Source organism: Candidatus Phycosocius spiralis (assembly GCF_030158815.1).
Taxonomy (GTDB): domain Bacteria; phylum Pseudomonadota; class Alphaproteobacteria; order Caulobacterales; family Aquidulcibacteraceae; genus Aquidulcibacter; species Aquidulcibacter spiralis.
Genome location: NZ_BPFZ01000013.1, coordinates 1 through 56,367 on the forward strand (window position 1 = coordinate 1; position 56,367 = coordinate 56,367).

A 56,367-nucleotide genomic window follows, 5' to 3' on the forward strand; every position below is an offset into this window, starting at 1 on the left:
TTGTGGGTTAGATAGCTTCACTTCATGGTCAAGACATAGCAGCCCATAGCAACCCATGTCCCTCTCAGTGGGACTATCGACCTATTCCAAGTCCTTGATCTAAAGCCTGCCCGATGACCCTAAGTCTACGCACCCCCCCCAAGGAGGGTGATCATTCATGGTGATCTCGCTAAGACAGCCTTTACGCCATGCTCTGCCTGTGCAGGCATCATCGGGCACGGCTTCAAGGCAAGCAAAGCGCGCCCTTGAACCGTTCCAAGTCCTTGATTTAAAGCCTACCCGATGACCTTAAGTCTACGCACCCCCACCTCTGGCACGACCTATCGCAAGCGAATGATTATCGACACTCTCTTGCAGGACTGGTGTAGATATTAGAATAAGGGATGCCTTCATAACGCAATCGGCGTGCAATTGGTGTGCAATTAGGAATATCCAACTAATTTTTGGCAATCTCAGCCGGTGACGTCAGTCTAAAGGACACGAGCGAGGCCAAAGCGGCCCAACGATGGGTGCACCTCAAAAGGCGAACAGACTCTCCTTATAAATAGCTCAGATCAGGGGCTGGGTCAGTTTTTTGTTGGTGCCGCAAGCAAAATTCACGCAAACTGCATCGCTTTTGCCAAATCGCGTTTCAAGGGTGGTCAAGGCTGCATTTCGTAGCTCAGCTAAGCTGGCATTCACCATTTTTTGGCTCTGTCGGGCCAAAGCCAATTCATCAAGCACATCACACCAAGGCTCAGGGAATACGGCAGCCAGACGCTCACGCACATAAGAGGCCGCAGCTGGACTAGCCCCACCCGTACCGGCACTCAAGACCAGCCTCCCACGTTGAACAATAGCTGGGGTATGAAAGTCACATAGGTCAAGAACATCTTCGGTATTTAACAAAACCTTTTTGGCGCGTGCTGCGATACCAAGAGCTGAAGCGGCACCATCTGTGAGATCGGCGATCCATAAAAGATTTAAGCTGTCTAAATCCTGGTCATTGGGTAAACGTTTCAGGAGGGCGGTCCCAGCGAGGAGATGTAATGCATCACTGGGCGCATCGGAAAAAACCACAGGTGTGGCCCCCAGATTTCGTAGCCACGCCAGCCGCCTTAAAGCAAGGTCACCGCGCCCAGCTAAGCCAATGCTGATTTTACTTGGGTCTAGATGGATTGGGATCATGGTCATATGCTCTTGGGTTTGTAGGTTGAGAGGTTCAATTTTCTCAGTTTGGATATGGTCAAGAATGACTGGATCAAGCCCTCCATTAACGTGCAACGGTCTCGACAGTCACCACAAAAAGGCGCATTGGGCGCAAGAAAACCAATAATTGCAAGATTAGGCGAATTGATGTCGAAATTCCAAAGCCATATTGAGGGTCATGCGATTTCCCGCATCGGTTGGCTTCGAGCTGCGGTTCTTGGGGCCAATGATGGTATTGTATCGACTGCCAGTTTGATTGTTGGCGTGGCTGCGGCTTCTGCCACCCATGAGTCGATATTGTTGACGGGTGGTGCGGGCTTAATTGCTGGGGCAATGTCGATGGCGGCGGGAGAATATGTATCGGTGAGTTCGCAAGCCGATAGTGAGGCTGCTGATATCAGCCGAGAACAGCAGGAATTACTCGAAACGCCTGATCTTGAGCTTAAAGAATTGGCAGGCATTTACCGCAGCCGTGGATTAACTCCAAAGCTTGCAGAAGAAGTTGCTATTCAATTGACGGCGCATAATGCTTTGGCCGCCCATACACGCGATGAACTGGGAATTAGTGAGCATAACACCGCCAAGCCGATCCAAGCAGCTTTGACTTCTGCAGCGACCTTTAGTGTGGGTGCGGCCTTGCCGCTTTTTACCGCCATGGTTGCACCAACCCATGCAATCATACCCTTGGTCAGTGTTGGCGCTCTTGTGTTTTTAGCGATTTTAGGTGGTGTTGGAGCCACAACTGGTGGGGCAAAGCCAGTGCGGGCTATCCTTCGGGTGACGTTCTGGGGCGCTTTGGCCATGGGGTTAACAGCTGCCATTGGCCACATAATGGGGGCTACGATCTAGCCTTGCGCCAAGCCCAGGGATCACTGCGTCACTCTTTTCAAAATTCATGGGTCAACCGCAAGCAAGGCGTGGGAAGTTGGTCTTGCCATTTAAGGCATGCCTAGACTAATTGGGATAATGACACTGAAACTTGCTATAGCGGGAGCTTGCGGGCGCATGGGCCGCGCCCTGCTTGAGGCTGCCTATGGCGATCCGCGTTTTGCCATTTCCGGCGGAACCCAGCGTCTAGGTTCTAATGAGCTTGGCATGGATTTGGGTGTCTTATGTGGTCAGGCACCACTTGGACGGTGCACCAGCTCTGAAGTTGCTGAGGCAGCGGACCAAGCCGACATATGGTTGGATTTTACAACTCCTTCTGCCTTTATTGCGGCTGTGCCTGCTCTTCGGGCGTCTTCCATTCGGACGATCATTTTAGGAACAACTGGCTTTGATGGTACCCAAGAGCGTGAGATCGAAGAGGTAGCTACGCGGTTTTCTGTGGTGCGCAGTGGAAATTTCTCATTTGGAGTCACTGTATTGGTGGGCTTAGTCCAGCAAGCAGCAGCTCGGTTGGGCACGGACTTTGATATCGAAATCTTAGAAACCCATCACCGCCATAAGCTGGACGCCCCATCTGGCACCGCATTGATGCTGGGGCAGGCCGCCGCAACCGGTCGTGGAGTCGACCATGGCAAAGTTGCGACTGGGCACTCGACGTCGCTTGGCGCTCTAAGGCCCCCAAATGCCCCACGTCAAACCGGTGATATAGGCTATGCCAGTCGCAGAGCAGGGGGCATTATGGGTGAGCATGAAGTGATGTTCGCAAGCGATACCGAAACGATTCGTCTAAGCCATACTGCTATTAATCGGTCGCTATTTGCTAAGGGTGCGCTGGTAGCAGCGTTTTGGGCAAAAGATCAGCCCCCAGGGCTCTATTCTATGTCCGATGTTTTGAACCTTTAGGGGTCTTGCGCCATTTAGGCATAGTGGATGGTCAACCAAGAAGGGAATGACGAATTGTCTTGTCTTTAGTGCATTCGCCTTGCCACCACGTCCCGCCATCAGAACTCAAAACAGCCAAACCAATGCTGATCAATAAGTGCTTGCCAGCCCATGACAGAATTTGCCTTTGGCCTGCAGCCCATGGCAAGATTGAGCTATGCGCTTTTTCCTTCGCCCCGCCACACGTGATGATGCTCCTGCCATTATGGCGATTTATGCCCACCATGTGCTTACAGGGACTGGGACATTTGAGTTAGAGGCCCCTGACATGGGTGAGATTGAAGCCCGCATGGACAAAATCGCACAGCGCCAATGTCCATGGCTGGTTGCTTATGACGGGCAAAACCAAGTTGTTGGCTATGCTTATGCTGGAGCATTTCGAGAGCGTCCAGCCTATGATCACACGGTTGAGGATTCGATTTATGTCGCCCCAGAAGCGGTCGGTTATGGAATTGGTCGCGCCTTATTGGTTGAGCTTATGGCCCAATGCAGCAAGGCTGGGTTCAGCCAAATGCTGGCGGTGATCGGTGACAGTGCCAACCATGCCTCGATCGGCCTGCATCGAAGCTTAGGGTTTAGCGATGTTGGAATCTTACGTGATGTGGGTCAAAAATTTGGTCGGTTGCTTGATGTGGTGATCCTGCAAAAAAGTCTGTGAACAAGTCAGTAAAATTGAGATCGCCTGGTTACGCTCTTGTGCAATGTTGTTAAGCTGGCTTTAACAATGTCTACATCTATATATAGGTGACCTGACGATAGCACACACACGATATAGGGGTAAGTTATGACTTTCGGCGATCATGGAACAGGCGTTGGACTGGTGACACCCTCCCATAGTTATAAGCCATTCCGCTATCCTTGGGCCTATGAGTTTTGGAAGCGTCAGCAGCAAGTCCATTGGCTGCCAGAAGAAGTACCTTTGGGTGAGGATTGTAAGGATTGGGCGACGCGCTTGAATGATAATGAGCGCAATCTTCTGACTCAGATTTTTCGCTTTTTCACCCAATCGGATGTGGAAGTTAATGATAATTATATGGAGCGCTATGCGCGGGTTTTTAAGCCCACCGAAATCAAGATGATGCTCTCAGCCTTCTCAAATATTGAAACAGTGCACATTGCCGCTTATGCGCTGCTGCTTGAAACCATTGGCATGCCTGATTCGGAGTTCTCCGCCTTCATGGATTATGAGGCGATGCGCGACAAGCACACCTATATGCAGGATTTTGGTGTTAATACCGAAGAAGACGTGTTGCGCACCTTGGCCATGTTTGGTGGCTTTACCGAAGGCCTGCAATTATTTGCTTCATTCGCCATGCTGATGAATTTCCCACGTTTCAATAAGATGAAGGGCATGGGGCAGATTGTCTCGTGGTCGGTGCGCGATGAAAGTTTACATTGTGAAGGCATGGTCAAGCTATTCCATACCTATGCCCGCGAAACTGGCAAATTGTCAGCCTCAGTCAAGGATGACATAGTGGATTGCTGTAAAAACGTGGTGAAGTTGGAAGACAAATTCATCGATTTGGCGTTTGAAATGGGCCCCGTTCAAGGCATGGTTTCTGAAGATATTAAGGCCTACATTCGCTATATCGCCGACTGGCGGTTAACCCAGTTAGAGCTACCGATAGTCTATGGCGTAACCGAACATCCTCTGCCCTGGCTAAGCCCAATGCTAAACGGGGTAGAGCACGCCAATTTTTTTGAAGCCCGCGCTACCGAATATTCAAAAGGGGCTACTAAGGGTGATTGGCATGGCGAAGATGGAGTATGGTCGATGTTTGACCGCATGCTCAAAAAGCGACAGGTAGAGACTGCCCCTTCAGCTTAAGCAAGTACCATTCATGCCGTCATGGAGGCATGAATTGCCTAGATGTGTTTGGGCCTGGTTGCCAAAACCGCCAAATTGATTGCAATGCTCGCTCAAGAGAATGGCATGCATTTTGAAACAGGGATATCGAAAAGGATATTCCGCATGCGACTAGATTTTTTACCTGTTGATAGCCTTGCCCGCTTTGCATGGGCTTTAGCCGACACCCATGGAGATTCAGCTTTAGCCATAGCCGACCGCACGATTAACGAATTGGAGATTGAAGGTTCTTTGTTAGTAGCAGACGCTTGGCGTGGCCTACGTTCTATGCTGGAAGATATACTGGAAGGCCGGATCGGTCGCGACAGCTTGACGATACATTAGCGCATCTGAAGCGCAACAGACACATTCCCCCAAGGCCTTCTTATCCCGCCACCACATCCAGAGGCAGCTTGAGTTCAAGAGCCCGATGTTAAGGCCAATAAGACAGCGGCACTTGAAGGACGACCAGCATAGCCGCGCCCTGGAACAACACCAATGGTCAAAATTCCTGCTTGCCAGGTTACACTTGGGCGGTCCAGGCTTGGTTGAATGCGTATCCGCTTGACCTGCCGTTCGGGGTGACCAAAAAATCCTCGCGGTGCTCGTGACATGGCTTGAGCTGCCCGCTCTAAGGCCTCATGAACCAATCCGGGTGCTAGACCTCTTGTTGCTTCAACTCGTATGGTCCGGTTTGAAAATTTATCAAACCAACCTAATGCCTTTTCAAGTGTTGCCTTTAACGACCCTGCGCTGTGCAAGGGTGCAGGAAGACTTCTGACCCGGCCCATACTGGCGGCCAGCCCGCCGCCGTTTCCAAGCGGACCATAGATGGTAACACCACCAAAAGCGGTGATGCGCACCATGACTTCCCCAATGTCATTGCGCAAAAATTCATCACCTCTGGGACCCCATTGCGAGGTGAGGGCCCAAACCTCTGGATCGCCGTCAAATTGCAGCAAAACAACCCGTGGCTGAGACCTGTCCAAAATGAAGCGCTGATTATCGGGACCAGCAGAAAATGACACCGCTTGGGGTGCTGCAGCGTTAGGGTCGCTAAACATTTGGGCAAAAATAGGTGGTATCTCGCGCTTAGTTGGCTGCGCTAGACAAGGGCTTGCCGCCCACAAGAGCCCAAGCAGCATACCCAGACTTAAATGTCGTGTTGCGCTGACCTGTGGGGTGCGCCAATAGCACAAGATAGCACGAATGCGTTGAACCATGAAACCCGATTACACCTAGATTCCGGCAATATAGAGACAAGATTGTCGCATTCCTGCGCATCAGGCCTTTTTCTAGTCTCGCGCCGCCGAAACGCCAAAGCACAAGCTTTTGCAATACAGCAATGCTCAAAAAAAAGATCGCACGATGGGCTCTTACCCGGCCTAGGGCTCTAGGCGGTATCCGCCACCTTCGGTGATCAATAAACCGTTGCGGGAGGCAGCTGATTCAATCTTTTGCCGCAACCTATAGACATGGGTCTCAAGTGTATGGGTGGTTACCCCAGAACTATAACCCCAAACCTCACGCAATAACTCCTCGCGTGGCACAGCTTTGGAGCCAGAACGATAGAGATAGCGCAAAATCGACGCCTCTTTGTCGGTGAGGCGAATACGATTACCGGCCGTGTCGGTTAAAGTACGATTGGCAGGCTTGAAATCATAAGGGCCAATTTTAAGGGTTGCGACATCGGTTTGATCGTGGCTGCGCAGATGGGCGCGCACCCGCGCCAGCAAAACGGCAAAGCGAAAAGGCTTGGTGACATAATCATTCGCCCCCGCATCTAAGCCTAGGACAGTGTCTGAATCTGTTGATTGCCCGGTCAGCATGATGATTGGCCCGGCAAAGCCGCCCGTACGGATCGCTTTACACGCTTCGCGGCCATCGAGGTCCGGCAGATCAATATCTAGAATGATCAAGTCGGGCCCCTTGGTGCGTGCCGCTGCAACGCCATTGGCGGCATCTTGGGCCATTAAGGTGTCAAATTCCCCGGTGAGCTCAAATTGCTCCGCGAGCGTGGTTCTCAGATCGGCGTCGTCGTCGACGAGAAGAAGGGTGCGTTTGCGTGACATACATACTACATGGATGTACCTCTATGCCTGTTACAAGGGGTCAAGTAATCACAGAATCTTGATGTGGGAAAAATAATGCAGGTTTTTGCAGCTTCGGCATCGGGTTGGATGACTTTTGGCGATCAAAAGTGGCGCTGTGCGATCGGTAAGGGCGGCGTTAAGCCAGCAGAAGATAAAAGTGAGGGCGATGGAGCGAGCCCTATGGGCCAATGGCCGATCCGGCGGGTTTTATGGCGCCTAGATCGCGGCCCGCGACCATTGTGCGCATTTCCCACTACCCCAATAAATCCCGATGATGGTTGGTGTGACGCGCCAGAGGATTGTTCTTACAATCTGCCTATCACCCATCCTTATACGGCCAGCGCTGAGCGTCTTTGGCGTGAAGATGGCCTCTATGATATCATCGCGATCTTGGGCTATAATGATGATCCGATCGTCGCGGGCAAAGGTTCGGCCATCTTTATGCATTGCGCATCTTTAGATTATCGGCCCACTGAAGGCTGTGTCGCTTTGTCCCACGATGATTTGCGGGTGGTTTTGTCTTTGGCGCGCCAAGGTGACGTTGTAGCCTTCACTCAATAGGGTGATGACAGTCATGGATTGTGCGATGTTGCCCAATTGCTCTTGCACAAAGGCGCTGTTTGGCGTTTTAGGCTAGGATCATGCATGAAGAAGCCATTACAATTCACATAGATCCAGTCGTCTCAGCGCCCAAGATCGCGCCTACCGATAGTGCACTGCCTACTAAGGCTTTGTTTATTCAGACCTATGGCTGTCAGATGAATGTCTATGACAGCGAACGCATGGCCGATCTATTACGCCCGCTGGGCTACCGCGCTACCGACAAGCCCGATCAAGCCGATTTGGTTGTGCTTAACACCTGCCACATCCGCGAAAAAGCCACTGAAAAAGTCTATTCAGAAATTGGTCGCCTCAAAGCTCATAAGGACAGGCTCGCGTTGGTCGGCAAAAAAATGACGATCGCGATTGCAGGCTGCGTCGCTCAAGCCCAAGGCGAAGAGATTATGCGTCGCGCGCCATGCGTTGATCTCGTCGTTGGCCCGCAGGCCTATCACAAGTTACCCGAACTAATCGCCCAAGCTGCACGAACCACTGGTGAGCGCCTTGATACCCGATTTGAAGCGGTTGAGAAATTTGATGCTTTGCCCAGCAAGCGGACACCCGATGGCCCAACCGCCTTTTTGTCTATTCAAGAAGGGTGCGATAAATTTTGCACCTTCTGTGTCGTGCCGTACACGCGTGGCGCAGAGTTTTCCCGTGGTGTTGACTCCATCCTCCTCGAAGCTGAAGGATTGGCGCGCCAAGGCGTGCGCGAACTCACGCTTTTGGGGCAGAATGTGAATGCTTATCATGGCCAAACGGGTCATAAGACTTGGTCATTGGCCCAGCTTGTAAGGGCTTTGGCTAAGATCGATGGGATTGAGAGAATCCGCTATACCACCTCCCACCCCAGCGATATGAGCGACGACCTCATCGAAGCCCATGGCGAAGTGCCTGAATTAATGCCTTATCTACATCTGCCGGTACAGACAGGTTCCAATAAGATTCTCAAGGCCATGAACCGTAAGCATAGCGTGGAAACCTATCTTGAAACCATTGCCGCGATGCGCAAGGCCCGCCCCGATATCGCCTTGGCCTCGGATTTTATTGTTGGCTTTCCCGGCGAGACCGAGCAGGATTTTGAAGATACGATGGAGCTGGTCCGCTCCGTGGGTTATGCGGGTGCTTATAGTTTTAAATATTCCAGACGGCCTGGAACCCCCGCTTCTGATTTGCCCGAGCAAGTGCCCAGTGACGTGGCTGACAATAGGCTACAGCGCTTGCAGGCCTTAATTTTGGAACAACAACGCGCCTTCAACGAAACTAAAGTGGGTCAAAGTTTTGATGTGTTATTTACCGGACCTGGACGTAATGCCGGTCAAATTCTTGGTCGCAGCCCTTGGCTACAATCGGTGCATGCGCAAGGCCCGCACTCGTTAATTGGAGGCTTGCACCGTGTGCGTATCATTGGGCAAATGTCCAATTCCCTCACAGGCGTGTTGGTTGATGCTATATGAGCAAAGGTCTCACCACCACGCAATGTCGTCTCCCGCTTGACTATCCATCCTTGGCACCCTTGGTGGCAGGACCCGCGCATCGAAATTTAGCGATGGTTGAAGATGCTTTTAACGTCAGTGTCACCGCCCAAGGTGGTGATATCGTCATCAAGGGGGCTGATCCTCGTTCCCTCAGCCAAGCCCGCGATGCGGTGTTGGCGATGATTGAGCGTGCCGAAGGTGGTGATGAATTGGGTCTGGCCGATGTACGTTCCAGCATCGCTTTTGTCCGGGGGGGCAGTGCTGCTCATGGGCAAACGGTTGCTCTTTCGCTGCCTGGACGCCGGGCCGTCATAAAACCACGTACCCCAATGCAGGCGCAATATCTTCAGGCTTTGGCCAGTGGCACCCATGAACTGGTGTTTGGTGTCGGCCCAGCTGGGACGGGCAAAACCTTTATGGCGGTCGCTGTGGGCGTTTCTATGTTGTTGGACGGGCGTGTCTCACGCGTGGTTGTCACCCGTCCGGCGGTAGAAGCAGGTGAACAGCTTGGTTTTTTGCCTGGCGATCTTGAAGAAAAAATAGACCCTTATTTGCAGCCAATCTGGGATGCATTTAAGGCGGTGTTAAGTGCCGCCGAGTTGGAGCGGCGCAAAGCCAATGGGGAAATTGAAGTGGCACCCTTGGCCTTCATGCGGGGCCGCACCCTATCTGACGCTTTTGTTATTGTGGATGAAGCCCAAAACACGACTAGGATGCAAATGAAAATGCTGCTTACCCGCTTAGGGGAGGGATCACGCATGGTGGTTAATGGTGATCCCAGTCAGACGGATCTGCCGCGCCGCAGTAAGTCAGGGCTTGGACATGCGCTCCATCTGTTACGCCGGCTAGAAGGTGCGTGTCAGATTTATTTTTCCAGCGAGGATGTTGTGCGCCATCCTTTGGTTGGTCGGATCGTTGAAGCTTATGAAGAAGAAGACCTAAAGGAAAAGTCTGAAATGGCGCGAGACGGGGATCGGAGAAGGTTGAAAACTTTGGCCAATAGCCTATTCCATGTTGAGGTTGAGATCGACCATGCGGGTTGGGAAGATGTTTTTGGGCCTAAACCTTATGCCTATTTGGAAAAAATAGCTGTAGCAGCAGCAGCTTTTGTTGAAGCAGAAGGGGAGTATTTCACGCTCTTACTTACCAATGATGCCCATAGTCGCGAGCTGAATGCGCGCTGGCGTCAAAAGGATCAGCCTACCAATGTGCTTGCTTTCCCAGCACCACAATTACCCAATACACCTCATGCAAATCTAGGCGATGTGGCTTTAGCCTATGAGACCTGTGAACGTGAAGCAGGTGAGCAGAAAAAATCCGTCAAAGATCATGCTACACATTTAGTGTTACATGGCCTATTACATTTGTTAGGTTATGATCATGCGTCTGAAGATGCAGCAGTAGAAATGGAAGGATTAGAGCGGGAGATACTGGCAAGTCTTGGAATTGCAGACCCCTATCATGACGATGACTGACGACCCATCCAGTAGCCAATCTCGGCCTAAATCCAGCTTGTGGAAGCGTTGGGTACAAAAACTTCGCCGTCAAGAAGCGGCTGCGGGCTTAGACCCTGCCCAACTTCTACGTGAGCGCGCGCAATCGGGTGAAACGATTGAGCGAACCCAAAAGGACATGATCGTCAAAGCTGCCAGTTTTGACCGGCTTTCGGTGCGTGATGTGATGGTACCAAGAGCTGATATCACGGCGGTGGATTTGGAAATGACACTGGGCCAAGTGGCAAGGATGTTTGAAGAACACCAACATTCGCGCATGCCTGTCTATGCTGAAAATCTCGACACCCCTGTTGGCTTTATTCATGTAAAAGACATTTTGTCACTTTTAATTCCCGATGCGGATGGTATCGCTAAAGCCAAGCTTGACGAATTGGTGTTGTCACGCTTGAAGCGAGATCTGCTTTATGTACCAATTTCGATGAAACTACCCAATCTTTTGCTACAAATGCGGGCCAAGCGGTGTCATATGGCTTTGGTGATCGACGAATATGGCGGCACCGATGGGTTGGTTACAATTGAGGATTTGGTAGAAGAAATCATTGGCGACATTGATGATGAGCATGATGACCTCAATCAGGATTTAATTGTTGAAACCGGTAACGGTGTTTGGGAAGCCGACGCCAGAGTTGAATTGGACGATTTTTCAGCCCGCGCCGGCGTCGATTTCGCCTTAGAAGATATGGAAGATGATATTGATACTTTGGGCGGGCTGGTATTTGCCTTGGCTGGAAGGGTGCCGCCGCGTGGGGAGATATTACACCATCCGACCGGATATGATTTTGAGGTGATTGATGCTGATCCGCGCCGAATTAAGCGGGTTCGGGTTCGTTCAGCTAAAGCTGTAGCACATGGGGGCATTGATCCAATACAGGCTGGTTCCCTGTGAAGGAAACCGATTGTAAGCCTAGCCTAGTGGCCAGTCGTGAAATGGCTGGGCCGAGGTGGATCTTACACATTGTTGTTTGGAATAGCACTCTTGGTCCACCTCTAAGTGGACTCCTTTCTCTTGGGCTTGGAGCTATTGCAGTTCTAGGTCAGGCACCTTTTCACCTATGGCCCATTTTTGGATTTGCCATGATGGGACTGGTTGTGATGATGGATGGCGCGAGCCTTCAAAAGCGCCGTTTTGCTTCGGCCTTTTGGCGGGGTTGGGCATTTGGTTTTGGCTATTTTTTGGCCGGCATGTTTTGGATCGGCAATGCATTTCTAGTCGATGCTGAGAAGTTTGCCATGATAATGCCGCTGGCGGTTACAGCCCTGCCCGCTGCTATGGGGATTTATTGGGGGCTTGCGGGGGGTGTTGCGATGCTGGCTTGGCGCGCTGGGGCAACACGGCTTATGCTGTTTGGGACTTGCATCGCTTTGACTGAGTACGCGCGCAGCCATTTATTCACGGGCTTGCCGTGGAATTTGCCAGCCTATATTTGGACGCCTGGGGGGGTGTGGAGCCAGTTGGCCGCTCTGATCGGCCCTTACGGACTGACTTTGGTGACTTGTGTGCTGTTAACAGCGCCCTTGTGTCTATCAAGCCCTACAGCACGTTCGCGAAGGTTTGGACAAATTGGGTGCGCAATCGGCGTAGCTATTGCGATCTATGCATATGGATTTGAACGCCTGTTGACTGCTGGGGGAGTCGATCCGATGGCGGGTAAAGGGCCGATCATCGCCGCAGGTCAGGCAGGATTTTCGCAAAAAGAAGTCTGGGACCCGGCCAATAGTGTCCGTGTTGCGCAAACCTATTTGAACCTTTTGGATGCACCTGAGGCGCAAAAGGCCGATATAGTGGTGTGGCCTGAAGCCGCTTTTCCTTTTTTATTGTTGGAGGAGCCCTTAGTTTTAAATCAGATTCAAGAAAAACTCAGGCACCGCACTTTGGTGGTTGGCTCTGTTCGGCGAGAAACCGCCAATGAAAAATCAACTTATTTCAATAGCCTTTTGGTTTTTGATGTGGAAAGTGGTGGCCTTACGACCCGCTCCATCTATGATAAATTTCACTTGGTTCCTTTTGGCGAATATCTCCCCCTAAGAACCGTGTTTAGCGCCTTGGGTATCGCCAGTTTGGTGGCTTATGATGGTGAGATGACCCCTGGGCCAGCCCCGGCACTATTGAACGTGCCCAAAGCACACTTTGCTGATCCGCGGATCTGCTATGAGATTATTTTCCCTTTGTTCAATATGCGGGCAAAGGGCAAGGCTCGGTGGATCCTTAATGTCTCGATCGATGCATGGTATGGGGATATACTTGGCCCCGATCAACATTTTGCCCAAGCCCGTTATCGCGCAATTGAGACAGGAATGCCATTGGTGCGGGCTGCAAGTGGGGGGTGGTCTGCTATTGTGGATCGCTTTGGTCGCACGGTTGCGCAACATAGGTCAGGGGCGGGCTATGCGATTGCTAAGTTGCCTGACTATGGTTCACTTACACCATATGCGCGATTTGGTGATGGTTTATTTTTCGTTATGGCATTTGCTTTGTTAAGCATTTCATTGTGGCGCCATAATCGTTATTGATGTATAGTTTGTTTATTGAATGAGTGGTTGAAATAGGATCCAAAGCTATGATTAATCATCGTCGATCCACTTCCGTGGATGCTTATGTTGGCCGGCGGCTAAAGCAACGTCGGGAAGATTTAGAATTAAGTCAGGAAAAATTATCTGAATTGCTTGGGCTTTCCTTCCAGCAAGTCCAAAAGTACGAACGAGGCCTTAATCGGGTTGGTGCTAGTCGCCTTTTTCAATTATGTGGAATTTTAAACGTCGAACCTTCTTTCTTTTTTGATGGTTTAACAGCAGAGCGTGCCGAAGGTGTCGCCGAAAGCCAGTCCGATGCCACGACCCTATCAACGGCATCCTTATTGGCTGCACCTGGTGCTTTAGAGCTTTTAGCCGATTACGCGCGCTTGAAGTCAGCTGGCCAACGCAAGAAGGTGCTTGAACTGATCAAAATATTGGCTGACGATGTTTGATGAGATTGCGCGGCTTTCCCATGTTAGGTGCCGTCTCACCAGTTTTGGGGACCAATACCTTCGTATTCATCAGATACAAAGCCTGTTTTGGTGCGCCTTAGATCGCTCAATAGCGTTTTGACGATCGGCAGGCATTTAATCAACTCAATCAAGCTTTCTTTTCAATCCTTTGGGGACTAATTTGCCCTAGCCTGACGATTTGACTGAATTGAAAGGGGCTGAGCTGGTCCAAGGCATGCCAGAAAACGAAGATTTGCATCGGTGTTCAAGAAATGAGCGACAAGAATTACTTCTTGCTGCGCTATTCTAAAGCAAGGCATAAGCGGGCATGTCGAATCGTGAGTTTTCAGCGCCAAAACCATTTGGCCCGCTTAGATCCTTTGGCCGGGTTCGCGGCCGTGCCTTGTCGCGACGACAACAGTATTTGTTTGAAACCTTGTATCTAACTCTTTCGATACCTTCAGAACCGGTTGGCATGCTTGATCCCCTTGTATGGAAGCCTGATGCAAGCCAAGTGATTTTTGAAATCGGTTTTGGCGGTGGTGAACATTTGGTGGGCCAAGCCAAATTGAACCAAGATCGCCTCTATTTGGGCGCGGAACCATTTCAGGAAGGCGTCGCCAAAGCGCTGGTGGGGATACAAGAGTTTGCTCTCACCAATGTGCGCCTTTTAGCATCTGATGCCCGGCCAATACTGAAGAAACTTAAGCCTGCAAGTCTTGACCTTTTGGTGATCTTGTTTCCTGACCCATGGCACAAGTCGCGCCATACCAAGCGTCGCCTGATACAAGATGACTTCCTCCAAGATGCGTATCGTGCCTTAAAGCTCGGTGGTGAGTTAAGGTTTGCGACCGATTGGTCAGCCTATGCCGCTTGGACATTAGCCAAAATGATACAGCATAGCGGCTTTGACTGGTTGGCTGAGGCCCCCAGTGATTGGAGAGAACCGCCAAAAGATCACATCACCACCCGGTATGAAACTAAGGGTTTGGGGGATTGTCGCCCTATTTTCCTGCGATTCATCACCCGCCCGTCGCAGAGGTGAGGGCCACAAACACATCTTCCAGATTGGGCTCTTCAATCCTCAAGTCCTTAATGCGTACACCGACCTCAACTGCTTTGGCCAGTAAGTTGGCTACGCTATCGTCCTTGGGTCGATAATGAATGGCCAATGTGCCATCGGTCCGAAGCGCCGCCTCTAGTTCTGATAATCCAACGGGGATTTGACCCAATGGATCCATTGGCGTGATCACCACGGCCTTTTTGTCCAAACGGCGAAGAAGGGTGGGGGTCGGCTCACAGGCAATTAAACGCCCCTGATTGATGATAGCAATCGTATCGCATAATTCTTGGGCCTCTTCTAAATAATGGGTTGTTAGCACTATTGTGACGCCGTGTTCCTTGTTTAACGTGGTGATATAGTCCCACAAGCTTCGACGCAGTTCCACGTCCACCCCGGCAGTGGGTTCATCTAGAATTACCACCGGAGGCGTGTGGACTAAAGCCTTTGCGATCAATAATCGCCGTTTCATGCCACCTGACAAAAGACGTGAATAAGTATCGCGTTTATCGGCCAGGCCAACAGCCTCCAAAAGCTCCATCGTGCGGCGTTCTTTTGCTGGTACACCATAAAAACCGGCTTGTAGTTCGAGGGTTTCATAAGGGGTAAAAAAGGCATCAAAACTGATTTCTTGCGGCACGATCCCGATTGCAGCTTTTGCGTTGCGATGGTCAATATCAATATCGATGTCCCAAATCTGTACCTTGCCAGCGGTTTTAACCACCAGACCTGCCAAGATATTGATAAAGGTCGATTTACCCGCACCATTTGGGCCTAAAAGCCCGAAGATAGATCCTTTTGGAATAGACAGATCAAGGCCATTGAGTGCTTGCTTTTCCGGCGCTTTACCGCTGGCTGCATAGGTTTTTACCAGCCCCTGGGCTTCAATCGCAAAAGAGGGTTTAGACATGATTTCTCGCAAAAGCCTAATACATTGAAAAGAATCAATACCAGTTATACAGACCCCAAAATGGTGTCTATAGAGTTTCTGGTTGCCAAGATTGACGCAAAGGCCAAGAAAGCTTTAACAAAAAGTGGATGTTGCCTTAGCACATCTTGGAGCTAGAGAAACAGCTTATGTCTAAACCCAAACCCGCCCAATTTCCCATCCCTATCGAAACCATGTATGTCCAAAGTCACCGCATCGCTTGTGACGGTGGTGAGGGTGCTTTAGGCCACCCAAAGGTCTGGTACGAAATGGGCGACGACGGGAAGGTTGAATGCCTTTATTGCGGACGGATCTACGTCCATCAATCAGCTCATTAAAACTTTACCCGAATCCATTGGCGCTCAAGCTTGGGAACCTATCCCTTGTTGGAACCCCATTATGATCCAGCGTTCCTTAATCAGGTATGGTTTCAATATTGATGCTGGTTTACGTCTTCATGCTTTGCCGACGCACCATAGCGCGAAAGCGTGGCTATCGGCCACTTCTTTAAGGCGATCAAATCGACCTGAAGCTCCACCATGACCAGCCGACATGTTAACATTGAGTAAAAAAGGTCCCGCATCTGGGCTGAATTCGCGCAATTTAGCTACCCATTTGGTGGGCTCCCAATAGGTGACCTGGCTGTCTGATAGGGCGGTTTGGGCAAAGAGTGGTGGGTAAGGTTTTTTACCAACTTGGTCGTAAGGACTATAGGCCATCATATAATCATAGGCCGCTTTGGAAGTAATCGGATTGCCCCATTCAGTCCATTCGGGTGGCGTCAGGGGTAATTCACCATCCGATATGGTGTTAATCACATCCACAAACGCCACGCCACCAATCACTCCGGCAAAAAGCTCTGGTCGTTGGTTCATCACCGCACCGACCAGAAGCCCACCAGCCGAGCGCCCTTCGATCACGATTTTCTTGGGGTCAACAAATTTCTGTTCGGCCAAGGCTTCCGCCGCACGCGCAAAGTCTGAGAACGTGTTTTGCTTTTTCATAAGCTTGCCATCGAGATACCATTGATAGCCACGGTCCTGGCCACCTCGGATATGGGCAATGCAATAGACCATACCCCGATCGACGAGAGGTAAGCGATTGGTGGAAAAACTTGCGGGCATCGAAATACCATAGGAGCCATAACCATAAAGCAAACATGGCGCGGATCCATCAATCGGGGTGTCCTTATGGTATAAAATAGTTAGTGGAATCGACGCGCCATCACGGGCCATCGCTGTTGTGCGGCGCACAACATAATTGTCCTTATCATGACCTGAAGGGATTTCTTGGGTCTTAAGTAGGACTTTGACCTTGGTATTAAGATCATAATCCCACGTCTCGGTTGGTGTTGAGGGTGAGTTATAGGTAAAGCGCAATTTTGTTGTATGCCATTCAAATCCCCGCAAGACTGAAAGATCATAAGCCTCTTCTTGAAATTCGATTTGATACTCTTGGTTCGTCACCATGTTGCGCACCGTCAGTCGGGGCAGCGCATCAATGGCTTCTTCGCGGACCATATGGCCACTGTAGAGGTTGACATTTTCAATGAAGCGGCCCGCAACATGGGGGATAAAATCACGCCAGTTTTTGGCATCGGTTGCGCCAATTGGGGTTTTGGCCACCTTAAAATCAACCGCGCCATCCGCATTGGTGCGAATATAAAAATGCTTGCCATGATGATCAGGGGAATATTCCACGCCTTTGCGATAAGGGGTAAATGGCTTAGGACTTGCCGTGGGTGTGGTGAGTGACAAGATCAATACGTCTGAGCTTTCACTCTCGGAGCGATAAATGATCAAATACTCAGCCGAGGATGTCTTTCCAATGCCCATTTGAAACGCTGGGTCTTTTTCTTCAAAGATCATCACATCTCGCTTAGGATCATCACCAACGACATGGCGCATGACTTTGGTTGCCCGAAAATTATCATCTAAAAGCGTATAAAAACAGGTCTTTCCATCTTTGGCCCAGACAAGCCCAGCAGACGCACCCTCTATTTTATAGGGTAAGTCGACGCCAGTTTCCGTTACGCGAAAGCGCAATGTTACCTTATTGCCGCCCTCATAATCGACAAAATAGGCGAGAAGGTCATGGTTTGGACTTTGCTCCCAATCTTGCAGGCGCCAGAATTTTTCCCCTTGTGATTCCTTATCCCCGTCGATCAGGATGTTGTCTTTCCCAGTTGGCTCACCGCTTATAGGATCAACGGCTTTGCGGTATACGATAGGATATTGGCCGCCTGTACGAAAGCGGGTAGCATAGGCCCAAGCGCCATCGCGCGCTGGAATACTTGAATCATCCTGTTTGATCTTGGCCTTTAATTCTTCAAAGAGATCGGCGCGTAACTTAGCTGTGGGCTCCAAAAGAACGGCGTTTGTATAGGCATTTTCAGCCTCTAAATGGCTACGAATTTCCGCGCTAATTTTAGAGGGATCGTCAATCACCTCTTGCCAATTAGGATCACGCAACCAATGGTAATAATCCGTACGGGTATGGCCATGCTGGGTGATTTCATGGGCAATTTTTTTAGCAATTGGGCCTTGTGGTGCGCCGCGACGTGGGTTCATCGTTTGAGCCTTTACGGGTAAAGCAGAAAGGGCGGTCATGGCTGCACCTGCAAGCAGAATGTTACGCCGGTCAATTGATTGTCGCATGATTTTCCCCATTATTATGTTATGAGAGGGCGAATTGGCCCCTGTTCATTCCTTTTGTCTGGCCACCCAGAATGTCTTCTTGTCTAGCTGCATGTCTATCCATGATCTTCGATGCGTGATTGGGGGAAGGACGTCAAGTTGCAACTTTGTCATGATGTAGAGCCTGTTACATCATTTCAAAAACCTAGCCCCATCTTGGTAGGTCAAGGATCAAGCGCAAACACCATGATGACAGCCTTGCTGATTGGGTGATATCTTTATGAATGCCTCAACCTACGCTGCGCCAATTATCGTTTTTGATCGCAATAGCCGATCATGGATCTTATGTGACCGCCGCACAGCATGCCCTGGTTACCCAGCCTTCGCTATCTGCTGCTATCAAGCAATTAGAGGCGATTTTGGGTGTAATCCTGATTGAGCGTGGACGTGGCGGGGCTACTTTAACACCAGCTGGGGAGATCGCAGCGGCGCGCGCGCGCGCTATTTTGTCTTCTGTAGACGATTTAGGCGAGGCCATTCGCGGCACATCAGAACCCTTAACCGGGCCTTTTCGTTTAGGTGTAATCCCAACCATAGCGCCCTTTTTATTGCCCAAAGTTCTGCCACCAATCAAAATGGCCTATCCTGAGCTCAAGCTTTATTTACGCGAAGATTTAACCAGCCGTTTGGTTGATGGCCTGCGGGCCCATACTTTGGATGCTGCTTTGATCGCTTTACCCTATGAAGCTTCAAGCATCACCACCATGGCTTTATTGGAGGATGAATTTTTGTTCGTCGGTCCCCATGATCATCCACTTTCTAGCAAAGCACAGCTCACAATCAGTGACTTAGAGGGAGAGCAGGTATTATTGTTAGAAGATGGGCATTGCCTGCGCGATCATGCCATTGGGGTGTGCGGGGCGATTCGGCCGGGGCTGGCGGAAGTGCGCGCAACCTCTTTGTTTACTTTGGTGCATATGGCAGCTGGGGGCTTGGGTATATCCTTACTTCCAAAACTTGCAGCCGATGCTGGTTTGGCTGTTGAAGGGCTAACCGTGAGGGCCTTTGATCCCCCTGTGATTGGCCGTCAAGTCGGCCTTGCTTGGCGACGCACCAGCGGGCGCGTGCATGAGATTAAGCTTTTGGCGAGGCTTTTGATGCCCTCATGACAGACGCCACCTTCCGACTATGCTTCACCTTTGGCTTTTGGATGTTATTGTTTGGTCTAGAGTGGCTTCGTCCGGCCCGTCAATCACATTTAACATCCCTACGTATGGTACGCCATTTCAGCTTAGGACTAAGCGGTGCTTTACTATGCCGTTTGGTGCTGGTAGGGGGGTTGACCAGCGTCGCAGCTTGGGCAGAATCGGCTGAGATTGGCATATTCAACACGGTTGGTCTATATTCAAGCGGTGGGCTTACCGGGCTGGCGGTCTTGATCATTTGCTTTTTGCTGTTGGATTTTTCGGTCTGGGCACAGCATGTGCTGACCCATAAACTGCCATTTCTTTGGCGCTTCCATCGGGTACATCATAGTGATATTGCGATGGATGTCACCACCGCATTGCGGTTTCATCCAGGTGAAATTCTGTTTTCCTTAGCCTATAAGTCAGCCATCATCCTAGCCTTAGGGGCACCACCTATCGTGGCGCTTGCCTTTGAAGTGACTTTAGGGGCAGGCGCTTTATTCACGCACGCCAATGTCAAAATACCTACCAGACTGGACGATGTTTTGCGCTTACTGGTGGTGACACCAGCCATGCATTTAATTCACCATAGTCAAGACCCCCGCAATACGCATTCAAACTACGGCTTTAGTTTTTCAATCTGGGATCGTTTGTTTCGCACCTATCGCCCACCACCAGACTCTTCAGCACCATTGGAATTGATCGGACTGGAACATTGGCGGGAGGCACCAGACCAATCCCTGCGTGCGCTTTTGGTCAACCCTCTGCAATGAGGCGGGTATCAGGTAGGCCATTTAGCCGCTGTCAGATCAGGGTTTGCCCAGCCGCGCCGGGCGCAGGCGGCTAACACTGTGTTGTGTAACAGGCAGGCAATCGTCATTGGGCCAACGCCACCGGGAACTGGGGTGATAGCGCCAGCCACCTCCAACGCTTCTTCGTAGGCCACATCGCCAACAAGACGGGCAGCACCTTGCCCTTTTCTTGGATCGGCGACTTTGTTGATCCCAACATCGATGACGGTCGCCCCGGGCTTTATCCAACTGGCCTTAACCATTTCAGGGCAACCAACGGCAGGCACCAATATGTCAGCACTTTTACATACATCTGCCAAGTTCTTGGTGCGCGAATGGGCGAGCGTAACCGTACAATCTTGTGCAAGAAACAAAAGACCCGCGGGCTTGCCGACCAAGATTGAACGACCAATCACCACAACATGGCTACCGCTTAAGTCACCCAAACTATGTTTGGCCAAGATAACACACCCGGTTGGCGTACAAGGGCGTAATCCGGGGCGGCCAAGCAATAAACGCCCAGCCGACACTTCGGTTAGGCCATCCACATCTTTAGCAGGGTCAATGCAGGCAATGACAGCATCGCTATTAAGCCCCGCTGGCAAAGGCAATTGCACCAATATGCCGTCAACGTCTGGATCGCGCGACAGCGCCTTAACCTGATCCTCCAGTGCCGATTGAGAGATCGTAGCGGGTAGTTTAATCTCAATTGAGCGCATACCAACTGCCAGAGTGCGGCGCGTCTTATTGCGCACATAGACTTGGCTGGCGGGATCCTCTCCCACTAAAACAACATATAAACAAGGGGCGACATCATAGGCCTTGACCAAGTTTGCCACAGCATGCTCGAGGGTTTGTTCTAAGGCCGCACTCATTGCCTTTCCGTCAATCATTCGCGCAACCATATGTGAACCTTATGCGAAATGGATATTCATGGCGGGCCAATCAGCGCGCTGAAAAGCCGTGCTAATGCCAGATCAAAATGGTATGAGAGGGACCGCGAAATTTTGCACCATTTGAATGCCCAAAATCAACACCACAGGCGATAAATCCACGCCTCCTAAATTGGGCAAAATCTTACGTATGGGATTAAGCAAGGGGGTCGTTAAGCGATCACAGGTATCATAAATGGTTGCGACTAGACGATTACGTAAATTGATAACATCAAATGCGACCAGCCAGCTAAATACAGCACTTGCGATCACAATCCAGAGGTACAGACTTAGAACGGTGCTGAAAAGCCATTCAACTGGACCAATTGTCATATGTGCTATCCTTCATACGGCCTTGATGGCACGTCCTGAAGCGAAGGTGGGGGAAACGCCGGGTCGGTTCAAGGGGCGCGCTGTTGAAAATCATGAAAACCGACCTCTCAACGATGAGAAGGTCAGGTAAGGTTTCGGTTTTCTTGACGGGTCAGGTAAAAATTGGTCAAAATATCGGCTTAGGGTTTAAACGATCAGCAATTGAATAGGCCTATGAATTAATTTGATTTATGGGAAATCCTTGATCATGTTGATCCAAAAAACGCGTCGTAAAAATCCCACCAAAATGCGCGCTGCCTCAATGCCCTCTCAGGGCAATAATGCCGATGCAGGCCAGTCGAGTGAAACCATGCTGGTGACGGCACACAATGCCGAACTATTGGCCCAAGCCGAACCCTCTCCGGTACAGCGTATTCAAGATCGGCTGGAACAGGAATTTACGGCACAAGATCAACAGGGCGACTTGCCGTTGAAAGATCTTCGACCTTTAGGATTTGCGGCTGCGATCATCATTTCCTTGATTGCTTGGACCTTGATTGTGCAACTGGTTCGATGGATCATTTAATTCACTTTAGGGTCGAATTTCATAAAGGTTTGCCACTACCGGGGCCACGACGGACGACCAATAAGGTAATCGCCAAAGCAATGGCCAAGAAGAAAGATGCCGCAAGAAAAGGTGCGCCTGGTAAATCAATGCCTAAATCTATGCCACCAGGCCATTGCATACTGATACCCATCGCGAATAGGCTTGTGTAAAGATTTGGAGCAAAAATGCCCATCATCGCCATTAATGAGGCTAGGCCCCCTTGTAATTGACCTTGGGCATCCGCCGAAACCCGCTGCGTCATCAAGCTTTGGATAGAGGGATTGAACAAAGCCCACATGGTCATCACCGGCATGGAAGCCCAAAACAAAATTGGCGTGGGTGCTAAACCATAAAGCGCAAAACCAGTCATGCCAAAAAGCAGCGCGATCATTAAAGAGCGTCGCTCTCCCAAGCGTCCAACTACCCGTTGCACAATGAATAATTGCGCTAAAATCATCAGGGTGGAAGATACAGCCATTGTTGCACCCGTCTCGATGGTGCTGAAATGGTAGCGATGCTCAGCATATAGCACAAAGGCAGATGGGAACACGTTTTGTGCCAATGCAAATAAACCATAAACCGGAATGAGGGCATATAAATAAGGCTGCCCTTTGAAAACGGCCAAAGCGCCAACTGGATTGGCTTTGCCCCAATTAAACACAGTTCGATTCTCAAGCTTGTGGGATTCAGGCAAAACAAAAAAGCCGTAAGCTGCGTTGATGAAGCATAAAAAGCCCGCCACTATCAGGGGAAGGCGCACATCAATGGCTCCCAACAGGCCGCCCATCGCTGGCCCAAAAGTAAAGCCCACACCAAAGGCCGCGCCTAACATACCAAACGCTTTCGCCCGCTCTGCCGGGAGTGTGACATCAGCAACATAAGCGTTGGCCGCTGAAATATTACCTGCCGTCGCCCCCGATATCACCCGCGCTGCCAAAAAGGCTAAAAAGGTTGGGGCCCAGGCGCTTGCGAAATACGATAGGCCCAGTCCAAGGCAGGAAACGAGAATGACGGGCCTGCGTCCAAATTGATCCGACATAGCCCCTAAAACTGGCGACATAAAAAATTGTAATAAAGCCCATAAGGTCATCGATAAGCCAAAGGCGTGCGCCGCACTTGTCACATCGGTGAAATAAGATTCAACCAGACGTGGCATGATGGGCACAATCATTCCTATGGCCAACATATCCAACACCACGGTGGCGATGATAAAAATCATGGCACCGGTTTTGGCGGGCGACACATCTGTGGCCGATTTTGCGATTTGGTCTGTCAAAATGGCCCCAACGCGCGTGCAAAAAGACGAATAGGCCACCCATACCCTGCGCTTTCGTCCCTGCACAGCCCAAGGTGCAGGCCTAAGTATGTTTATTCAAGAGATTGCTCACAAGACCTCCACACAATTTCACCTTTGTGTTCATTGCCCAGCCTGCCACATCATTCTAAACTCACTTCTATGGTCGCACGATCCCTTTGCCTCGCAGCTATGGCTGTTGTAACTGCCAGCCTTGCTGGTGCCCAAGTACCCTTATCTTATGTGCCCCCAGCGTTTTTGACTTCGGGCACGCCTGAGTTTGATGCGTGGCGCACAGCCTTTGCATCCAAAGCGGTTTTGGTCGGAAACAAGGCACCCACTATCGTTGAAGCGACTTTGGCCAATATCAGCCCAAATCCTGATGTGAAAAGACTTAATGAAAGCCAGCCAGAATTTGTTCGTCCGATCTGGTCCTATATGACCAGTGCTGTGTCGCTAAGCCGGATTGAAGTCGGTCGGATTGAATTTGAAAAACGTAAAGAAGCCTTGAAGATAAGCACAGCGCAATCGGGAGTTCCATTGGAATTTGCGATTGCGATTTGGGGTGTTGAAAGTAGCTATGGGGCTAATAAGGGCGATTTGGATGTGGTGCGTTCACTGGCAACCCTAGCTTATACCGGCAGACGCACGGGCTTGGGCGAAGCCGAACTCTTAGCGGTATTTGATATTTTAGCGCGGGGTGAAGCAACCCGTGCCGACTTGGTGGGTTCTTGGGCCGGGGCCATGGGGCACACCCAATTTATGCCAAGCTCATTCTTAGATCGCGCGGTCGATGGCGATGGCGATGGTAAGCGCGATATCTGGTCCAATCCCATTGATGCCTTGGCGTCAACGCAAAACTATCTTACCCGCGCCGGGTGGCGAAGCGACGAAAAATGGGGCAGTGAGGTCACAGTGCCGCCGCAATTTGACTGGAATTTGCTGGATGGGGTGATGCGACCTTTGTCCTTTTGGCGTGGTTTGGGAATTGAATTGGCCACGACGATATCCACGCCAAATGAAGCTGGCGGGGCTATAAGGGTACCTGAGTCTGATAACTGGCAGGTTAGACTTTTGGCACCCGCTGGCGTGCGCGGCGCGATTTTTTTGGTGGGTACGAATTATAATGCGATACGCGCATACAATGCAGCGGATGCTTATGCCTTATCGGTCGCATTATTGGGCGATCAAATTGCCGGGCGTGGCACCCTTCCAACCACTTGGCCACTCGATAATCCCCCACTTGGCCGAACTGGAACGACCGAGATTCAAACCCTTTTACTGGGCTCAGGCTTTGATGTTGGCATTGCCGATGGCCAGGCTGGCCCGCGTACCCGCGCGGCGTTGCAAGCCTATCAAAAGGCTAAGGGCTTAGCGCCAGACGGTTATGTTTCGGTACAAGCCCTTGAAATGGTTCGGGCCGAGGTAAACGCCAATACCATAGGAAAAGCGGAACCAAGCAAGCTCAACCCGCCGCCACCTTCTGCAATGGATCCTAACTATAAAGGCCCACCGCCGGTTAAAGTGACGTGGTGAGGCCAAGATGGGTCTGTTTTTGAGAGGCGCTTCGCCATTAAGGTTCTAGACACGTTGTTGGTGCCCACTCTGGCACGAAACCGCGTATCGATGATGACCGGGCGTTTTGTCGCGTCAAAGCAAAATAAAAGCGGCGACACAGCTCCAGTGCCGCCGACCTGCAATTCCACGATGGTCCCTCGATCCGTGCCAAGCCAGTGGTTGGATATGGGATCAATAGCGATAGGTGTTTGGCTTAAAAGGGCCAGTTTCAGGCACACTGATATAATCAGACTGTGCTTTTGTTAATTTCGTGAGTTTTGCGCCAACCTTAGCCAAGTGAAGCATCGCGACCTTTTCGTCCAGATGCTTGGGTAGCACATAGACTTGGTTTTTATACTTATCGCGGTTGGTGTGCAATTCGATCTGGGCGAGGGTTTGGTTGGTGAAAGATGCCGACATCACGAAGCTGGGGTGACCCGTGCCATTGCCCAAATTGACCAAGCGGCCTTCTGACAACACGATGATGCGCTTGCCGTCTGGGAACTCAACTTCATCGACTTGCGGCTTCACATTGTGCCATTTGTAATTGCGAAGGGCCGCAACTTGAATTTCGCTGTCAAAGTGGCCAATGTTGCACACAATCGCACGGTCTTTCATTACCCGCATATGTTCCAAAGTCAGCACGTCCAGATTACCCGTAGCAGTGACAAAGATATCGGCGCGCGGTGCAGCGTCTTCCATCGTGACCACTTCATAGCCTTCCATAGCCGCTTGCAGGGCGCAGATGGGGTCAATCTCAGAGATCATTACGCGACAGCCCGCATTGCGCAAAGACGCTGCTGAACCTTTGCCGACATCGCCAAAGCCCGCAACCATGGCAACTTTACCGGCCATCATAACGTCAGTGCCGCGACGGATTCCATCGACTAGGGATTCCTTACAGCCATAGAGGTTATCAAACTTCGATTTGGTGACGCTGTCGTTCACATTGATGCCGGGGAATGGCAATTCGCCGCGCTCTGCCATTTGATAGAGCCGATGCACGCCTGTTGTGGTTTCTTCCGAAACGCCCTTAATCGCGTCACGAATGGCCGAATAGAAGCCTGGTTTCTCGACGAGATAGCGCTTCACCACCGTATAAAGCGCTTCTTCTTCTTCATTGTGTGGGTTGTTCAAAATGCTGGGATCTTTTTCAGCCTTTGGGCCCAAGACGCACAATAAGGTTGCGTCACCACCATCGTCTAAGATCAGGTTTGGATAACCACCATCGGACCATTCAAAAATCTTGTGCACATAGTCCCAATATTCCAGAAGCGTTTCGCCCTTAACCGCAAAAACTGGAACCCCCGCTGCAGCAATCGCCGCAGCTGCTTGATCTTGGGTCGAATAGATATTGCACGAAGCCCAGCGCACATCGGCACCTAGAGCGGTCAGGGTTTCAATCAAAACCCCAGTCTGGATCGTCATGTGTAAGCACCCAGCGATGCGGGCACCTTTCAAAACTTGTGCAGGGCCAAATTCGGCACGGGTCGCCATCAAGCCTGGCATTTCAGTTTCAGCAATCGCCAATTCCTTACGGCCCCAGTCGGCCAAGCCAATGTCGGCTATGATATAGTCAGTCATGAAAATCCTCGAAAATCGAAGCCTGTGCCCGCGATGCTCGCGCACAAAGCTTATTGGGCTTCTAACCAAGGGCCGCAAAATGTCAAGTAAAGATATAAACATGTCTTTATATGACACACACTTGACGCAGGACAGGGGGTGGGAGACGGGTCAGCTACAGTCTTAAGCCTTGTTTTTCGCGCGTTGTTAGATTAGATCGCACCTCCCAACCGATCGCCCGGCGAAACGGCATGCCGTGGCGATTCATTCAGCTGACTTGACCTCTTTTTGAAATCAAGTCCGTGCATCAAGCACAGGAGAGCAAAATGCCGAAACTGAAGACCAAAAGCGGTGTTAAAAAGCGCTTTAAAATAACCGCGACCGGCAAAGTCCTGCATGGCGCAGTGGGTAAGCGGCACCGTTTGATATCCCATAATTCAAAATATATCCGTCAAAACCGTGGAACCGATGTGCTCGCGAAAGGCGATGCTATTCGTGTGAAACTTTGGACGCCTTACGGGCTTTAAGGATATAGACAATGGCACGTATTAAAGCAGGGCAACAAACCCGCGCCCGCCGCAAAAACATCCTTGCAGCCGCCAAAGGCTTTCAAGGTCGTCGGAAGAACACTATACGCACGGCAACCGCCGCCATCTGGCGCGCTGGTCAATATGCCTATCGTGACCGCAAAGCCAAGAAGCGCAACTTTCGCGCCTTGTGGATCCAGCGTATCAACGCGGCAGCGCGCACCCATGACTTGACCTATTCGGTCTTTATCAACGGGCTCTTGAAAGCAGGCGTACAAGTGGACCGTAAAGTTCTCAGCGACATCGCGATCCGCGAACCCGCTGCCTTTGCCGCTGTGGTCGAAAAAGCCAAAGCTGCACTCGCCGTGAAATAGTCGCTCAAGCGCGTTTTGATCCAACAGATCAAAGTTGTGCGTTAATCAAAATGCAAGCAACGCAAGCGCGATTGACAGGAATTGAAAACGGCCCTGAGGTATCTCAGGGTCGTTTTTGTTTGCAACCCCACCATCACTTTTACCCTCAAGGGACAAGCACATGCCTACCATTCAAGCCAATGGTATTGAGCTTTATTATGAAGAGCGCGGGCACGGTTCCGGGGTACCCTTGCTATTGATCATGGGGCTGGGACGGCAACTAATCGCTTGGCCCGAAGATTTCATGGCAGAGCTCGTGGCGGCGGGTCATCGGGTGATTTTGTTTGATAATCGCGATGTTGGCCTTTCAACTCATTTTCATCAGGCCAAAACGGCAAGCCTCTTGCGTGCCCTTGCTGGCCTTACTTTCGGATTGGGCTTTCAGACTGCCTACCATTTAAAGGACATGGCCGACGATGCGGTTGCTCTTTTAGACCATTTGGGCATTGCGTCTGCCCATATGGTCGGGGTTTCCATGGGTGGGATGATTGCCCAAAACATTGCGATCCATCACCCCACACGCCTGCGCAGTTTAGTTTCGGTTATGTCCACCAGTGGCGCACGTGGATTGCCCGGTGCCCCTGCGCGTTTGCGCCGCCAGCTTGTCAAACGGCCCGGCGGAACACCCAGTCGAGAGCGCGCGATTGAAACCGCGCGCCGGACACTGGAGTTAATTTCGTACCCCGATCCTCTGCGACCCAAGGATGCCTTTATCAACCACGCCACCGCCGCTTATGAGCGGGCCTATGACCCCAAAGGGTCTCTGCGCCAATTGATTGCGGTATTAGCGGATTCCAAGCGGCCACATCGCTTAGGCTCAATCCGCACACCAACCCTTGTCATCCATGGCAAGTATGATGAACTGGTGCCCATTGCATGTGGCGTCGATACGGCGCGGCGTATACCAGGAGCCAGGCTCGAGATCATCGATGAAATGGCGCATGATCTTCCACCTTCTAAAACCCAGTTTATCGCCAAGCTGATCACCGATCATGCCAAGCGTGTTGAGGAGAGCAAACAAGCTTAGGGGTCAGAGGTTTCAGTCATTCATCTGCGCCACCCCCCTCCCATTTGGGCCCCCAATCCGCTAGGACCATGGCATGACTGATATTGCTGCCCTCACCCGCGAACTTTTTGCTCAATTGGACGCTGCTTGCGATGAAGCCGCAGTAGAACAGGTGCGCTTGAACGCGCTTGGCAAAAAGGGCTCTGTCTCTGAGCTCTTGAAGGGCATGGGCGCGATGAGCCCTAAAGAGCGCCAGACCTTTGGGCCGCTGATCCATGGGCTAAAACAAAGCATAAGCGACGCGATCGCCGCCAAGAAAGACTTGCTTGCTGAAGCCACCCTCAATGCCCGCCTACTCGCCGAGCGTGTGGATGTGACATTACCGAGCCGGCCAGAGCAGCGGGGCCGCATCCATCCCATTATGCAAGTGTTTGAGGAGGTGCAGACCATTTTTGCCGACATGGGATTTTCAATTGCCGAAGGTCCCGATGTTGAAGATGATTTTCATAATTTCACGGCGCTGAATTTCCCGCCAAAACATCCCGCGCGGGATATGCACGACACTTTCTTTTTTGAGGAAAAGGAAGATGGCTCGCGTATGTTGCTGCGCACCCATACAAGCCCCGTGCAAGTGCGCACCATGTTGAGCGAAAAGCCGCCCATTCGGATTGTAGCGCCCGGTAGGACTTATCGTTGCGATTCAGACCAGACCCACACGCCGATGTTTCATCAGATTGAAGGCTTGGTGATCGAAAATGGTGTGCATATGGGCCATCTCAAGGGCGTGTTGATGGAATTCATACGCGCTTTCTTTGAACTAGATGACATTGATGTTCGGCTTCGGCCCCACCATTTTCCTTTTACCGAACCATCCGCTGAAATGGATGTACGCTGTGATCGATCAGGCGGTGCGCTCAAGATCGGAACAGGGGCAGATTGGTTGGAAATTTTAGGCTGCGGTATGGTGCATCCAAATGTGTTACGTGCCTGTGGCATGGATCCAGATGTGCATCAAGGTTTTGCCTTTGGCATGGGCATCGATCGTTTAGCCATGCTGAAATATGGCATTCCTGACCTTCGCGACATGTTTACATCTGATGTGCGCTGGTTGAAGCATTATGGTTTTGAGCCCATGGTGCAGCCCAATTTAGCAACGGGGCTGAGTTGAGTTTTCACGCCTAGCGTCTTTAGGGCCAAGTTCTTATCATGCAAACCCCATCGTCAGCACAAACAGAAAATGCCAGTCATGGCACTAACGTGCCAATAAGGCCCTTAGTGGCCATCAAAAAGCTCGACCATTTTGGCGATCTGCCCTTGCCGGCCTATGAGACCGCTCAGTCTGCGGGGATGGATTTGCGCGCCGCACTCGCCATTGGTGCCTCTATCGATCTTTTACCTGGCAGCAGGGCGCTCATTCCAACCGGGCTATCGATAGCGCTCCCACCGGGCTATGAGGCCCAAATACGGCCCCGCTCTGGACTGGCGATAAAGCACGCCATCACTTGTCTCAATAGCCCCGGCACCATTGACGCAGACTATCGCGGCGAAGTGGGTGTCATTTTGATCAACCACGGTGAGGAGGCTTTCAGAATCGCACGTGGCGACCGCATAGCGCAAATGGTCATTGCACCCATCACGCAAATTGACTGGGCCGTTCACGACGTCTTGGACGAAACGGCGCGGGGATCGGGTGGATTTGGCTCAACAGGTAAAGACTGATTTGTCGGGCACCTTTCCCGCATCATCCACAAACCTGACCACCCTTGCCCAGCTGCAAGATGCAGGCCTATTGGCGCAAGATTTGGACCCTACCTTAACCCAAGTAGCTCAACGCTACGCGATCGGGCTTACCCCGCACATGGCTAATTTGATCGATCGGTCGAATGCAGCTGATCCGATTGGTGCCCAATTCATCCCGTCGCCAAAAGAGCTTCACACCCTAGAAGTGGAAATTCTCGATCCTATCGATGATGCGGGCTTCTCACCCTTGCCGGGTCTGGTGCACCGCTACTCGGATCGGGTTTTGTTGAAGGTCGTCTCAGTTTGCCCGGTCTATTGTCGATTTTGCTTTCGGCGCGAAATGGTGGGTCCTGGTGGTCCTAACCTAACACGAGCAGACCTTGCTGCCGCCATTGCCTATATTGCGGCCCACCCAGAGATTTTCGAAGTTATCTTAACCGGCGGCGATCCATTCATGCTGTCACCACGCCGCGTGGGGGAGCTAACCCAAGCTTTGGCAGCGATTGAGCACGTTAAAATTGTGCGCTGGCATACGCGCGTACCCATTGTGGACCCGGACCGGGTAACGCCTGCCTTTATTGAAACCCTAAAAGCGCCAGAGATTGCAACTTGGGTGGCGATCCATGCCAATCATGCCCAAGAATTTTCTAAGGAGGCCCAATCATGTGTTCGTTCGTTGGCAGATGCCGGCATCGCTTTGGTAAGCCAGAGCGTCTTACTCAAAGGCATCAATGATAATCTTGAGGCGCTACAAGACCTCATGAGGATGTTTTTTGGGCTGGGGATCAAACCTTATTATCTCCATCACCCTGATCTGGCTCCAGGCACTTCGCATTTTCGTTTACCGATTAAAAAGGGCCAAGCCTTGATGCGCGCTTTACGCAAAACCATGAGTGGCTTGGCCCAACCGACCTATGTTTTAGATATACCAGGTGGGGCGTTTAAAGCGCCGCTCGAAACACCCCATGTGCGCGAGGCGTCCACCGGCCTACAATTACTAGACGGCAAGGGTGTTTGGCACGATTATAAGGGTTGAAAGCCATGCTAAAGCGATGAAGACAGCCTCAAAAGATCAGGAAATTATTGCCGCCGCACTGGCCTTGAATGCACCCTTTGTAGGGCGTTTGCGGTCTAGGACTTTGGTCAGTTCGCGCTGGTTTGCTCTGATTGGTCAATTCATTACGGTTTTGGTTGTCCATTTTGGTTTTGGGTTTGAATTGCCCCTTATGGCCTGCTTATTGGCGATTGGGGCCAATTCAGCTTTGAACCTTGTGATTACAATTGGCATTGCCCCGCAGCGTTTGGTGCGACAATGGGAGGCGGCCGCCCAATTGACGATTGATACGCTGCAATTAGCCTTCTTATTGTTTTTAACTGGAGGGATTCAAAACCCATTTTGTCTACTTCTTATCGCCCCCGCTACGATTGCAGCCTCTATCTTGCGGCCGCTTTGGACGCTAAGCATTCTCGCCATCACCATTGTTTGTGTGGCGTTTTTGGCGGTCTATTCTTACCCTTTGCCCTGGCGGCCTGCCGGCAGCTTTAGCGTCCCTTTACTCTATCAGGTTTCAGCCGCTTTTGGCATTATTGTCGGGCTGTTGTTTACCGCAGGCTATGCATGGCGTGTCTCGGTCGAGGAAAGCCGTCTGGCGGATGCCTTGATCGCAACCCAAGAGGTGTTAGCGCGCGAACAACGCTTGGCTGCTTTGGGTGGTTTGGCGGCTGCAGCCGCCCATGAGCTTGGAACCCCATTGGCTACCATTCAAGTGACGGCCAAGGAAATGCTGCGGTCCTTGCCCCAAGCCAGCCCCGATTTAGAAGACGCCCAACTGATCCTTACCCAAGCCCAAAGATGTCGTGAAATCCTGCGCAACTTGACCGATCATAGACATGAACCAGATCTAGTTACGGATATGGTTCCTTTGGGGCAATTATTGGAAGAAGTGACCCAGCGGCATCCAGACTTAGGTCACAAGGCTTTACTTTTTGATATTGAGGGCCCCGAGGGTAAGAATGAGCTGCTCGTCAGACGATCCCCGTCTATCCTCTATGGCATGGGCAATATGTTTGAAAATGCGATTCATTATGCAAACCAAGCTGTAACAGTCGCTGCCAGCTGGAATCAGCAACATGTCAAAGTTACAATCATGGACGATGGCCCAGGTTTTGATGAAGCCATTCTGGATCGACTGGGGGAGCCTTATGTTACAACCAACCTAGCCGCAGGTTCAGTCGCGCCGCATAGAGAAGGTATGGGGCTGGGCTTTTTCATTGCCAAAACCTTGCTTGAACGCTCAGGTGCAACAATTAGCTTCTGGAATCATGAAGGTGCTAAAAAAGGGGCCGTGGTGGAGATACATTGGCCCTATTCGGCCATTGCAGCCAAATCCTTTGCATAGCGCGCACCACTTTAGCACAAAGGATCTATCATCATATTCAGGCGTGTGATCTGGCCAAAGAAGGGAGACGAAAAGGCATAATGTTACTTGACACCATTGTTTCTGCGCTCGTCGATCGCTCTTTATTATTGCTGGATGATGATGGCCCTTTGCGCAACCGATTGGCACGTGCGCTTGCAAGTCGTGGCTTTGAGGTCAAGACCGCAGCTGGGGTTGAAGAAGCGATGGCGATCACGCGCACGCAGCCACCTGCTTTTGCTGTCTTGGACCTGCGGCTAGAAGATGGCTCCGGCTTAACACTTGTTGAAGAATTGCATCTGGCCCGCCCCGATGCGCGCGTCGTAATGCTAACGGGCTATGGCAACATCGCCAGTGCGGTTGCCGCCGTTAAGGCTGGTGCGATTGATTATTTATCCAAGCCTGCCGACGCCGATGATGTTGTCAAGGCATTGCTGGCGCAAAGCGATCATTTGCCAGATCCCCCCGCCAACCCGATGAGTGCCGACCGCGTGCGTTGGGAGCATATACAGCGTGTTTTTGAGTTATGCGGGCATAATGTGTCAGAGACGGCGCGGCGCCTGAATATGCACCGTCGTACCCTGCAACGTATTTTGGCCAAACGCGCGCCACGCTAGAGCTTAACTCATCCAGATTGAATCGAACCCTCTATGCCAAAAGCCTCGCAAACCCAGTTAAAGACACACAAACTCGAACATGTCGATATGCTGATCTTTGGCGCTGGAATTTCTGGGATTAGTGGTGCTTATCATCTCAAAACCTGATGTCCCCACAAGAGCTTTGCCATCCTTGAAGGCCGGTCTTCCATAGGGGGCACGTGGGACTTATTCCGTTACCCGGGCTTTCGTTCGGACTAGGACATGTATTAAGTATGGTTTTATTTTAAGCCTTTGGCGCAGGCCAAAGCGATAGCCGATAGCCCATCCATTGTAAGCTATGTTCTTGAAACAGCTCAGGAATTGGCGCTCTTTAACCAGCTGCGCCTTAACCTTGTTGCCATAGCGGTTTCGTGGAACTTGGTGACTTGCTTGTGGACTGTGAGATGTCACATCGGGCAAGATCTGGATAAGCATCAGATAAACTGCGCCTTTTTATACATGTGCAGCGCCTATAAAATTATCACGAAGCCCATCAGCCAGAGTTCACGGGTCATGACTGCTTTAAAGGCGCGATCATCCATCGGCAAATCTGGCATGAAAACTTTGACTATGGCGATCAAAAAGGCATTGTGATCGGTAGTGGGGCAACAGCGATTGCCTTGGTCCCCGCGATGGCGAAGGAAGCCGCCAAAGTCACCATGCTTCAACGCTCCCCCTCCTATGTGGTGTCGCGACCTGGGGAAGATGACTCAGCCAATTGGCTACGACCCTTTTACCTGAAAAACTGGTCAAATTTTTCATTCGCTGGCGCAATATCCTATTTTAATTGTATTTCTTAAGATGGCACGCACCTATCCAGCCGCGATCAAAAAGCGCCTTCTGGCCATGTCGGCCGATCAATTGTCTATTGATTTTGATCTCGGAAAACATTTAACACCAGACTATAACCCATGGGATCAACGTCTGTGTCTGGTTCCAGACAGCGATTTATTCTAGGCTATTATATCGGGCAAGGCGGACGTTATAACCGATCAGATCAGCCATTTTGACGAAACAGGGATCGCCTTACAATCGGGGCCCACCTGGAGGCTGATGTGAATGTGACTGCGACTGGGCTTAAGCTTCAAGTGCTATGGGAGGTGGATTTTGAGGTCGATTTCTCCAAGACCTTTTCCTACAAGGGCATCATGTATAGCGGGGTGCACAATTTGGCGTCGGCCTTTGGCTATACCAATGCGTCTTGGACGCTAAGGGCTGATTTGACAGCGGAATATATTTGCCGCCTGTTGAGCCATATGGATCAAACTGGACAAACGAAGTGTAAGCCCAAAATTGGGGCCATAGCGCCAACCCTCACCCCTTGGCTCGCTTTTCGTTTGGGCTATGTTACGCGCGCCATGGCGTCCTTTCCAAAGCAAGGCGATGTCGCGTCCTGGAATGTGCATCAAAACTACATGTTGGACCGTTTGGCCTTCCGGTTTGGCACATTAGACGATCAGATTATGCGTTTTTCCAAGCCGCCCAGATTTAAAGTCTGATGGCCGAAGCTTCCCAATTGCCGATCATCATCATTGGCGCTGGCCCCAGCGGCCTATTTGCCTCGGATTTCCTCGCTTCCAAGGGGCATAGGGTCGTTGTTTTTGAGGCGATGACTTCTGTTGGACGCAAGTTCTTAATGGCAGGACGCGGCGGCTTGAACCTAACCCATAGTGAAGAGCTTGGGGTTTTTAAAACCCGTTATGGAGCCGCCAGCACATGGACCGGCCAGTGGCTCGATCAGTTTACACCAGCAGATCTGCAAGCATGGGCAAACGGCCTCGATCAAGAGCTTTTTGTTGGCTCAAGTGGGCGAATTTTTCCTAAAGCGTTTAAAGCCTCGCCTTTATTGCGCGCGTGGTTGCGCCGATTAGAAACCCTAGAGGTCAAAATAATAACCGGCGCGCGCTGGATTGGATTTTCAAAAGCAGGCGAAGTTCAAATTCGCGATCGGGATGGCAACGTCACGAGCCATGCGTCACGTGCGACCTTGTTGGCCTTGGGTGGCGCGTCCTGGCCGAAACTCGGATCGGATGGGGTTTGGACGACGATCCTCGCACCAATGGGCGTTGAGATTACCCCACTTCAGGCCAGCAATTGCGGTATTCATCTGGGTTGGAACGCATATGTTTCAGGCCAATTTGGCGGGGCAATACTCAAAAATGTGGCAATAAGCTGTGGGCATACCAAGGCCAGAGGCGATGTGGTGATCACGCAAATGGGGCTAGAGGGCGGCCCAATTTATGCATTGTCTGGGTGGCTCCGCGAAGTGCTGGCAGCTGGGCCTTGTAGCATCGAGATTGATTTACGCCCCGATCAATCGCCTGAAGCCTTGGCCACTAAATTGGTGAGGGCAAAAGCGGGCCAATCCTTGTCTACCGCTTTAAAAAGTCACTTACGCATGACCAGCCCCGCTATCGCCCTAATGCGCGAAGCCACCCAAAACAAACTACCCAATTCAGCTATGGGTTTAGCGCGCTTAATCAAAACCTTGCCCTTGAAGGTTACCGGCTTGGCAGGTTTAGAGCGAGCGATTTCGACCGCTGGGGGCGTCGCCCAGGCCAGTGTCGATCACCACCTTATGCTGAAGAAAGTGCCGGGGGTTTTTGTGGCAGGCGAAATGCTCGACTGGGATGCCCCAACGGGCGGGTATCTTTTGCAAGCGTGCTTTTCGAGTGCTGCTTTGGCCGCCAAGGGCATTGACGACTGGATCGTAAAAAGTGCTTCTTAGGGCCGCACGATCCATCACAAGGTAGGCCGACAATGCAATATTGGTTGCTTAAAAGCGAGCCCGATCAGTTTTCCTTTGATCAACAAGTCAAATGCGGGCCTAAAGGCGAAGCTTGGACCGGTGTTCGTAACCACCAAGCCAAAAACTATCTCAAAGCAATGGCAAAGGGCGATTTGGCCTTGTTTTACCACACAGGCGATGAGCGCCAGATTGTGGGCGTCGTTGAAATCATCAAGCCCGCCTACCCTGACCCCACCGATCCAACTTGGGTGGCGGTCGATGTTGCTGCGGTGAAGACTTTGAACAAGCCCATCGGGCTTGGGGCCATCAAAGCAGACCCAAGATTGGCCGATCTTGCCTTGGTTAAGGCACCACGCCTATCGGTTCAGCCCGTCAGTGCAGATCACTGGGAAATCCTGATGGCTTACAGGTGAGGTTTGGCCGCCTTAAATATCCGACCATAGCTAAGAAAATTCAGGACCGCCGCAAGGCCCGTTCCGGCCATCATAGCCAGTAAAACCGGGGCGTGGAGCCAAAGTGCACCCACAAATACGCCATAATTAACCCCCAGCGCCAATAGACTGGCGACCACATAGGCCAAAAATTCACGCCAAGAAGGCGGGCCAGCGGCCACAAATGTTGCCATCCGATTGAGGAGATAGGTGAAACCTAATACAGCACACAAAGAAACAACCCGACAGACATACACATTGAAGCCAAGATGAAGCAGTCCAAAGACCAGAGCGGCGTCTAAACCAAAGCCCAGCCCGCCCACGATTATGAATCGCATCATTTTTCCCTTCAACAGATGTGGTAACGGATTTTGAAAAGACTTCACCTTGCATAATCCCTTCCACTGCGATGGCTTTAAATGTCCCTGCACGCCATTGCATGAAATTTATCCAAATCCTTGGTAATCAAATTCGATGTCCGCGAACAGCCCAGCCAATCCAAAGTATCCTACCCTAAATCCAATGAGGGTTGAGCTTTTGCTGCGTCTTATTTTGGTTGGTGGCTTTGCCTTAGCGGCTTTTCATTTTTTGCCACCCTATTGGGCCAAGGTTTCGGTTTGGAACCTCGTAGATAATGATGATGCGATGCGCATCCTCCAAGTGCGTGACTGGCTGGCGGGGCAGGCTTGGTTTGACGTGTCCCAACATCGCTTAACAGCCCATCCGGTCAGTAATATCCATTGGTCCCGTATTGCCGATTTGCCCCTTGCCGCTACCATGGTGGTAGCCCAAGCGTTCGTCGGTCCCACCCTCGGCGAGAAGATAGCGGTCTTTTTGACGCCCGTTTGGCTGGGTGTGGTTTATCTGATCATCGCGACGCGCGCAGCCATGGCCCTTGGTGGGCAAAAGGCGCTGATCCCTGCGATACTTTTGATCAGCTGTGGCTCCGCAGCCATCTTCTATTTTCAACCCGGGCGGGTCGATCATCATGGCCTCCAGCTGATCTTTGTCGCAACCGCACTTTGGAGTCTGTTCGCGGGTAGCCATCGCATGGCCGCTTTATGCGGCATAGCAATCGCGCTTGGCATTGCAGTTGGGCTTGAAGCCCTGCCGCTGCAATTGGTACTGATTGCATGGGTGACCGTACGGTGGGGACTGCGTGGGCAGGATGTGGCGAAAGAGACGCGCTGGTTTGGCTTAGGCCTTGCTATCACTTTGGCGATTGCTTTCGTGGCGACAGTTCCCGTGACCGCGTGGTCGGCCCCCATCAATGACGCGATAGGCCGCGGGCACGTCGTCCTTGGTTTTGTCGGAGGTAGCCTGCTGGCGCTTGTGACCCTTTTGCCAAGGTCTGGCTTGACGAAGCGGTGGGTGTTGCTAGCGCTCATTGGTGGAATCGTCGGTGGCGGGCTTTACTTTTTTCCTGAGCTGATTGTGCCGCCTTATGCGCAGATTGACCCTTTATTGACGAGGCTTTGGCTCCATAATGTGGCCGAAACGGCACCCTTGATCCGCGCCAAACATAGTATCAGCTTTGCATTTGCGCTCTTCCCATGCTTGGCCTCTCTCGCAAGTATTGCAGCGCTTATCTGGGCAAAAGGGTTAGAGCGGGATCGGTGGGTCTTGGCCGCCTTGACCCTCTTTGTTGCAACCGCCTTAGCCTTGTTTTGGCAGAGCCGAACCGCAGGGCTCGCGATGACGGCGTCGGGCATCATGTCGGCCGCTTTGATTGGCAAACTCATCAGCCACGCCAAACTCAAACAGGCCTTACTGGTTGCATTGGTGCTCAACCCAATTATCCCGGGCTTTGTTGGTGCTAAGATTGGTGAACTTTACGAGCCAAAGAGTACGCGGGTTAAAACCGGCGGGGGTGCGGGCTGTTATACGCAGCGCGCCTTTATGGCCCTTAGCAATGCGAAGCCTGGGCTGGTTCTAGCCCCGATTGATATGGGCGCGCGTTTGTTGCTGACCACCAATCATAGGGTTCTCGCGGCCCCTTACCACCGCAATAATGTTGGTAATCTAGCCGCCTATCGCCTCTTTATGGCCAAGCCCGTAGCGGCAGGGCGACAAGTGCGCGCCATGGGAATTGATTATGTTGCGATTTGTGCGCGTTCAGCAGAGAATAACATTTTATCGCGCGAAGCACCCGATGGCCTGATGGCCGCCCTTAGATCTGGCAAGCCACCAGCCTGGTTAGAGCCCATTCCCCAGACTAAAGGGTCTGACGTACAAGCTTTTATCGTCAAAGGCAGCTAAACTACCCTATGGCTGAGTGACTTGGTGACCGCGCTCCCATAATTTTGAACCCTTGGAGGGGTAAGTGTCGAAACGATTGAAAGGACCAGCCCGTCATACCGCGCCCGGTGTTGGTGCCGCTTGGATTGAGAACAAAGCTGTCTTTGTATTTGGCGATGGCCTGATCAGATTGGGTGAGAAAGAGGTTTATCCCCACCAAGGCGGTATTCTGGCCATGACGGGTGACCCGCTACGCAATGCAATCCTAACCAGCGGCGACGATGGTAAGGTGATACGGGTCGATGGCGAGGGCGATACACAGGTGATTTTTGACGCGCCGCGAATATGGCTTGATGCGATCGAGCTTCATCCAGAAACAGGTAGAATTGCCGTTGCTGTTGGCAAGCAAGTTGCCTTGATTGAGCTTGGTGGAGAGGTGGCGACCCTGACACCACCTAAAGGTCCAACCGCTTTTGCGTTCAATGAAGAAGGAACCGAGCTTGCGGTTGCCCACAGTGGCGGCATCAGCCTGTTTGATACGAGAGCCAAGGAGTTGGTACAGGAAATTCCATGTGGCGGCGGACCAATTTCAGTGGCCTATAGCGTCCAAAATGCATTTTTGTTCGTGGGGCTGTCAGAACCCGCACTCGCCGGATGGCGGTTGCGAGACGGCAAAGCCTTTAAAATGGGAGGTTATCCTGCCAAACCGCGTCAGCTATATGTGCTAGAAGATGGCGGCATAGTGCTAACTTCCGGCGGCCCCGCCCTTTTAGCGTGGCCCATTTTGGGCGATCGTGGTCCTATGGGACAACAAGCCGGCGTTTACCGGCCAAGATTGGGACTGGTCACAGCGGTGGTAGGCATTGGCCATCAAGCCCTTGTCGGGTGGTCGGATGGGGGCGTGGATCAAGTGGATTTGTTTTCTGGCCAGTTTAAGCATCTTTGTGGCACCAGACCTCGTCGGGAATTGGTCGATGATCCAAGGAAACTGCGGCGCGGGGTGATTTCGCTCGCGCTCCATCCATCTGGCAAGCAATTTGGCTGGGTCACCGAGGATGGTGCCCATGGGCACCTATGGCTTACTTAGCTATAGGTCAAACTGCATGAGGTTTGTTTCCTGGAGAAAACACATTGTATATATGCCATAAGTTCTTGCACTGGCCTATAAGCTGTTCGACTTATTGCCCAAAGGGAAGGCGCACCTTGGGCCTTTAAGGTAATTGTTTGCACACTTCGGGGCGCCATAGGCCCAAACCGATAAAGACACCACACTTTTGGGTCATGGATAAGCGCTGATATGGCGCTGTATTTTCTGCCAAACACGACTATTCTTCTTATTCTGTTGGAGCGCTTAGATGGCTGAATTCGTCCCCGTACCGAGTTTTGATCTGGTTGTTTTTGGGGCATCGGGCGATCTTGCGATGCGCAAACTATTCCCATCGCTGTTTCACCGTTTTAAGGATGGCCAAATCCCAAGAGACAGTCGGATCGTAGGCGTTGCGCGTCAGGGCTTTACACGCGATGCATTTCGTGCCTCTGTCAGTGAGGGCTTTGCGACCTTAGCCAAGGGTGATCCAACCGATCCTACTTATCAGGCTTTTTTAGGTTTGATTGATTATGTAGCACTTGATGCAACCAAAGCGGATGACGCTTGGCCTCTATTGGTGCAAGCCTTAGCGGGCGGCGAAGATAAGGTTCGGGTGTTTTATCTATCAACGCCACCATCGGTTTTTGGTGGGATTTGTGCCCGTCTACGCGAAGCGGGTTTGGTTTCAGCGGCGTCACGGGTTGTCCTTGAAAAGCCATTGGGCCGCGATCTTGCTTCCGCGAAAGCCATTAATGATGCGGTGGCGGATGTGTTCTCAGAGGATCGTGTCTATCGAATTGATCATTATCTGGGTAAAGAGACAGTTCAAAATCTATTGGTGTTACGCTTTGCTAATGCTTTGTTCGAGCCGGTTTGGTCGCGGGCATCGATCGATCACGTCCAAATCACGGTCGCTGAAACGATTGGGGTCGGCAGCCGTGGCGATTATTATGACAAATCAGGCGCGATGCGCGATATGGTGCAAAACCACTTGCTGCAACTCTTATGTCTGGTCGCCATGGAGCCACCCAATTCCGTGGATGCCGATGCGATACGGACAGAGAAAATCAAAGTACTTCAAGCGCTTGTGCCGATCGGCCCTAAAGATATTGAAAGCCATACTGTGCGGGGTCAGTATAAAGCAGGCTTAGTGGATGGTGAAGCAGTTAAAGCCTATTTTGATGATTTAGGGCCTGGGCGCACCAGTTCAACGGAAACCTATGTGGCGCTTAAGGTTGAGATTGCCAATTGGCGTTGGGCTGGGGTGCCGTTTTATTTGCGCACCGGTAAGCGTTTGCCTTCCAGGCGCTCAGAGATTGTGGTGACATTCCGCCCGCCGCCCCACAGCCTGTTTGGCAAGGATGCCTCACCCAACCAATTGGTAATGCGTCTTCAACCTGATGAAGGCATGGAGATGTGGTTGCAAATCAAGGAACCGGGCCCGGGTGGGTTGCGTGTCAAATCTGTGCCGCTTGATCTTTCCTATGACACGGCATTCACTTTGCGTTATCCTGATGCCTATGAGCGCCTGTTGATGGATGTGGTGCGCGGCAATCTTTCGCTCTTTATGCGCAAAGATGAAGTGGAATCGGCTTGGGCTTGGGTAGATCAAGTGATTGGCGCTTGGGAAGCGTCAGATGCCAGTCCACACCACTATGCATCTGGAAGTGACGGGCCGTTACAAGCAGCTTTGCTTTTGGACCGCGATGGTCGTCATTGGCGCAGCCTTGTGTGACAGACATGGCCTTGCCCTTCCCGCTGTTTGCTTTTGAAAGCCGCCAAGAAGCCAATGAAGCGCTGGCGGATGCCTTGGCGGCAAGTGTTATGCTATCCCATGAGCAAGGTAGGCGGGCACGGATCGCTTTATCGGGGGGATCAAGCCCTGAGCCTGCCTATCGACTTTTTGCGGGCATGGATTTGGATTGGTCACATGTCGATATTGCCTTAGTCGATGACCGGTGGGTTGAGTTGAGTGATCCTGGCTCCAATCAAGCTATGCTTTTACGCGCTTTTGAGGCAGCTACAGGGGTTACGATTTTTGGTATGAAGCGGGCAACGAAGACGGCACGAGAATCTGAAGGTATGCTAGATCCACCCTATGCGTCGCTACGTCCGTTTGATGCTGTAGTTTTAGGTATGGGACCTGATGGGCATAGTGCATCGTGGTTTCCTAAATCGCCAGATTTACAAAGGTGCCTTGATCCAAAAGCCCAAGCGACTGTTTTAGGGGTAGATGCAAGCCCCGCCCCCATTGCCGCCCCTTATTTTGACCGCATGACCATAACGCTACCGGTTGTTGCCGAAGCGCACCTGGTTATGTTGCTAATCTTTGGGGCCGAAAAAAAGCAAATTCTAACCCGTGCCCTGCATGCGCCGATTGCTATCGCGCCCATTCGCGCAGCAATTGAAGCGGGTGGAAACCATTTTGTGGCCCTTTGGGCGAACTGATTGAAAGAAATAACGATGTCTGCGCCGCTTCATCCCACCATCGCCCAGGTTACCGCCCGTATCCAAGCGCGTTCGAAAGCCCGAAGACAGCGTTATTTGGACCTGATTGAAACCCGCCGATCAGGCGACCCAGCGCGGGCCCGTTTGGCTGCTGCCAATCAGGCGCATGGCTTTGCGGCTTGTCCGTTACAAGACAAGGAAATGCTCAAATCAGGCCGATGGGCCAATATTGGCATTGTGACCGCCTATAATGATATGCTCTCCGCGCATCAGCCTTTAGCTACCTATCCTGAAATCATCAAAAAGGCCGCTAGAAAGTTTGGCGCCACCGCCCAAGTTGCCGGTGGGGTGCCAGCCATGTGCGACGGCATTACCCAAGGCTTTGAAGGCATGGAATTGTCGCTGTTTTCGCGCGACACCATTGCGATGAGCACGGCGATTGCCTTGTCGCATGATACGTTTGATGCGGTCATTTATCTGGGTGTGTGCGATAAGATTGTTCCAGGCCTCTTGATCGGCGCCTTGCGTCACGGTTGGCTCCCATCGATTTTCTGCCCAGCAGGACCTATGCCGTCTGGCTTACCAAACCCAGAAAAAGCCCGTATTCGCCAGTTATTTGCCGAAGGCAAAGTCGGGCGCGATGCTTTGTTGGAGGCCGAATCCCAAAGCTATCATAGCCCGGGCACTTGTACGTTTTACGGCACCGCCAATTCAAACCAGATGCTGATGGAGATTATGGGCCTGCATGTGCCGGGCTCAGCCTTCATCAACCCCAATACGCCTTTGCGCACGGCCTTGGTGGAAAATAGTGCGCTTCGCGCCAGTCAGATCACGCAACTCACAGATCACTACACACCCATTGGGCATGTCGTGGATGCGCGCAGCATAGTCAATGCCATTGTTGGCCTGTGCGCAACCGGGGGATCGACCAATCAAATGATCCATATTCCAGCCATCGCGCGGGCGGCCGGCCTGATTGTGGATTGGGACGATTTCAATGATATTTCTTCCGTGACCCCCCTTCTTTGTAAGGTTTATCCCAATGGGGTTGCCGACGTGAATCATTTCCATGCTGCCGGTGGCATGGGCTATCTGATCCGTGTCCTGTTGGACGCGGGGCTTGTGCATGGCGATGTCATCACGATTGCTGGGAAAGGCGGTCTAACAGCCTATACCCAAGAGCCGTATTTATCCGACGCTGGTCTAAAATGGCGTGACGCCCCAACCACTACCGGAGATGATGCCGTGATAGCGTCAATCGAAAAGCCATTTTCATCCGATGGTGGATTACGGGTACTCAAAGGCAATTTGGGTCGGGCTTGTGTCAAAGTCTCAGCTGTAAAACCAGAGCACCGCGTAGTAGAAGCCCCAGCACGGGTGTTTAAGGACCAAGCCAGCCTCCACAAAGCCTTTAATGCGGGGGAATTGGACCGCGATGTCGTGGTGGTTGTGCGTGGGCAAGGACCACGCGCTACCGGCATGCCAGAACTACATAAGCTAACCCCACCTTTGGGAGTGATCCTGGATCGAGGGTTTAAAGTCGCCTTGGTTACAGATGGGCGGATGTCTGGGGCCTCAGGCAAGGTATTGGCCGCTATTCATGTCAGCCCTGAAGCCAAAGCAGGTGGCTTAATTGGAAAAATTCAAAACGGTGACCTTATTCGGGTCGATGCAGAGCATGGGATCTTGGATGCGCTTGTGCCTGAAGCTATCTGGCAAAAGCGCCCCTTGGATACCACTGTTGTTTCTGGCGTCAACCGCGGCTTTGGCCGGGAGCTATTTTCTGTATTTCGTGATGGAGTGAGCCATGCCGAAGCAGGGGCTTTGCCCTTTGGCGATATGGATCCTGATGATCCTCCACATGAACCGGTTCAAGATCAAAGCGCGCAAGCCGCTGAGGCTGACGCATGAGTCATAGAGATATTCTTGTAGGCGATGTAGGCGGCACCAATGCGCGCTTAGCGATTGCACGCCTTAAAGGGTACAATCAGGTGGAGCTTTTGGAGGTCGCGCGCCTACCGGTTTTATCCTTTCCCACCTTTAATCATGCGATTGAGGCCTGGAAGAATGAAGGGCGCACATTACCCGCTGCAGCCGTTTTTGCCTTAGCAGGCCCAACAGGTGCCGATGAAGTGCATCTAACCAATTCAGATTGGGTTGTTTCTGCTTCAAGCACAAAGTCGCGCTTTGGCTTTGAAAGCGTGACCTTGGTGAATGATTTTGCCGCCCAGGCCCGCGCGGTAGCGATCAATGCGCCCGATGCCTTTGAGGTCTTGATCGAGGGTAACGCGCGGCCGGATGCACCTATGGTAGTTCTAGGACCAGGGACCGGCCTTGGTATGGCGCTTTTGGTGCCGAGCCATGATGATTGGCAGGTTTTGTCCACAGAAGGTGGCCACCAAGCCTATGCCCCAGTTTCCCCGCGCGAGCGTGAAATTCTAGCTGTTATCGCCCAAGAATTACCCTATGTAAGTTTTGAACACATCGTCTCGGGACCTGGACTGGATCACTTATACACAACCATAGCGGCCTTAACTGGTCGTGCTGTTCGGATTTCTGGTGGGAATGAAATCGGGCCCTCTGCCATTGCAGGCGATGATCCAAGTGCCGTTGAGGCCGTTGAAATTTTAATCCAATCTCTGGCGACATTTGCTGGCAATGCCATTCTTTCAACTGGCGCTTTAGGTGGATGTGTAATCGCGGGTGGCGTGACAGAAGCTTTAGCGCCATTTTTACGAACCAACGCTTTTAAAGACCGGTTTTTTAACAAAGGGGCCATGAGTTCTTATTTGAAGGGTGTACCGGTCTTTCGTGCCCGCAATCCTTTTGCCGCTTTGGAAGGTGCAGCCTTTTTTGCGCCTAAGTCGATAAACAAAACAAATGACAGGAATGGATCATGACAAGTTTTGCAACCCAATTGAGAGCGGCACCCTTGATCCCAGTTCTCACCATTGATGATTTATCCGTTGCTGAATCATTGGTATTGGCACTTCAGGCTGGGGGCTTGAAGAATGTGGAAGTGACCCTGCGCACGCCTGTGGCCCTAGAAGCTATCGCCCTGATGAAAGCGGCTGCTCCAGATTTGCTGATTGGTGCGGGAACGGTATTGAGTGAAGGTGATGTTGAGGCCTGTTTTAAAGTAGGTGCTGACTTCATTGTTACGCCAGGAACAAGCCCAAGATTGCGTGTCGCACTCCTTCAAGCCGATGCAAATGTCATGGTTGGCGTTGCCACAGCCACAGAAGTCATGAGCCGTTTGGAAGAGGGATTTGGCGTGTTGAAATTCTTCCCAGCAGAGCAATCAGGTGGTGCGGCGGCGCTGAAGTCCTTTGCGGGTCCCCTGCCTGATGCCCGTTTTTGCCCTACGGGGGGGGTGACGGCCGATAAGATAGAAGCTTATCTCGCCCTACCAAATGTTGTTGCAGTTGGGGGTACTTGGATCGCGACACCTGAACTGATCGCGGCGCGGGACTTTCCTTCAATAGAAGCTAATGCCCGCAAGGCTGCTGGATATTCAAAGTCATGATCCGCAATCGCCGTACACGGATCGTCGCCACCTTGGGCCCGGCCAGTCGCTCGCCCGATATGACATTGGCATTAGCCCAAGCCGGGGTCGATGTATTTCGCATGAATTTCAGCCATGGCAGCCATGAAGACCATGCAGAAGCCTATGCCAGTGTGCGCGCCGCCGAAAAAGCCATGGGACGGCCAATAGGCATTCTGGCGGACTTGCAGGGGCCAAAGCTGCGGCTGGGTACGTTCGCGGAAGGCAAAGTGAGTCTTGTTAAGGGTGCGCATTTTCGCTTGGACCGCGATCCAACGCCAGGAGACATCAACCGGGCGTGCATGCCACATCCAGAGATTTTCGCCGCCCTTAAAGTCGGAGACGATTTGTTGATTGATGATGGGCGCGTGCGTCTGCGTGTGGTTGAGCATGGGGATGATTGGGCAAAAACTGAAGTCGTTCAGCCTGGCCCAGTTTCCGACCGCAAAGGCGTTAATGTCCCAACTGCGGTTTTGCCGATTTCGGCAATGACGCCAAAGGACCGCAAAGACCTATTGTTTGCTCTGAACTTGGGTGTCGATTGGGTCGCGCTTTCTTTCGTTCAGAGGCCAGAGGACATGGCAGAGCTACGAAAATTGGTGAATGGGAAAGCTGCATGTCTCGCCAAGATTGAAAAGCCCGCTGCTTTAGACAGCTTAGCAGCAATCCTTGATTATTGTGATGGCGTGATGGTGGCACGCGGGGATTTAGGGGTAGAGTTGGCCCCAGAAGATGTTCCAGTGGCGCAAAAGATGATCCTACGTATGGCGCGCGAACGTGGCGTTCCCACCATCGTTGCCACCCAAATGCTCGAAAGTATGATTGCTGCGGCGGCTCCAACCCGCGCCGAAGCCAGCGATGTTGCTAATGCGGTTTATGAGGGCACCGATGCACTCATGCTTTCCGCAGAAACCGCCGCTGGCCAATTCCCTCTGGAGGCTGTTGCCGTCATGAGCCGGATTGCCGAACGGGTCGAAGCCGATCCCCGCTGGCCGGGCTTGATGGATGCTGAGCATGCTAATCCAGAAAGTGCGGTACCTGATGCCGTGTCGGCTGCAGCCAGAACCGCTGCCAATGCCTCTAAAGCTGCCTGCCTTGTCGCCTTTACAGCAACTGGGACAACGGCCTTACGTGTCGCACGTGAGCGCCCCTTGCAGCCTGTTTTGGTGCTCACGCCAGACATTCGAAGTGCCCGAAAATTGGCCCTTGTGTGGGGATTAGAGGCGCGGGTGACCAAAGATCCAAAAGATGTCGAGGATATGGCAAGCGTAGCAGCGTCTATGTCGTCCAAAGTTGGGACGGCAAGGCCAGGTGACCGTATTGTTATCGTTGCGGGTTTACCCTTTGGTACTAAGGGAGGCACCAATCTATTACGCATCGCCCGGGCCACTTAGACCTACCCATGACAGTCCATAGTATAAGCCTCTCAGCCCATGGCTTTGAACTTGAAGTTGCACCGGAGGCTGGCGGCGGAATAGCGGGCTTGAGCTGGTATGGCTATCCTTTGTTGCGACCTGCAATCGAAGGTGCGGTTGCATCAGCTGACCCGCTTGGCCTGTCCTGCTTCCCGATGACCCCTTATGTCAGCCGAATTGTCGATGGCGTCTTCACTTGGGGGGGCGTTAGGACGGCCATACCCCCCAATATGGCGGGCGGGTCACATCCCTTGCACGGCATTGGCTGGCGTAACCCTTGGCGCGTACTAGCGCACAGCGACAGTTTTCTTGAGATTGAATTGCATCATTTTGGCGATATCTCTTGGCCTTGGGCATTTATAACCCGTCAGCTGTTTCATCTGTTGCCCGATGCGTTCGAGTTGACACTTAGTGTGGAAAGTTTGGACCCACGCCCATTCCCTGCCTCTTTGGGGCCACACCCTTATTTTGTATCCGATGCAGCCACACTTCAGATTTGTGCCGAAAGCTTGTGGGAAACCACTGGTGAGGCGTTACCCAGCCACACAGCTCGCCCACCCGCGATCGACCAGTTGTATCGATCGGTCAAAGTTACAGAGCTTGATCTGGACCATTGTTTTGAAGGGTGGAATGGGAGGGCGCAGATCGACTGGCCAAGTCACGGCTTGATCTTAGAGGCTAATCTATGGGTCGATGAGACCCCCTCGCCGTGCACAAGGCTGCAACTTTATACCCCTCCTAGGGCAGGTTTTTTTTGTCTTGAGCCTGTTACCGCGCGTGCAGTGGCCTTCACCACTTCCAACCCAAAAGAATTGGGGGTCATAGAGTTAGAGCAGCAAAAGCTTAGTATTGTCACAAGAATAGTGCCATTCATGAAGGTGGGTCCAACGACTTAGACCACCATGGATCGGGTTAACAGACTTAAGTAACTGATCGAAAAAAGCACGTGAAAGATTAGATCAAATCCTAAGGCATGGTGAGATGAGCTGCAAACACGGGTGAAGTCCTAACGCTTTGGAGGGCGCGACCAATAAGAATATGGCTAACACACATAAACGCACTAGACTTTTGCCTAAAATTAGGGCGCTATAGGGGTCCCAATAGCAACTGAAAGGAGGTGATCCTATGTCTCATTGTCTGCGCCTAAGTGAAGTACGTATCAGGATCACGTCGGAAGTGGGTGCATAAAGCGTCTCCTTTACACAAGGAATGGACCCTTCACTGGTTTGGCAATGGAAAGGTCGCTGGGCAACTGGCGACCTTTCGTATGCAGTGCTTGCGTGAGGCGATTGGATTATCAAAAGAGAAAAACTTTTATTTATGCTTGAATTACCAATTTAGAACTTGCAAACTAACACCCTTAAGGCCTATTCTATCAAGATTGAAAATTGCGACGTGCTTGACTTAGCGCTAAACACCTTTGATCATGCAGACACCGCCCCATTTGACGACCCTCGCAGATCTTGATGCTCGTGCCCGTGAAATATTTCGCGACATTGTCGAAGCATATCTTGAATCGGGTGAGCCGGTGGGGTCGCGAACCTTGTCTAAGCGCGGCATTGGACTATCCCCAGCCTCAATCCGCAATACCATGGCGGATTTGGCCGGGCTTGGTTTATTGGATGCACCTCATCTAAGTGCCGGTCGTACACCAACCCATACGGGGCTTCGCCTCTTTGTGGATGGCCTATTAGAAATTGGCGATTTAGGCAGCGAGGAAAAGGCCGAAATTGATTCTAGGCTCGCGGCTGCGGGATCGGACCTGTCGAGCGCGCTTTCAGAAGCGTCGCTTTTGTTATCTGGATTGGCAGGCGGGGCAGGGCTTGTCACCACACCAACACGTGAAAGCCCTGTCAAACATGTTGAGTTTGTGCTGGTAGGTCCAGGACAAATCCTTGTGGTGCTGGTTTTTGATGATGGGCAAGTTGAAAATCGCTTGGTCCAAATGCCAGTTGGTTTGACCCAATCCCAGCTTCAAGAAAGCACAAACTTCCTCAATTTCCGTTTGAAAGGCCGCACCTTAACCGATGCATTATCGCAGGCCATAGAAGATGCGCGTCATGCACAAGCCACCCTAGACGGGGTTGCGGCCAGCCTGATTGAAGCAGGTTTTGCCGAATGGTCAGGCGACGATCCGATGGCTGGTCGAAAACTAATTGTGCGTGGGCGTGCTAATCTACTGGCCAATAGCCAAGTGGTGGGCGATTTAGAGAGGGTGCGGATACTGTTTGATGATTTGGAGCGCAAACGCGATCTGATACATGTACTCGATGCAGCACGGGATGCAGCTGCGGTTAAATTGTTTATTGGTGCAGAAAACCCCTTGTTCTCGATGTCGGGTTCGGCTCTTGTCGCCGCCCCTTATAAGGATAGTCAAAGACGTGTGCTTGGCGCACTGGGTGTAATTGGACCAACCCGCTTGAATTATGCCCGCGTCATACCAATGGTAGATTATACAGCAAAGGTCGTAGGCCGCTTAATTGAGCGACGAGGCTTAAACTTGACGAAATGAGTGATCAAAAATGACGACTAAGACAGGGGCACACCCGCCCCAAGACGATCTAAATCAGACTCAAAACACTTCTCATGATGTACCTCTTGAAACCGATGGGGATGAGGTTAATGGGCAAGATGCCTTCGATATGGCCCGTGAGCTCTTAGGTGAGGATACAAGCCCCGAGGACATGGGCGCGTTGCTGATTGCAAAATTGCAAGCTGCCCAAGCTGAAATTGAGGCGCTCAAGGACGCAAGCTTGCGCGCTATGGCGGAAACAGAAAATATTCGCCGCCGCTCCGAGCGCGAAAAACAGGAAGCGAGGCTTTATGCCATTGATAAGTTTGCGCGCGATCTGTTACCAGTCGCTGACAATTTAGGTCGCGCGTTGAGCACTGCGCCTGAAGCATTTAAAGGCGATGCGGCTTTTGATGGCTTTACCACGGGTATAGATATGACCCAGCGCGAATTAATGACGGTGTTTGAGCGTCATGGGCTGGTACGTGTTGGCGCTAAAGGTGATAAATTTGACCCAAGCGTGCACCAAGCCGTCGCCCAAATACCTGCTGATATCCCAGCTGGGGAAGTCGCTGACGTGTTTCAGGCGGGCTATGTATTGGCAGGGCGGACGCTGCGTGCTGCCATGGTCGCGGTTTCATCCGGACAGCCCGCAGAAGCCTTAACCGAAACCAAACCGTCGCCTGAATAAGGCAAGCGGTTGCAGAGCAAACCTCTTCCTGCGGCAATCTATTGAGATTGTTTTATCAGGAGGGGTTCACTTAACATGATTGGCACGAAACCAAGACAGCATTGCGGCCCACCCGCTTTGTGCCGCTTCTTGGTTATACTGGGGACGATAGTCGGCGTGGAAACCATGTTGGGTCCCTGGATAGATGATCAATTGACTGGTGCGATTGCCCGCTTGTTTCAATTTGGTCTGCATGGCTTCCACGCTGGTTAAAGGAATACCGCTATCATGTTCTGCATAAAGACCTAAAACCGGGCTGTTCAGATCGCCTGCGATCTCTATAGGCCATTTGCGCATATCGGTTGAGCCTTCCCGCGCTTCAAGGCGCCCATACCAAGCAACACCCGCTTTCAGGCGGTTTGTATAGGCGCAAGCCATCCAGACGACTGAGCCACCCCAACAAAAGCCTGTTATGCCCAATGCATCTTTGTTGACAAAGAATTGGGTATCCAGCCACTTAATGGTCGCCTCAATATCCCCCATCACTTGGGCATTAGTGGCCTTGTTTACAATTGGCATGATATGGGCAAAATCGGTGAGCGGGGCTGGATCGCCTGCGCGTAAGAATAAAGCTGGTGCAATCGCGACATAGCCTTCCTGCGCAAGGCGGCGACACACATCGCGAATATAATCATGCAAACCAAAAATTTCGTGCACAACCAAAACCACTGGCCGCTGCCCCGCTGCAGCTGGGCGTGCAATGAAAGCTTGTAGTTCAAAGCCCTGCGAGGGGTAAGACACCATCCCAGTAATCAAATTGTTGCTTGAAGTTGTGATCGCCTGAGCATGCACCGGGCATATTGCAGCGGCGTAACCGGCAAATCCAGCCAAGGCTCCAACGCTACGGCGCGATAGGGTTAGTGTGGGGTCTGGGCCGTCTGGGCGTGTGAGATTCATGGTTATACCTCTTAACGTCATCAATCCCACCCAACTCGCTAGGCGTCAACTCAAGGACACCCCCTTTCATTGCATATTAGCATGTACCATGTAGAACGAAATCTACAGCATAGTCGCAACCGCTAGCTTGATCTCATCAACAAAAGCGTGTCGGAAAGAGCTAATGAACGAGGAGTCAGCACGCATGTTTCGTATGGACGAGGAAGAGGAATCCAAAGCCGGCAACCCAGCCCCAGCTATTGTTGAAAAGGCGCTTTTTGACAGCCGGACTATTTTATTGACCGGCGGGGTGGATGATAAATTGGCCCAACGCGTGTGTGAGCGGTTGCTGGCGCTATCTGGTGAGTCTGACCGCCCGATCTTGCTCATCGTCTCCTCGCCAGGCGGCCATGTCGAAAGCGGTGATATGATCCATGATATGATCAAATTTGTGTCTGCCCCGGTCAATGTGCTCGGTACGGGTTGGGTCGCTTCAGCCGGCGCATTGATTTATGCTGCCGCACAGCGTGAACGGCGGTTCTGTTTGCCCAATACCCGCTTCTTGTTGCATGAACCCCGCGGCGGTGTCGGCGGCATGGTTTCTGATATAGAAATTCAGGCGCGTGAAATTATTCGGATGCGTGAGCGTCTCAATGCGATTTTTGCGGCAGCAACTGGCCAGCCAATTGAGAAAATCAAGGCCGATACTGATCGCGATTATTGGATGAGTTCCGAAGAAGCCGTTGCCTACGGACTAGTCGGGAAAATTGTGCATAAGCGAAGCGAGATTGGCTAAAGACTTGATTTTGGTGGGTGCTATCGCCGGCGCTTTTGGAGTGCACGGCGAAGTCAGGTTGCGCAGCTTTACAGAAAAGCCTGAAGCGATGATCAATTATGCACCGTTTTATGATCAAGTGGGAAATTGTGTCCTAACTCCACGTGCTTGGCACCCGATCAAGGATGGCGTGGTGGTTTCAGCGCCTGAAATTGCTACCCGCGAAGCGGCCATGGCAATGCGCAACACACCATTATTTGTCCCCCGTTCCAGGCTGCCTGAGGTGGAAGAGGACGAGTTTTATCATGTTGATTTGATTGGCTTACGGCTTGAGGATATGGCTGGGGCTGATCTAGGTCGTGTCAAGGCAGTTGTAACCGGCCCCCAAGATCTCCTTGAAATTGAAGCCACGCCAGGTGCCAAAACAAGTTGGTTCTTACCCTTTACCAAAGCCCTAGTACCAAGGGTGGAATTAGCCAATCAAAAGCTAATTGTGGAGGTGCCACTAGGTCTGATCCCCATGATCGGGGGTCTGATTGATCAACCAGATGGTGGCAAAACCAAACCACACAACACAATAAAGGAAACCTAATATGCAACGCCCTTCAGGTCGCAGGCCCGACCAATTGCGCGACATCAGCCTTGAAGCCGGTGCTTCCCTCTATGCGGAAGGCTCTTGCTTAGCGAAATTCGGCAATACCCATGTTTTGGTGACAGCTTCTCTAGAAGAAAATCTGCCCAGTTGGATGCGCGGTCAAAAGCGTGGGTGGGTGACGGCTGAATATGGTATGCTGCCGCGGGCAACCCACACGCGGGGCCGCCGGGAAGCGGCATCAGGTAAGCAATCTGGTCGTACGCAAGAGATACAGCGCTTGATTGGCCGCGGCATGCGCTCGGTTGTTGATTTGACGGCATTGGGGGAACGCCAAATTACACTGGATTGCGATGTCATCCAAGCCGATGGTGGGACACGCACTGCCGCCTTAACTGGGGCATGGGTAGCTTTGAAACAGGCTTGCCTTGTTCTCCAAGCTGAAGGTCTGATCACCCAAAATCCATTGAAAGCCCAAGTTGCGGCCGTATCTTGCGGAATTTATCAAGATACACCCGTTCTAGATCTTGATTATCAAGAAGATTCCAGCGCACAGGCCGATGCCAATTTTGTCTTGGCACAGGGCTTGGGTTTGGTTGAAGTTCAAGCCACAGGGGAAGAGCGCCCCATCAGCGAGGATGAACTGTTAAGCCTGCTTTCCTTGGCCCAAAAAGGGTGTGAGAGGTTGTTTGCAGCGCAGCGCGCTGCATTGGGTCTTTAGTAAGTGGTACCCTTAGGCCTAACTTGAATGGGTGGGTGAGTAGGGGTGATCTGAATCAACCCAATTCTTGTATGGTTTTACCACAAACTACTTCATGGTGTTCAATCATACTATGCGAAAACAAACGGCTCTTTGAATGAAGTAAAACGGCGAGTTCACCCAGTATCTTTAAATGTCTCTTGGCCGATTGGATCGTCCTTAAGAGTTTGCTCGATAGTGGCAAACAAAACTTCGGGGCGAATGGGCTTGGCAACATGGGCATCCATACCTGCAGCTAAGCATTCTTGTACATGATGGGTCATGGCATTGGCGGTTAGCGCAATGATGGGCGTGCGCGGGCGATTTTGTTCAATTTCCAAGGCCCGAATTTTACGAGTGGCATCAGGCCCCGACATGATCGGCATTTGAACATCCATCAAGATAAAGTCAAAAAACCCCCGATTCCATAGATCAACGGCAACCTGCCCATTTTCTGCAAACACAGGTTCAATGCCAACTTGTCCTAACAACATTTGTAAAACAAGGCGATTATGGGCGTTATCTTCCGCTGCAAGGACCCGCAGTTGCGGGCTATCAGACCGCTCTAGTTCGGACGTATCTGCAAAATGACTGGCCGAGCTACATTCGGGTGCATTGCCTTTGGCCAGATTAACCTCAAACCGAAAGGTAGAGCCGCGCCCTACTTGGCTGTCAAGATAGATCTGCCCACCAACCATCTCAGCGAGTTCTTTACAAATCGCAAGTCCTAAGCCCGTGCCCCCGAATTTGCGGTTGGTGCTGGTTTCAGCTTGGCTGAAGCGCTGGAATAGGCGCTGTTGCACATCTGGGGCGATACCGATGCCGGTATCTGTAACACTGAAAGACACGTCGTAGCGATCAGAGCCAACCAATTTGGCGCGTAGTTCCACCATGACACTGCCCTGCTGGGTAAATTTAATCGCATTAGAAATCAGATTAAAAAAGATTTGTTTGATCCGCGTTGGATCACCCTTGCACCAGATGTTTGAACCCTCCCCGCCATGCACCGCAAAGCTGATACCCTTTTGATGGGCACGCGGGGTAAACATGGCTTCGGTCGAGCGAATGATTTCGCGGAGACTAAAGTCAACCGATTCCAACTCCAACTTCCCAGCCTCAATTTTGGCCAAATCCAAGACATCGTTCAACAAGACGAGCAAAGTATCACCACTATCTTGAATCACCCTCAGCATGCGTGCTTGTGCCTCATCCAATTGTGTTCGCGATAGCGCGTAAGCCATGCCTAAGACGCCATTCATTGGTGTCCGGATTTCGTGGCTCATTTGCGCTAAAAAGGCGGATTTGGCCCGGTCAGCGGCTTCAGCTGCAGTTTTTGCGGCTTCAAGGTCGCGGGTTCGTTCTTCGATCCGCGCTTCAAGTGTCGTCGCGTGGCGGGCTAAGGAATCACGGGCCTCAGATAAGGCTTGTGCTTGATCTTTGAACAGGCTGGCAACTCTAGCCCAGCACAAGCCTGCGCCGATCATACAAACAAATAATGTAACTAAACCAACACTTAACAGCAAAAACGCTGTTTCAATCTCTATCTTTAGGCCGGCCGCTATTTCACGTCGCGCTTTTTCCATTTGCCGGGCTTTACGAGTACCTGCCAGGGCATAGGATTTGGAGTGCAGCAAACTTTTGGCATCCTCCCGCCGGCCAGCAGCCGCCAATAAAACAGCAGAATCCTCAATGCTGCCCATTTCTCGGGTTACTTCATAAATCGTCGCAAAGGATGCTTTTTTTGCGGATTTTGGAGCCATTTGAATGGCCCTTTCAATCAATTCTTCCCGTGGGCCATTTAGCACAATAAAACGGTCACGATCCTCTTGGCGGCCCATTTGGGCGTAGTCGTCAGCTGCCTCTGTCACGCGCTGGTCAATCCAAATCGCCTCACTCCAGCGGCGCTCAAACTTCGCAAGATTATCGGCCTGGTGGGACAAATGCCGTACAGCCGATAAAGCAATAACGGCACCAAAAAGTGTGCCCACGACCGAAAGGAGTAATGATGACCAGAGCCAAGAGCGGACGTTGTGCAGCTTCAACATAAGCCCAACTAGCGCCAAACCCTCAAAATGGGGTTAACGCGCCCCATCTGATTAAGGCGAAGCTTTTGGATTACATATGCTTTCTTATGGGTAACAAATCAGGAAATTTGGCGGGTTCTTTTGCGGCTTTTGCCCTAAATGCTTCTGCCATGTGGGTGGGGCTAAACATGCCTGCTTGCCAAGTTGCAATATAATCCAATCCGTCTTGGATTGAGTGATCCCGTGCGTAATTGATCATGACTTTGGAGCCTGTGACCGCTAATGGCGCTTTGGCGGCTATCTCGCGCGCTGTTTCTAACACATGTGCGACCAAGGCTTCATGGCTGTCAAAAATATCATTGATCAAGCCAATTTCTTTGGCCTTCTCTGCCGATAGGCGACGGCCAGTATAAGCGAGTTCGCGCATCCAACCCTCTGGGATCAGTTTACACAAGCGCGGAAATGTTCCCACATCAGCCGTCATACCAAGGTTAATTTCTTGGATACAAAAAAAGGCGTCATGAGAGGCCCAGCGTATATCACAAGCACTGATCATATCGACAGCCCCACCAATACAGCCGCCTTGGACGGCTACAAGAACCGGGATACGCGCTTGATCCAGACATGAGAAAGTAGTTTGTAAATGCAAGACATGGTGGCGGAAATGTTCGCTGCGCGTTTCGCGATCCGCCTCGCCCTGAGGGAAAAAACCTGCGTCATCTCCTAAGACGCTTAAATCCATGCCTGCGCAAAAATGTTGCCCAGTCGAAGTGATGGCAATGACCCGCGCACGGGCATGATCATTAATGTCTTGGATGATCGCGGGAAGTTCATTCCAAAACGCCCGCGTCATTGAATTAAACGCTTCGGGGCGCTTTAAAACAATATGGGCAATATGATCCGTGATAGTGACATCAAAACATGTTGGGTTGGACGACAAAGGGTTATCATACATGGCTGGGGCATCCTTCTTTGATTTCTGCTTGACGCATGAAACCATGTCTCGTTCATCATTCACGTTCCTCTGGTCCGTTTTTGCGCTTAAAATCAAGTTAAACCCAAAGGTGACTTCATTTGAGTGCAC

The 56,367-nt window shown here is 51.6% G+C and carries 57 protein-coding genes; 44 read left to right on the forward strand and 13 right to left on the reverse strand.

The genetic code is table 11. From position 1 onward, the window contains the following. Positions 1 to 549: 549 nt before the first annotated feature. A complete protein-coding gene (locus PsB1_RS09475) occupies positions 550 to 1,167 on the reverse strand; it encodes a precorrin-2 dehydrogenase/sirohydrochlorin ferrochelatase family protein (RefSeq protein ID WP_284360702.1) in 618 nt (205 codons plus the stop codon). A gap of 168 nt (positions 1,168 to 1,335) precedes the next feature. Between PsB1_RS09475 and PsB1_RS09480 the strand changes: the two genes are divergently transcribed. The 5 genes from PsB1_RS09480 (at position 1,336) to PsB1_RS09500 (ending at position 5,209) form a co-directional block, all read left to right on the forward strand. Beyond that, the gene (locus PsB1_RS09480) at positions 1,336 to 2,037 is read left to right on the forward strand and encodes a VIT1/CCC1 transporter family protein (protein ID WP_284360704.1); all 702 of its coding nucleotides are present in this window, start codon (positions 1,336 to 1,338) and stop codon (positions 2,035 to 2,037) included. A gap of 117 nt (positions 2,038 to 2,154) precedes the next feature. Next, entirely contained in the window at positions 2,155 to 2,979 is an 825-nt protein-coding gene (gene dapB / locus PsB1_RS09485; protein WP_284360706.1) for a 4-hydroxy-tetrahydrodipicolinate reductase, read from the forward strand. A 196-nt stretch (positions 2,980 to 3,175) separates the two neighbouring features. After that, positions 3,176 to 3,676 (forward strand): GNAT family N-acetyltransferase, encoded by a 501-nt coding sequence (locus PsB1_RS09490; protein WP_284360708.1) that lies wholly within the window; start codon positions 3,176 to 3,178, stop codon positions 3,674 to 3,676. 126 nt (positions 3,677 to 3,802) lie between these two features. After that, complete coding sequence (locus tag PsB1_RS09495; RefSeq protein WP_284360709.1) at positions 3,803 to 4,846, forward strand: ribonucleotide-diphosphate reductase subunit beta; 1,044 nt, start codon at positions 3,803 to 3,805, stop codon at positions 4,844 to 4,846. A gap of 144 nt (positions 4,847 to 4,990) precedes the next feature. Continuing rightward, positions 4,991 to 5,209, forward strand: coding sequence for a hypothetical protein (locus PsB1_RS09500; protein WP_284360711.1), 219 nt, complete (start codon positions 4,991 to 4,993; stop codon positions 5,207 to 5,209). Between the two features lie 74 nt (positions 5,210 to 5,283). Here PsB1_RS09500 and PsB1_RS09505 read toward each other — a convergent pair whose 3' ends face one another. Both PsB1_RS09505 and PsB1_RS09510 read right to left on the reverse strand, forming a co-directional pair. Then, complete coding sequence (locus tag PsB1_RS09505; RefSeq protein WP_284360713.1) at positions 5,284 to 6,087, reverse strand: DUF4908 domain-containing protein; 804 nt, start codon at positions 6,085 to 6,087, stop codon at positions 5,284 to 5,286. A gap of 162 nt (positions 6,088 to 6,249) precedes the next feature. Then, a complete protein-coding gene (locus PsB1_RS09510) occupies positions 6,250 to 6,936 on the reverse strand; it encodes a response regulator transcription factor (protein WP_284360715.1) in 687 nt (228 codons plus the stop codon). 75 nt (positions 6,937 to 7,011) lie between these two features. On the opposite strand from PsB1_RS09510, the gene PsB1_RS09515 reads away from it, so the two are divergent. The 7 genes from PsB1_RS09515 to trmB all read left to right on the forward strand — a co-directional run bounded on the left by PsB1_RS09515 (position 7,012) and on the right by trmB (position 14,560). Beyond that, positions 7,012 to 7,518, forward strand: a complete 507-nt coding sequence (locus tag PsB1_RS09515; protein WP_284360717.1) for a L,D-transpeptidase family protein — start codon at positions 7,012 to 7,014, stop codon at positions 7,516 to 7,518. Positions 7,519 to 7,598: 80 nt separating this feature from the next. Next, positions 7,599 to 9,014, forward strand: coding sequence for a tRNA (N6-isopentenyl adenosine(37)-C2)-methylthiotransferase MiaB (gene miaB, locus PsB1_RS09520; protein WP_284360719.1), 1,416 nt, complete (start codon positions 7,599 to 7,601; stop codon positions 9,012 to 9,014). Then, on the forward strand, positions 9,011 to 10,510 hold the full coding sequence (gene ybeY / locus PsB1_RS11850) for an rRNA maturation RNase YbeY (protein ID WP_320412733.1): 1,500 nt from the start codon (positions 9,011 to 9,013) through the stop codon (positions 10,508 to 10,510). The genes miaB and ybeY overlap by 4 nt, the downstream gene beginning before the upstream one ends. Then, entirely contained in the window at positions 10,497 to 11,435 is a 939-nt protein-coding gene (locus tag PsB1_RS09535; protein WP_284360720.1) for a hemolysin family protein, read from the forward strand. The genes ybeY and PsB1_RS09535 overlap by 14 nt, the downstream gene beginning before the upstream one ends. A 41-nt stretch (positions 11,436 to 11,476) precedes the next feature. Further along, the gene (gene lnt / locus PsB1_RS09540) at positions 11,477 to 13,060 is read left to right on the forward strand and encodes an apolipoprotein N-acyltransferase (RefSeq protein ID WP_284360893.1); all 1,584 of its coding nucleotides are present in this window, start codon (positions 11,477 to 11,479) and stop codon (positions 13,058 to 13,060) included. Between the two features lie 47 nt (positions 13,061 to 13,107). Next, positions 13,108 to 13,515 carry a helix-turn-helix domain-containing protein gene (locus PsB1_RS09545; RefSeq protein WP_284360721.1) on the forward strand — a complete coding sequence of 136 codons (408 nt, stop codon included), beginning with the start codon at positions 13,108 to 13,110 and terminating at the stop codon, positions 13,513 to 13,515. Between the two features lie 328 nt (positions 13,516 to 13,843). Continuing rightward, a complete protein-coding gene (trmB, locus tag PsB1_RS09550) occupies positions 13,844 to 14,560 on the forward strand; it encodes a tRNA (guanosine(46)-N7)-methyltransferase TrmB (RefSeq protein WP_284360723.1) in 717 nt (238 codons plus the stop codon). Here the strand turns inward: trmB and PsB1_RS09555 are convergent. After that, the gene (locus tag PsB1_RS09555) at positions 14,538 to 15,485 is read right to left on the reverse strand and encodes an ABC transporter ATP-binding protein (protein ID WP_284360724.1); all 948 of its coding nucleotides are present in this window, start codon (positions 15,483 to 15,485) and stop codon (positions 14,538 to 14,540) included. The two genes, trmB and PsB1_RS09555, sit on opposite strands and share 23 nt — an antisense overlap. Before the next feature lie 167 nt (positions 15,486 to 15,652). Here PsB1_RS09555 and PsB1_RS09560 point away from each other — a divergent pair, with 167 nt between their 5' ends. Then, entirely contained in the window at positions 15,653 to 15,841 is a 189-nt protein-coding gene (locus PsB1_RS09560) for a zinc-finger domain-containing protein (protein WP_284360725.1), read from the forward strand. A gap of 117 nt (positions 15,842 to 15,958) precedes the next feature. On the opposite strand, the gene PsB1_RS09565 is transcribed toward PsB1_RS09560, so the two are convergent. Beyond that, entirely contained in the window at positions 15,959 to 18,160 is a 2,202-nt protein-coding gene (locus tag PsB1_RS09565; RefSeq protein WP_284360726.1) for a S9 family peptidase, read from the reverse strand. Between the two features lie 263 nt (positions 18,161 to 18,423). Here PsB1_RS09565 and PsB1_RS09570 point away from each other — a divergent pair, with 263 nt between their 5' ends. Further along, complete coding sequence (locus PsB1_RS09570; protein WP_284360727.1) at positions 18,424 to 19,308, forward strand: hydrogen peroxide-inducible genes activator; 885 nt, start codon at positions 18,424 to 18,426, stop codon at positions 19,306 to 19,308. Beyond that, entirely contained in the window at positions 19,305 to 20,099 is a 795-nt protein-coding gene (locus tag PsB1_RS09575; RefSeq protein WP_284360729.1) for a sterol desaturase family protein, read from the forward strand. Before PsB1_RS09570 ends, PsB1_RS09575 begins: the two co-directional genes overlap by 4 nt. Positions 20,100 to 20,107: 8 nt before the next feature. Here PsB1_RS09575 and folD read toward each other — a convergent pair whose 3' ends face one another. Both folD and PsB1_RS09585 read right to left on the reverse strand, forming a co-directional pair. Next, complete coding sequence (gene folD / locus PsB1_RS09580) at positions 20,108 to 21,022, reverse strand: bifunctional methylenetetrahydrofolate dehydrogenase/methenyltetrahydrofolate cyclohydrolase FolD (protein ID WP_284360732.1); 915 nt, start codon at positions 21,020 to 21,022, stop codon at positions 20,108 to 20,110. Positions 21,023 to 21,094: 72 nt separating this feature from the next. After that, positions 21,095 to 21,382: a YggT family protein gene (locus PsB1_RS09585; protein WP_284360734.1), complete on the reverse strand. Its 288-nt coding sequence runs from the start codon at positions 21,380 to 21,382 to the stop codon at positions 21,095 to 21,097. A 247-nt stretch (positions 21,383 to 21,629) separates the two neighbouring features. On the opposite strand from PsB1_RS09585, the gene PsB1_RS09590 reads away from it, so the two are divergent. Further along, entirely contained in the window at positions 21,630 to 21,947 is a 318-nt protein-coding gene (locus PsB1_RS09590; RefSeq protein WP_284360737.1) for a hypothetical protein, read from the forward strand. 19 nt (positions 21,948 to 21,966) lie between these two features. Here the strand turns inward: PsB1_RS09590 and PsB1_RS09595 are convergent, their stop codons facing one another. Next, entirely contained in the window at positions 21,967 to 23,244 is a 1,278-nt protein-coding gene (locus tag PsB1_RS09595) for an MFS transporter (RefSeq protein WP_284360740.1), read from the reverse strand. A 210-nt stretch (positions 23,245 to 23,454) separates the two neighbouring features. On the opposite strand from PsB1_RS09595, the gene PsB1_RS09600 reads away from it, so the two are divergent. Then, positions 23,455 to 24,798, forward strand: a complete 1,344-nt coding sequence (locus PsB1_RS09600; RefSeq protein ID WP_284360743.1) for a lytic murein transglycosylase — start codon at positions 23,455 to 23,457, stop codon at positions 24,796 to 24,798. A gap of 213 nt (positions 24,799 to 25,011) precedes the next feature. On the opposite strand, the gene ahcY is transcribed toward PsB1_RS09600, so the two are convergent. After that, positions 25,012 to 26,403, reverse strand: coding sequence for an adenosylhomocysteinase (ahcY, locus tag PsB1_RS09605; protein ID WP_284360745.1), 1,392 nt, complete (start codon positions 26,401 to 26,403; stop codon positions 25,012 to 25,014). Between the two features lie 305 nt (positions 26,404 to 26,708). Between ahcY and rpmI the strand changes: the two genes are divergently transcribed. The 13 genes from rpmI (at position 26,709) to PsB1_RS09670 (ending at position 36,285) form a co-directional block, all read left to right on the forward strand. Beyond that, positions 26,709 to 26,909, forward strand: coding sequence for a 50S ribosomal protein L35 (gene rpmI, locus PsB1_RS09610; RefSeq protein ID WP_284360747.1), 201 nt, complete (start codon positions 26,709 to 26,711; stop codon positions 26,907 to 26,909). 11 nt (positions 26,910 to 26,920) lie between these two features. Beyond that, on the forward strand, positions 26,921 to 27,283 hold the full coding sequence (rplT, locus tag PsB1_RS09615; protein WP_284360749.1) for a 50S ribosomal protein L20: 363 nt from the start codon (positions 26,921 to 26,923) through the stop codon (positions 27,281 to 27,283). A gap of 160 nt (positions 27,284 to 27,443) precedes the next feature. Further along, entirely contained in the window at positions 27,444 to 28,349 is a 906-nt protein-coding gene (locus tag PsB1_RS09620; protein WP_284360751.1) for an alpha/beta fold hydrolase, read from the forward strand. A 73-nt stretch (positions 28,350 to 28,422) separates the two neighbouring features. Beyond that, positions 28,423 to 29,496 (forward strand): phenylalanine--tRNA ligase subunit alpha, encoded by a 1,074-nt coding sequence (gene pheS / locus PsB1_RS09625; protein WP_284360754.1) that lies wholly within the window; start codon positions 28,423 to 28,425, stop codon positions 29,494 to 29,496. A gap of 95 nt (positions 29,497 to 29,591) precedes the next feature. Continuing rightward, positions 29,592 to 30,047: a dUTP diphosphatase gene (gene dut / locus PsB1_RS09630; protein WP_284360895.1), complete on the forward strand. Its 456-nt coding sequence runs from the start codon at positions 29,592 to 29,594 to the stop codon at positions 30,045 to 30,047. Continuing rightward, a complete protein-coding gene (locus tag PsB1_RS09635; protein ID WP_284360757.1) occupies positions 30,019 to 31,104 on the forward strand; it encodes a lysine-2,3-aminomutase-like protein in 1,086 nt (361 codons plus the stop codon). The genes dut and PsB1_RS09635 overlap by 29 nt, the downstream gene beginning before the upstream one ends. A gap of 16 nt (positions 31,105 to 31,120) precedes the next feature. Beyond that, positions 31,121 to 32,467: an ActS/PrrB/RegB family redox-sensitive histidine kinase gene (locus PsB1_RS09640; RefSeq protein ID WP_284360763.1), complete on the forward strand. Its 1,347-nt coding sequence runs from the start codon at positions 31,121 to 31,123 to the stop codon at positions 32,465 to 32,467. 80 nt (positions 32,468 to 32,547) lie between these two features. Continuing rightward, positions 32,548 to 33,102 (forward strand): ActR/PrrA/RegA family redox response regulator transcription factor, encoded by a 555-nt coding sequence (locus PsB1_RS09645; protein WP_284360766.1) that lies wholly within the window; start codon positions 32,548 to 32,550, stop codon positions 33,100 to 33,102. 569 nt (positions 33,103 to 33,671) lie between these two features. Further along, positions 33,672 to 33,923: a hypothetical protein gene (locus tag PsB1_RS09650; protein WP_284360897.1), complete on the forward strand. Its 252-nt coding sequence runs from the start codon at positions 33,672 to 33,674 to the stop codon at positions 33,921 to 33,923. A 1-nt stretch (position 33,924) separates the two neighbouring features. Further along, on the forward strand, positions 33,925 to 34,080 hold the full coding sequence (locus PsB1_RS09655; RefSeq protein WP_284360769.1) for a hypothetical protein: 156 nt from the start codon (positions 33,925 to 33,927) through the stop codon (positions 34,078 to 34,080). A gap of 98 nt (positions 34,081 to 34,178) precedes the next feature. Then, a complete protein-coding gene (locus PsB1_RS09660) occupies positions 34,179 to 34,622 on the forward strand; it encodes an NAD(P)/FAD-dependent oxidoreductase (protein WP_284360771.1) in 444 nt (147 codons plus the stop codon). Beyond that, entirely contained in the window at positions 34,622 to 35,851 is a 1,230-nt protein-coding gene (locus PsB1_RS09665) for a BaiN/RdsA family NAD(P)/FAD-dependent oxidoreductase (RefSeq protein ID WP_284360773.1), read from the forward strand. The genes PsB1_RS09660 and PsB1_RS09665 overlap by 1 nt, the downstream gene beginning before the upstream one ends. A gap of 32 nt (positions 35,852 to 35,883) precedes the next feature. Then, positions 35,884 to 36,285: an EVE domain-containing protein gene (locus PsB1_RS09670; RefSeq protein ID WP_284360776.1), complete on the forward strand. Its 402-nt coding sequence runs from the start codon at positions 35,884 to 35,886 to the stop codon at positions 36,283 to 36,285. Here the strand turns inward: PsB1_RS09670 and PsB1_RS09675 are convergent. Continuing rightward, positions 36,276 to 36,644, reverse strand: coding sequence for a GtrA family protein (locus PsB1_RS09675; RefSeq protein WP_284360778.1), 369 nt, complete (start codon positions 36,642 to 36,644; stop codon positions 36,276 to 36,278). The two genes, PsB1_RS09670 and PsB1_RS09675, sit on opposite strands and share 10 nt — an antisense overlap. A 133-nt stretch (positions 36,645 to 36,777) precedes the next feature. Between PsB1_RS09675 and PsB1_RS09680 the strand changes: the two genes are divergently transcribed. The 11 genes from PsB1_RS09680 (at position 36,778) to PsB1_RS09730 (ending at position 50,238) form a co-directional block, all read left to right on the forward strand. Continuing rightward, positions 36,778 to 38,562 (forward strand): hypothetical protein, encoded by a 1,785-nt coding sequence (locus PsB1_RS09680; protein ID WP_284360780.1) that lies wholly within the window; start codon positions 36,778 to 36,780, stop codon positions 38,560 to 38,562. 64 nt (positions 38,563 to 38,626) lie between these two features. Then, positions 38,627 to 39,628 (forward strand): WD40 repeat domain-containing protein, encoded by a 1,002-nt coding sequence (locus tag PsB1_RS09685; protein ID WP_284360783.1) that lies wholly within the window; start codon positions 38,627 to 38,629, stop codon positions 39,626 to 39,628. Positions 39,629 to 39,896: 268 nt separating this feature from the next. Further along, positions 39,897 to 41,363 carry a glucose-6-phosphate dehydrogenase gene (zwf, locus tag PsB1_RS09690; protein WP_284360785.1) on the forward strand — a complete coding sequence of 489 codons (1,467 nt, stop codon included), beginning with the start codon at positions 39,897 to 39,899 and terminating at the stop codon, positions 41,361 to 41,363. A 5-nt stretch (positions 41,364 to 41,368) separates the two neighbouring features. After that, positions 41,369 to 42,076, forward strand: coding sequence for a 6-phosphogluconolactonase (pgl, locus tag PsB1_RS09695; RefSeq protein ID WP_284360900.1), 708 nt, complete (start codon positions 41,369 to 41,371; stop codon positions 42,074 to 42,076). A gap of 15 nt (positions 42,077 to 42,091) precedes the next feature. Then, positions 42,092 to 43,987, forward strand: a complete 1,896-nt coding sequence (edd, locus tag PsB1_RS09700; protein WP_284360787.1) for a phosphogluconate dehydratase — start codon at positions 42,092 to 42,094, stop codon at positions 43,985 to 43,987. Next, on the forward strand, positions 43,984 to 44,976 hold the full coding sequence (locus tag PsB1_RS09705; RefSeq protein ID WP_284360790.1) for a glucokinase: 993 nt from the start codon (positions 43,984 to 43,986) through the stop codon (positions 44,974 to 44,976). The genes edd and PsB1_RS09705 overlap by 4 nt, the downstream gene beginning before the upstream one ends. After that, positions 44,973 to 45,602 carry a bifunctional 4-hydroxy-2-oxoglutarate aldolase/2-dehydro-3-deoxy-phosphogluconate aldolase gene (locus PsB1_RS09710; protein ID WP_284360793.1) on the forward strand — a complete coding sequence of 210 codons (630 nt, stop codon included), beginning with the start codon at positions 44,973 to 44,975 and terminating at the stop codon, positions 45,600 to 45,602. Before PsB1_RS09705 ends, PsB1_RS09710 begins: the two co-directional genes overlap by 4 nt. Then, complete coding sequence (gene pyk, locus PsB1_RS09715) at positions 45,599 to 47,014, forward strand: pyruvate kinase (protein ID WP_284360795.1); 1,416 nt, start codon at positions 45,599 to 45,601, stop codon at positions 47,012 to 47,014. Before PsB1_RS09710 ends, pyk begins: the two co-directional genes overlap by 4 nt. Before the next feature lie 8 nt (positions 47,015 to 47,022). Beyond that, positions 47,023 to 47,931 carry an aldose epimerase family protein gene (locus PsB1_RS09720; RefSeq protein ID WP_284360798.1) on the forward strand — a complete coding sequence of 303 codons (909 nt, stop codon included), beginning with the start codon at positions 47,023 to 47,025 and terminating at the stop codon, positions 47,929 to 47,931. Positions 47,932 to 48,461: 530 nt separating this feature from the next. Further along, positions 48,462 to 49,547 carry a heat-inducible transcriptional repressor HrcA gene (gene hrcA / locus PsB1_RS09725; RefSeq protein ID WP_284360800.1) on the forward strand — a complete coding sequence of 362 codons (1,086 nt, stop codon included), beginning with the start codon at positions 48,462 to 48,464 and terminating at the stop codon, positions 49,545 to 49,547. 10 nt (positions 49,548 to 49,557) lie between these two features. Continuing rightward, positions 49,558 to 50,238 carry a nucleotide exchange factor GrpE gene (locus tag PsB1_RS09730; protein WP_284360802.1) on the forward strand — a complete coding sequence of 227 codons (681 nt, stop codon included), beginning with the start codon at positions 49,558 to 49,560 and terminating at the stop codon, positions 50,236 to 50,238. Between the two features lie 66 nt (positions 50,239 to 50,304). Here the strand turns inward: PsB1_RS09730 and PsB1_RS09735 are convergent, their stop codons facing one another. Continuing rightward, entirely contained in the window at positions 50,305 to 51,174 is an 870-nt protein-coding gene (locus PsB1_RS09735; protein ID WP_284360804.1) for a dienelactone hydrolase family protein, read from the reverse strand. A 163-nt stretch (positions 51,175 to 51,337) separates the two neighbouring features. Between PsB1_RS09735 and PsB1_RS09740 the strand changes: the two genes are divergently transcribed. From PsB1_RS09740 to rph, 3 genes are read left to right on the forward strand one after another with little or no spacing between them, the layout of a single operon-like run. Further along, entirely contained in the window at positions 51,338 to 51,949 is a 612-nt protein-coding gene (locus tag PsB1_RS09740; RefSeq protein WP_284360806.1) for an ATP-dependent Clp protease proteolytic subunit, read from the forward strand. Beyond that, positions 51,942 to 52,520: a ribosome maturation factor RimM gene (gene rimM, locus PsB1_RS09745; protein WP_284360809.1), complete on the forward strand. Its 579-nt coding sequence runs from the start codon at positions 51,942 to 51,944 to the stop codon at positions 52,518 to 52,520. Before PsB1_RS09740 ends, rimM begins: the two co-directional genes overlap by 8 nt. A gap of 1 nt (position 52,521) precedes the next feature. Beyond that, a complete protein-coding gene (gene rph / locus PsB1_RS09750; protein ID WP_284360812.1) occupies positions 52,522 to 53,241 on the forward strand; it encodes a ribonuclease PH in 720 nt (239 codons plus the stop codon). Between the two features lie 155 nt (positions 53,242 to 53,396). Here the strand turns inward: rph and PsB1_RS09755 are convergent, their stop codons facing one another. Both PsB1_RS09755 and PsB1_RS09760 read right to left on the reverse strand, forming a co-directional pair. After that, positions 53,397 to 55,304 (reverse strand): ATP-binding protein, encoded by a 1,908-nt coding sequence (locus PsB1_RS09755; RefSeq protein ID WP_284360815.1) that lies wholly within the window; start codon positions 55,302 to 55,304, stop codon positions 53,397 to 53,399. Between the two features lie 70 nt (positions 55,305 to 55,374). Beyond that, complete coding sequence (locus tag PsB1_RS09760) at positions 55,375 to 56,238, reverse strand: crotonase/enoyl-CoA hydratase family protein (RefSeq protein ID WP_284360817.1); 864 nt, start codon at positions 56,236 to 56,238, stop codon at positions 55,375 to 55,377. Between the last annotated feature and the right edge of the window lie 129 nt (positions 56,239 to 56,367).

What these genes read in the sequence shown, in the direction of transcription:
- PsB1_RS09475 (WP_284360702.1), bottom strand. Translation starts at nt 1,167, where the DNA reads ATGATCCCAATCCATCTAGACCCAAGTAAAATCAGCATTGGCTTAGCT.
- PsB1_RS09480 (WP_284360704.1), top strand. Translation starts at nt 1,336, where the DNA reads ATGTCGAAATTCCAAAGCCATATTGAGGGTCATGCGATTTCCCGCATC.
- dapB (WP_284360706.1), top strand. Translation starts at nt 2,155, where the DNA reads ATGACACTGAAACTTGCTATAGCGGGAGCTTGCGGGCGCATGGGCCGC.
- PsB1_RS09490 (WP_284360708.1), top strand. Translation starts at nt 3,176, where the DNA reads ATGCGCTTTTTCCTTCGCCCCGCCACACGTGATGATGCTCCTGCCATT.
- PsB1_RS09495 (WP_284360709.1), top strand. Translation starts at nt 3,803, where the DNA reads ATGACTTTCGGCGATCATGGAACAGGCGTTGGACTGGTGACACCCTCC.
- PsB1_RS09500 (WP_284360711.1), top strand. Translation starts at nt 4,991, where the DNA reads ATGCGACTAGATTTTTTACCTGTTGATAGCCTTGCCCGCTTTGCATGG.
- PsB1_RS09505 (WP_284360713.1), bottom strand. Translation starts at nt 6,087, where the DNA reads ATGGTTCAACGCATTCGTGCTATCTTGTGCTATTGGCGCACCCCACAG.
- PsB1_RS09510 (WP_284360715.1), bottom strand. Translation starts at nt 6,936, where the DNA reads ATGTCACGCAAACGCACCCTTCTTCTCGTCGACGACGACGCCGATCTG.
- PsB1_RS09515 (WP_284360717.1), top strand. Translation starts at nt 7,012, where the DNA reads ATGCAGGTTTTTGCAGCTTCGGCATCGGGTTGGATGACTTTTGGCGAT.
- miaB (WP_284360719.1), top strand. Translation starts at nt 7,599, where the DNA reads ATGCATGAAGAAGCCATTACAATTCACATAGATCCAGTCGTCTCAGCG.
- ybeY (WP_320412733.1), top strand. Translation starts at nt 9,011, where the DNA reads ATGAGCAAAGGTCTCACCACCACGCAATGTCGTCTCCCGCTTGACTAT.
- PsB1_RS09535 (WP_284360720.1), top strand. Translation starts at nt 10,497, where the DNA reads ATGACGATGACTGACGACCCATCCAGTAGCCAATCTCGGCCTAAATCC.
- lnt (WP_284360893.1), top strand. Translation starts at nt 11,477, where the DNA reads ATGGCTGGGCCGAGGTGGATCTTACACATTGTTGTTTGGAATAGCACT.
- PsB1_RS09545 (WP_284360721.1), top strand. Translation starts at nt 13,108, where the DNA reads ATGATTAATCATCGTCGATCCACTTCCGTGGATGCTTATGTTGGCCGG.
- trmB (WP_284360723.1), top strand. Translation starts at nt 13,844, where the DNA reads ATGTCGAATCGTGAGTTTTCAGCGCCAAAACCATTTGGCCCGCTTAGA.
- PsB1_RS09555 (WP_284360724.1), bottom strand. Translation starts at nt 15,485, where the DNA reads ATGTCTAAACCCTCTTTTGCGATTGAAGCCCAGGGGCTGGTAAAAACC.
- PsB1_RS09560 (WP_284360725.1), top strand. Translation starts at nt 15,653, where the DNA reads ATGTCTAAACCCAAACCCGCCCAATTTCCCATCCCTATCGAAACCATG.
- PsB1_RS09565 (WP_284360726.1), bottom strand. Translation starts at nt 18,160, where the DNA reads ATGCGACAATCAATTGACCGGCGTAACATTCTGCTTGCAGGTGCAGCC.
- PsB1_RS09570 (WP_284360727.1), top strand. Translation starts at nt 18,424, where the DNA reads ATGCCTCAACCTACGCTGCGCCAATTATCGTTTTTGATCGCAATAGCC.
- PsB1_RS09575 (WP_284360729.1), top strand. Translation starts at nt 19,305, where the DNA reads ATGACAGACGCCACCTTCCGACTATGCTTCACCTTTGGCTTTTGGATG.
- folD (WP_284360732.1), bottom strand. Translation starts at nt 21,022, where the DNA reads ATGGTTGCGCGAATGATTGACGGAAAGGCAATGAGTGCGGCCTTAGAA.
- PsB1_RS09585 (WP_284360734.1), bottom strand. Translation starts at nt 21,382, where the DNA reads ATGACAATTGGTCCAGTTGAATGGCTTTTCAGCACCGTTCTAAGTCTG.
- PsB1_RS09590 (WP_284360737.1), top strand. Translation starts at nt 21,630, where the DNA reads ATGTTGATCCAAAAAACGCGTCGTAAAAATCCCACCAAAATGCGCGCT.
- PsB1_RS09600 (WP_284360743.1), top strand. Translation starts at nt 23,455, where the DNA reads ATGGCTGTTGTAACTGCCAGCCTTGCTGGTGCCCAAGTACCCTTATCT.
- ahcY (WP_284360745.1), bottom strand. Translation starts at nt 26,403, where the DNA reads ATGACTGACTATATCATAGCCGACATTGGCTTGGCCGACTGGGGCCGT.
- rpmI (WP_284360747.1), top strand. Translation starts at nt 26,709, where the DNA reads ATGCCGAAACTGAAGACCAAAAGCGGTGTTAAAAAGCGCTTTAAAATA.
- rplT (WP_284360749.1), top strand. Translation starts at nt 26,921, where the DNA reads ATGGCACGTATTAAAGCAGGGCAACAAACCCGCGCCCGCCGCAAAAAC.
- PsB1_RS09620 (WP_284360751.1), top strand. Translation starts at nt 27,444, where the DNA reads ATGCCTACCATTCAAGCCAATGGTATTGAGCTTTATTATGAAGAGCGC.
- pheS (WP_284360754.1), top strand. Translation starts at nt 28,423, where the DNA reads ATGACTGATATTGCTGCCCTCACCCGCGAACTTTTTGCTCAATTGGAC.
- PsB1_RS09640 (WP_284360763.1), top strand. Translation starts at nt 31,121, where the DNA reads ATGAAGACAGCCTCAAAAGATCAGGAAATTATTGCCGCCGCACTGGCC.
- PsB1_RS09645 (WP_284360766.1), top strand. Translation starts at nt 32,548, where the DNA reads ATGTTACTTGACACCATTGTTTCTGCGCTCGTCGATCGCTCTTTATTA.
- PsB1_RS09655 (WP_284360769.1), top strand. Translation starts at nt 33,925, where the DNA reads ATGGCACGCACCTATCCAGCCGCGATCAAAAAGCGCCTTCTGGCCATG.
- PsB1_RS09665 (WP_284360773.1), top strand. Translation starts at nt 34,622, where the DNA reads ATGGCCGAAGCTTCCCAATTGCCGATCATCATCATTGGCGCTGGCCCC.
- PsB1_RS09670 (WP_284360776.1), top strand. Translation starts at nt 35,884, where the DNA reads ATGCAATATTGGTTGCTTAAAAGCGAGCCCGATCAGTTTTCCTTTGAT.
- PsB1_RS09675 (WP_284360778.1), bottom strand. Translation starts at nt 36,644, where the DNA reads ATGATGCGATTCATAATCGTGGGCGGGCTGGGCTTTGGTTTAGACGCC.
- PsB1_RS09680 (WP_284360780.1), top strand. Translation starts at nt 36,778, where the DNA reads ATGTCCGCGAACAGCCCAGCCAATCCAAAGTATCCTACCCTAAATCCA.
- zwf (WP_284360785.1), top strand. Translation starts at nt 39,897, where the DNA reads ATGGCTGAATTCGTCCCCGTACCGAGTTTTGATCTGGTTGTTTTTGGG.
- pgl (WP_284360900.1), top strand. Translation starts at nt 41,369, where the DNA reads ATGGCCTTGCCCTTCCCGCTGTTTGCTTTTGAAAGCCGCCAAGAAGCC.
- edd (WP_284360787.1), top strand. Translation starts at nt 42,092, where the DNA reads ATGTCTGCGCCGCTTCATCCCACCATCGCCCAGGTTACCGCCCGTATC.
- PsB1_RS09705 (WP_284360790.1), top strand. Translation starts at nt 43,984, where the DNA reads ATGAGTCATAGAGATATTCTTGTAGGCGATGTAGGCGGCACCAATGCG.
- PsB1_RS09710 (WP_284360793.1), top strand. Translation starts at nt 44,973, where the DNA reads ATGACAAGTTTTGCAACCCAATTGAGAGCGGCACCCTTGATCCCAGTT.
- pyk (WP_284360795.1), top strand. Translation starts at nt 45,599, where the DNA reads ATGATCCGCAATCGCCGTACACGGATCGTCGCCACCTTGGGCCCGGCC.
- PsB1_RS09720 (WP_284360798.1), top strand. Translation starts at nt 47,023, where the DNA reads ATGACAGTCCATAGTATAAGCCTCTCAGCCCATGGCTTTGAACTTGAA.
- hrcA (WP_284360800.1), top strand. Translation starts at nt 48,462, where the DNA reads ATGCAGACACCGCCCCATTTGACGACCCTCGCAGATCTTGATGCTCGT.
- PsB1_RS09730 (WP_284360802.1), top strand. Translation starts at nt 49,558, where the DNA reads ATGACGACTAAGACAGGGGCACACCCGCCCCAAGACGATCTAAATCAG.
- PsB1_RS09735 (WP_284360804.1), bottom strand. Translation starts at nt 51,174, where the DNA reads ATGAATCTCACACGCCCAGACGGCCCAGACCCCACACTAACCCTATCG.
- PsB1_RS09740 (WP_284360806.1), top strand. Translation starts at nt 51,338, where the DNA reads ATGAACGAGGAGTCAGCACGCATGTTTCGTATGGACGAGGAAGAGGAA.
- rph (WP_284360812.1), top strand. Translation starts at nt 52,522, where the DNA reads ATGCAACGCCCTTCAGGTCGCAGGCCCGACCAATTGCGCGACATCAGC.
- PsB1_RS09755 (WP_284360815.1), bottom strand. Translation starts at nt 55,304, where the DNA reads ATGTTGAAGCTGCACAACGTCCGCTCTTGGCTCTGGTCATCATTACTC.
- PsB1_RS09760 (WP_284360817.1), bottom strand. Translation starts at nt 56,238, where the DNA reads ATGTATGATAACCCTTTGTCGTCCAACCCAACATGTTTTGATGTCACT.